Genomic DNA, 56,886 nt, shown 5'->3' with positions numbered 1-56,886 from the left:
TTTGATTTGGACGATGCGGCGTGGTTCGTCCGCGAAATCAAGGTAGGGTTCACCCGTTGCCTGGGTGTCGGCAAAATAATCGCGTGCGAATTTTGAAAAGTAAGGGCCTTTCAGTTGGGCGATGAGCAATTCGCGATTGCTGCGCAACAGCTTGGAAATCTCATTTTCCTTAAACGTATCCAACAAGCGCAAAAATCGTTCTATCATAAGCAGTTACCGATACGGTCATGTTTGCAGTTATAATATAAGTCGCGTTTCAAGTGAAGATTAATACTCTTTCTTTTTGTTAATTAAGTGAAAATTCTGGTTTTTTTGAAGGCATTAAATGAGGGGATGTAAACATGACTGGTTGGCGTACATTGGCGGATATAAGGCGGGATTACGGGGATTTAAGACTGGATGATCAACAAATTGAACGCGATCCCTTTCTGCAGTTTCAGGTATGGTTTAATGAAGTGCTTGCAAGTGAGAAGCAGGATCCAACGGCCATGGTCCTGTCCACTGTGGATGAAAACGGCATGCCCGATTCAAGGGTGGTGTTGCTTAAGGGTATTGAAGATGGTTGTTTTATTTTTTATACCAATTACGAAAGCACGAAAGCCGTGCAATTGCAAAAACACCCGGTTGCCGCGTTGAATTTTTATTGGCCGGAAATGGCCCGGCAAGTGAGGATACGAGGGACGGTGGAAAAAAGCAGCCGGGAAACGTCTGACGCTTACTTTGCCAGCCGGCCAGAGGCCAGTCAGTTAAGCGCACTGGCCTCTCCTCAGAGTCGCCCGATTGCCACCCGGCAAGAACTGGAGGTTGCCTTTAACCGCCTGATGGAGCAATTGCATCAACAACCCATCGTTCGGCCGGAAAATTGGGGAGGCTACAAAATCAAACCCGTGGCCATCGAATTTTGGCAGGGACGGGATAACAGGCTGCATGACCGCCTGCTGTATCGTCAGCAAGGCGATGACTGGACTTGTTGCCGCCTGGCGCCATAATGTGTAAAATCAGTCACTTATGAATTCAATTTGTATTATTTTTAATAATATTGTCAAGAAATAGTAAATTAGAGGCGCTTGTTATTTTTAGGATTTGCTAAGGCGTACAATAGTTTTTAAGTGGATTGAATCACGAATCCCCGGCAATGGTACGGAAGTTGCTACCATTCAAGTAACAGGAAGACTAAGAGAGGGTACGAACATGAACGATACTTCAGCCTTATTACCAGATATCAAATTGCGCTTTAATATTGAGCATCCTAACCTTGAAGAGTGCTATGCGGATGGGTATCAATGCGCGCTGGCCGAATTAGGCGAGCAGGAAAATCCATTCCGTCAGGGTACGAGCGAATACGAACAATGGCAGGAAGGCTGGTGGGCTGGCTTTTATGGCGAAGAGCCTCTCTATGATTTGGACGCAACCACCTTCGCTAAGGATGAAGAAGAGAAGCCAGCTGCGGCAGCGGCCAATGACGGTTTATTTTCCATTCACAATAAATCGTTTCTGGTAAACGTGTTGCGCATTACCGGTGCTATCGCCGCGTCAGCTTTTGTTGGTTACCAGGTGCTTGATCTGGTCGCGTAAATCACGAAGGGTGAGTTCAGACTCACCTTTCATTTGAACAATTTTAAAACCATACTGCGCATCCTGGCTATCTCGGATGCGTTGAATTCTTTGTAAATCGCACTGCCGATATTTAAACAGACAATCACATCCTCGCCTATCCCCTTTAGCAAATCAACACCAGAAAGCCGTAGAATCTGAATGGCATCGCGAATATCCTGTGCCCAGGCATCAAGATAACTCATGTCGGTAAAGACTGGCAAAAAGGTGTGCTCACCCTCATTAAGAAAGAGGACTTCCGGGTTGTCAGGTGCTGAATCAATGGCCACTGGAATGATAAAATTGGCTTTTATAAATTCGAGGTAGGCTTTGTTCGCCTGTTGACTATCCCCTTGTGAAGCGAGGGCATTTTTGACGGCAAGTTCGAGACTATTCATAACATACAACGTTTGTAGGAAAGGAACGATTATACGGATTCATTAACTATAATTATACCCCACCTTCTTGGCGCAAAGGCGACAGCGAGGTTTTCCATGGCACTCTGGTGTTGAAATAAACATTTGTAGCAGTATAATGGGTGCCTGGGTTTGTAAATTTTTTGAGCTAATTGCTGTTGGTAGGAAGTGAGGCTGTCGGGACCCTTTGCTTCTGAATACAGTTACCGAGTGTGTATTTATGAATAAAATAGCAGTATCTCAAAATGCAGAATCATCAGGACGTTTCAGTCAACTGAGCTTTGCATGGATTGTATGGGGGTTGGCAGCCGCGTTTTATTTTTCCGATTATCTCGCCAGGGTAGCGCCTGGTGTTATGCATCGCAGCCTTCAGATTGATTTTGGCATAAACGAGGTCGGCTTTGGCATTCTGACAGCCTCTTTTTACATCCCTTACATCATTATGCAGGTTCCTGTCGGCCTGACTGTCGATCGTTTGAGTATTCGCGGTATTTTAACCGTTATGTCATTGATTACCGCATTAGGCTGCGGGGTTTTTGGTTTGGCTGACGGTTTAATGATGGCCTCTGTCGGGCGCATGCTGATTGGCTTTAGCGCCGCATTTGCATTTGTCAGTGCCCTGCGTCTTGCGACATCGTGGTTCCCGCCCGCCATGTTGGGTTTGCTGTCCGGTTTAACTCAGGCACTGGGCATGTTGGGGGCTGCGGCCGGTGAAGCGCCGGTATCGTTTCTGGTGTCCAATGTTGGTTGGCGCCATAGTATGCTGATTATCGCGTTCCTGTTTATTGTTTTAGCCGGTCTTTTGTATCAATTCGTTCAGGACAAGCCAGGCACGAAACGCCGTGAGATTAAAGCCCAACCGCACATCAGCATCCTTGAAAGCCTGAAAATTATTTTATCCCACCGGCAAACCTGGCTTAATGCCTTGTATGCGGGTTTTCTTTTTGGCCCGACGGCTGTCATTGGCGAAGCCATTGGCCCAGCTTACCTGCAATACGGGCGCGGTCTTTCTGCTCATGCAGCGGCCTTTGCAACCGGTCTTATTTTTATAGGCTGGGGTATCAGCGGACCATTGTCGGGATGGATCTCCGATCGCATGGGACGCCGTAAGCCCTTTATGATTTTTTCAGCCTTGTGCGGGGTGGTGCTAACGGCCTTGTTTGTTTTCTACCCCGACATGAACAAGACAACGGCTTATGTTCTGTTTTTTCTGTTTGGGCTTACCAACACGGGCGTGGCTATCGCTTACGCGGTTTCGACTGAAATTCAGGAAAGTAAAGTAATCGGTACCTGCATTGCCTTTACCAACATGACGTCTATTTTTGTTGGCGCTTTAATGCAGCCTCTGGTGGGGCGTCTGGTAGATTTGTCAGCCGGTGCTCGGGCCTTTAATGTCGAAACCTTGCTGTTAAGTGACTTTCAAGCGGGTCTGCGTATTCTGCCGCTGTGTTCCCTGATCGCGCTCATTCTGGCATTCACTGTGAAGGAAACGTATTGCAAGCCGATAAGACAAGTTAACTGATCTGATTTTGTTGAGGTTTTTTTTGTTATTTCTTTGCTAGTTAGTGTATCTCGTGCTTTAATTAGGGCGGGTACTACTTACCGCATCTTTTATTGCAGTTTTGCAGCAAGATGTCACTAACACGGAGATAACAATGAAAAAAATCATAGGATTAGTGGTTATCCTGGCCGTTCTAGTCCTTGGCGGATATTATGGTATGGGCGTTATCACTGAACATACAGTCAGAAAAAACGTCGATATCGTTAACCAGTCGAATGGCTTGTTTGCCGATATCACGGAATACCACAGAGGCTGGTTTAAATCCCAGGCTACCTTAAACTGGCGTTTACATGTTCCTGAGCGCATCGTCAGAGGGGCTGATGGTCAACCGCAAACCATGCCTGCCCAAGATTACCAAATGCAAATGCCGTTAACCATCTATCATGGGCCGGTTATATTTGCTGATAATGGGATCAAGTTGGGATTAGGTTACGCTAAAACGGATTTAACCTTACCACAAACCTATGCTGAGCAATTTAATAACACCTTTACTGGTGACTCCACCAAACCCAAACTGGATTTAAGTCTGTTGATCAATTACCTGAACAACAGCAAAGTGAACATGTCTATCCCCGAGTTTAAACTGATTGCCAAACAAGGCAATTCGCAGTTTGACTGGAAAGGCATGAGCAGTAGCGTCAATGTGACATCTTCCATGGATGAAGTCGTAGGTGATCTCACGATTGAAGGCATGAGCTTTGTGAAAGATCAAGTGACTGCCACGATGGGGGAGATTTCCAGTGAATACAACCTGCATCGTACCGATTCCGGTTTATTCCTTGGTGAGGCCAGTGTGTCTTTCCCTTCGCTGCTTATCCAGGATAAAACGCAAAAGCTGTTTGAACTCAATGATCTGGACATTAATACCAGCAGTGACATTGAGAGCGGCCTGTTTAACTCTCATTTCAAAAGTTCACTGGACAAGATCGTAGCCCAAGGCAAAACCTATGGTCCCGGTAATCTTGAAATGGCCGTACGTAATCTTGATGCAGATGCATTGGCACGTATAAACGAACAAGCCAATAAGATGCAGCAGGGAACCGATGCTGAGAAACAGCAGGCGTTGATGGCTATCATGCCTGAAATTCCCAAGCTGTTTAGCCGTGGTGCAGAGTTTGAGATTTCAGAAATGACCTTTACCATGCCTGAGGGAACGGTTGAAGGTAATCTGATTATAACCCTGCCAAAAGGCGACAATAATAATCCTGTGGAGATGATGCAAAAAGTTCAGGGTAATGGCCGCTTGAAAGTTCCAGGTGCCGTACTGAAGCAGATTATCAGCCAAACCGTTAGACAACGATTGGCGGCTGGTTCTGCCCAGGTCACATCGACCCCTGACACGTCTGCCACTGATCCAAATGCGGCATCCACGGCAACGCCGGACATGGAGCAGCAGATTGCGTCTCAAACGGATCAGCAAATCAATGCCATGGTTCAATCAGGCTTACTGGTACAACAAAGCAATGACTACGTGGTTGAAGTCAGCCTGAATCAGGGACAGCTTGTTGTAAATGGCAAGCCATTTAACCCTGCAATGATGAAATTCTAAGTCTTATCAATAGGTTGAGGGCAGGTTTAATTGAATTAAACCTGCTCGGCAAGTCCTGATTAATCGTCAATTTTTGAGTTGTTTTACTTGTCAGGAATTGTCCAATTGGGTAAGATTCATGTTTTTAAAGGAGGAGTTAATAATAATGACAACAATCAGTAATGAAGCCGGGGATACAACTGCGTCACTGGCCGAGAGCGTAACTCAATCAGTGCAAAGGTATTTCTCCGAGCTGAAGGGAACTGATCCTGTTGATCTGTACAAGTTTGTTTTGGAAGAAATAGAGACGCCTCTGTTTCGTGCAGTAATGGAACACTGCAAGTACAATCAATCTCGTGCAGCGGTTATGTTGGGTATTAGTCGAGGTACTTTACGCACCAAATTACGTCGCTATTTTGACGATAAATACGTTGGAACACGTGATTAAGATTAAGTAGACCCAATAAAAAAGGAAGCTCAAGGCTTCCTTTTTTATTGGGGCATTTGCATTATTACTCTGCAAACATAGAACTCACCGATTCTTCAACGTTGACTCGCTTAATCGCCTGGGCCAGCATGTCGGCTAAACTGACAACCCGAATTTTCTTGCATTGCCTGGCGTCCTGGGATAAAGGAATGGTATCGGTTACCACGACTTCATCCAGTGAGGAGTGAATAATATTATCGACGGCTGGTCCCGAAAGCACAGGATGCGTAATGTATGCTCGAACGCTGTTGGCGCCATTGCGTTTCAGATGCATGGCGGCAGAACAGAGCGTGCCGGCTGTATCGACGATGTCGTCGATGATAATGCAGTTCCTGCCCGCTGGTTCCCCAATAATGTGCATAACTTCTGATTTGTTGGGGCCGCTGCGTCGTTTATCGATGATGGATAATTCTGCGTCATTTAAGCGCTTGGCCATGGCCCTGGCGCGTACCACGCCACCAACATCCGGGGAAACAACCATGAGATTGGCGAGATTCTGCTGCTTGATGTCTTCCAGTAAAATAGGTGTTGAATAAACGTTATCAACTGGCATGTAGAAAAAACCCTGGATCTGATCAGCATGCAAGTCAACGGTCAAGACCCGGCAAATTCCCACAGAAGCCATCATGTCGGCAACGACTTTGGCCGTAATGGGTACCCGGGCAGAGCGTACACGTCGGTCTTGTCTGGCATAGCCAAAATAAGGAACAACTGCGGTGATTCGGCCTGCGGAAGAGCGTCGCAGAGCGTCGGCCATGGTCAATAATTCCATCAGGTTATTATTGGTCGGTGCACAGGTGGATTGAACAATAAAGACGTCTCGGCCGCGAACATTTTCCAGAATTTCAACCATGGTTTCACCATCGCTGAAAGTGCCTACTGTGGCCTGGCCGATAGGAATTTGTAAATGGGAGGCAATTTTAAGCGCCAGTTCAGGGTTGGCATTGCCGGTAAAGATCATCATCGTTGACATGTGTAAGAAACCTTCGATTGTTTATAATCAGTTAACTTAAACACATAGCAGAAGACAGCCAGAAAGATATAATTATTATTTTAGCGATCCGGTGAACGCATCCTTCCCGGTTATCTTCTGCCGTCTGTTTACTTGAATCAACAAGAAAATGGCTGGGGTGCTAGGATTCGAACCTAGGTATGCAGGGATCAAAACCCTGTGCCTTACCACTTGGCGACACCCCAATATGCTTAGATTCTCAATCATCCATGAATCATCTGCAGTTGTCGCTGCAATGTGCTGCGTATTTTGCAGAGAAATTGAGGTAATGTCAACGATGACCTGCGAAATTATTTTCACAGGCCAATTTCTTCATTTTATTGCTCATTTTAAGAGCAATCATTAGATTCGCCACTTCTTAATGACCATCTTGATAAAGATGTCATGGCCTTGAAGTCTGATTTGGCTTGGCAGTGCCGCCTTACCGACAGCGCTATAGCCCAGGTACTGAATAGTATAACCGGCCTGACGAAGCAGGAGGAGGCGGTTGTGTGGATCGCGCTGCGCTGTTTGTACGGCACCGGGGGCAGGCAAACCGCGCACCCAGTAATATAGATTGGCAACAGGCAGGCCGATGCCCGTTTCTTTGCGAAGCAAGGCATCTGCGCTGCTGGACGATACTTTTTTCGGCCCGTCCCGCAAAGTGACTACACTGCCTTTTTTATCAATCATAACGGTTCCGCTGCCCAAAGGGCCAAACAGGCGGATTTGATAACTGCCAGGACCATGTTGTAGCCAGTTCACGGATGCAGTCCAGCTTTTTTTCTTACCTCGGGCCGCCATGGCGCCGGATAATTCCCAGGACGAAATACTGGCGGTCTGTTTTGCCTGCTCTGCCGGCGATACGTTGGTTGCCGGCGTGGACGCTTCATCGGTTGTTAATGGCATGCCGTTTGACGCCGTCTCGCCGTGAAGGCTATCCGGTGAGCCCGCCTGAATGGCTTGATGGTGCCGCGGGGCGCAGGCTGTTAAAAAGAAAAGCAAACAAAGCGACGAGCATTTCAAAGCATTCATTGCCAAATCTCCATTCCGTTAAATCCCAAATCATAGTTTTTTAAATCACAATACGCTAGACTGCGAGAAGTTGCAATTAATGACTAACCTTATGAAACCACGAGCGATATACCCCGGTACGTTTGACCCCGTCACCAATGGTCATGTGGATATCATCAAGCGGGCGGCAGCCATTTTTCCTGATATTATCGTGGGTGTAGCCAACAGCTCTGCAAAAAAGCCTTTTTTTTCCCTGGAAGAGCGCTTGGCTCTGCTTCGCGATGCATTGCACGATGTTACGGGCGTGCAGGTCGTGGGATTTAATACGTTGTTGATAGATTTTGTCCGCGAACAGCAAGGGACTATTATTTTGCGGGGTTTGCGGGCAGTCAATGATTTTGAATATGAATTTCAGTTGGCCGGGATGAACCGCAAATTATCACCGGATATTGAGACACTGTTTTTAACGCCTTCCGAGCACTTGATGTTTATATCATCCAGCCTGGTTCGTGAAATTGCGTCGTTTAATGGTGATGTGTCCCAATTTGTTCCTCCCTCCGTTGTACAGGCTCTGGAGAGTAAAAAGCAAAAATCATGACTACCCGCACACGTCTGTTGATCTTAATCTGCAGTTTTTGGGGCGTTCATCCTGGTTTTGCTGCACCCTTCCATGATTCCCCGCCTGGTTATGCAGTCGCTACGGCCCATCCCCTGGCAACGAATGCAGCACTCGAAATTCTCGCTGCCGGCGGTAATGCGTTTGACGCCGCAGTAGCCGCCAGCGCTGCCTTGGCAGTCGTTGAACCCTACCATTCCGGTTTGGGCGGCGGCGGGTTCTGGTTATTGCATCTCGAAAAGGAAAAGAAAAACTGGTTTATTGATGGGCGGGAAGTCGCGCCTTGGGCTGCCCACAAAGACATGTACCTTGGAAAGGACGGTAAACCGGTTCCAGAGCTCTCGCTCAATGGCGGACTTGCCGCAGCCATACCCGGTGAGCCGGCGGCTTTGGTTTATATTGCCAGCCATTATGGCCGCCTTCCGCTGTCAAAAACGCTGGCGCCGGCTATTCGCCTGGCAGAAGAGGGTTTTCCTGTCGATTATCAATTCCGCTATTTCTCAAGCCAGGAAGACAGGCTTAAGCAGTTGCGCCGCTTTCCTGCAACAGCCGCCGTGTATTTAAAAGAAGGGGAGCCCTATGCAATTGGCGACATCCTGCGTCAGTCTGATTTAGCAAAGACGCTGCGTCTCCTGGCTGAGAAAGGCCATTCTGGATTTTATCAGGGAGATGTGGCTCAGCGCCTGGTCAAGGGCGTGCGTGCGGCGGGGGGGATTTGGACTATGGATGATTTGGCGCGTTACCAGGTTAAAGTGCGTGAGCCCTTGCAGGGGGCATACCATAATATGCTGATCATTACAGCGCCGCCGCCATCAGCGGGTGGGATAGCTTTGTTGACGATGTTGAATATTCTTTCCGCCTATTCGCTCAATGATTTACCCTTGGCGATGCGGATTCATTATATCGTTGAATCCATGCGAATGGCTTATTGGCAGCGCGGTGATGCCATAGCCGATCCTGATTTTATCAGGGTGCCCATTGATGAGTTGATTTCCGCCGCCAATGCCAAAAAACTGCGTCAACTCATTTCACCCGCGCAGGCAACGCCCAGCAAGCGGCTTGAATCCAGAAAGATAAGGGAAGACCTCTCCAATACCACGCATCTCTCGATTATGGATGCAGAGGGCAATCGCGTAGCAGCAACCATGACCGTGAATTATATTTTTGGTTCCAGTGTGATTGCCAAAGGCACAGGCGTGCTGCTCAATGATGAAATGGATGATTTTGCCAGTCAACCGGGTGCATCGAATGTTTTCGGTATCGTGGGCAGCATGGCAAACACCATCGCACCGGGTAAACGACCTGTATCGAGTATGTGTCCTGCTTTTCTGGAAATGCCTGGGCGGGTGGCCATTATAGGAACGCCCGGCGGCAGTCGTATTCCCACCATGATGTTATTAGCCAGTCTGGTTTTTTATAACTCGGAAGGAGCTATCAGCATGGTTTCCCGTATGCGCTTCCATCATCAATACCTGCCTGATGTGTTGCAGTTTGAGCCGGAAACTTTTTCACCGCAATTGCAATCGCAGTTAAAAAACATGGGTTATGTCTTGATGCCTTTATTGCAGTACTATGGTGACATGCAGGGTATAACCTGGGATCGGCAGAATAATGTACTCACTGCTGCGTCAGATCCCAGGCATATTGGCCTTGCGGTCACTGTCACCCCAACTCAAAGCCAGGAAAGTTACGGCGTAGCGCATTAATGCGGCTCTTGAACGTTGCCAACCAGCTTTTCCATGGATTGATGAACACGCTGAATTAATTCTTCCTTTTGTTCAACCGTATAGGCACTGGCATCAATGGGTTCGCCGATATGGATTTCAGCGGTTTGGTTGATATTAAATTGCAGTGTTCTGGCCGGAAGTATGTCATAAGCGCCGCGAATACCAATCGGAATAATGGTGGCCTTGGCTTCAATCGCTGTTAAAAAAGCACCCTTTTTAAACGGAGCGAGCTTACCGTCTTTGGAGCGGGTTCCTTCAGGCGCTATCCACATAATAATACCGCTTTCCAGCAATTGGCGCATGGCTTTAAGATCTTTAATGGCCTGGCTGCGATTTTTTCGGTCTATGAAAGGAAATTCTGCGGCTGTCATGCCTTTTCCCATGATGGGTATTTTCGAAAGTTCCTTTTTAGCCAGCATGCGGATGGAATGATTGGGGAAGGCTTTGAAACTGATGGGAATATCGTAAAGACTGCTGTGGTTGGACATGATGATATAGGCTTTGCCTGGTTCAGGAACCACGCCGTACGGGTTAACTATTTTGCATTTTATGCCTACCAGATTAAGCAGGCGGTTAACCCAGCGATGAATGGTGGTGTCTACCCAGGCGCGGTTGGTTTTACCGAAAAGACGCATCAGAACAGAGCGGCTGCACGCATCCACGGTATAAAGCGCTGACAGCAGCATAATCCAGGCTGTGCGGAGTTTGCTAATTTTCATTGGAACTCGCTTCAATCATCAGGGGGGGAATAATACTGTAAGAGCCGGGACTTGCCCATACTCTTACACTTTATCCCAGCGCACATTGCAGTTTTTCTTGGCCGCTGCCGTCAGCAACTGGACCAAGGGGTAGGCACGATTAGCGAGGCTCACCTGATCGTCATCTTCTTCAGGGCTTAATGGATTGTTATTTTGTTCCCTGTCAATGGCTTCTTTCAAGTGTTTGAGAGCCTGGGGTATTTCATCAGCAACCATGGCGCCTGGAACGATGCCGCTGTGCCCCATCATCTTTAATAACCGTTGGGCGATATCCCCCAGCATGGTTATATTTTCATACGCATCGCTTTTAAATTTGACTAACATACAGCTATCCTTCTCTGGTATCAAACAGGTAGGAATTATATACCAATTATTTATTAGGAAACGAGAGGGCGCTTATTCCGTAAGCACAGGCTGGCATTGGGGGCAGAAAGCGGAACTTCGGCCGCCAATAACCTGGACCTCAATGGCACAGCGGCATTGAAAGCAGGGTTGGTTTTTGCGGCCATAGACTTGCAGGCTATGGGTAAAATACCCCGGTTTCCCGTCCCCATTATAAAAATCGCGAAGCGTGGTCCCGCCGGCTTCAATGGCACGCTGCAATACAGTCTGGATATGCAGGCTCAAGCGGTTAAATTGCTCACGACTTACCCGCCCGGCAGGGGTGAGTGGGTGAAGGCCGGCTAAAAAAAGACTCTCCGTGGCGTAAATATTGCCTACACCCACGACAATCCGGTTGTCCATAATGAACGACTTGATGGTTTGGGTTTTGCGTTTTGCCTTTTCAAACAAATAGCCGCCGTTAAAGGTATCGCTGAATGGCTCCGGCCCCAGATGACGCATAAGGGGGTGGTGCTCCAGCTCATCGGCAATGTATAACCACAAGCCGAAGCGTCGCGGGTCATTGTATCGCAGAAGGGTACCATTGCTTAACAGCAAGTCGATATGATCATGTTTTTGGGGTGGGGGAATGTTGTCTTTAAGCAGGCGCAAATGGCCGGTCATGCCTAAATGAATCAGGAGATAATCGGTGTCGAAATGGAGCAGGATATATTTGGCCCGCCGGCTGACTGCCATAATTTTTTTGCCGGTACACGTGGCTGCCAGCTGTGCAGGCACGGGTTGACGCAGGCGCGAATCCCTTATAATCAGCGCGCTGATTTCCTGCTCCATCAGAAACGGTTTTATGCCTTCCTTGGTGGTTTCAACCTCAGGTAATTCCGGCATTAGTCTTTTTCTTTATGCTCTATTATCCGTCCCTGTGGCGTATCCTGTTTAACCTTGGGTGGGAATAGCGCGTTTTTAATCAGAGAGGCCACCCAGAGGAAACCACCGATAAACAATCCCCAAACCAGGACATAGGAAAACATGATAAACAGACCGATTAACAGCGAAACGGCGACGCCCATGACTAAAAAAGGTACAATACTTTCTATTATTCGTTTAATATTATCGTTCATTATGGAGTCCTGTTATCCGATGCACCGTAAATTATTCCTGTTTTAACTAAAATTATCGTTCACAAGTCGACCTGATGCAATGCGGTTTGTGCAATTTGTGGTATGATCATAAAAGTGAGGTATAATTTATATTTCCGCACAAGCCTTGATTTAATAGCGATTAATCCCATCTCCAGGTTGAGCGGATTAGTTTAATCGGCTGTTAAATAACTGGCAAACAATTCTTTTTTTGGGGAGTAACCAAATGATTTATGGGGTTTTGAACCTTTCATTTTGGGGATATGTCATCGCCACCATCGTGTTAACGCAAATCACGATTGCTGCAGTGACCATCTACCTGCACCGCTACCAGACACACCGGGCATTAACGCTTCATCCGGTTGTCAGTCATTTCTTTCGTTTGTGGCTTTGGCTCACCACTGGGATGGTGACGGCAGAGTGGGTTGCCATTCATCGTAAACACCATGCGACGACGGACGTTGAAGGCGATCCCCACAGTCCCAAAGTACTTGGCATTAAAAAGGTATTCTGGCAAGGCGCTGAACTGTACCGGGAAGCCTCCAAAGACAGGGGCATGATTAAAAAATATTCCCATGGTACGCCTAATGACTGGGTAGAACGCAACGTCTACAGCCGCTTCAGTTCCAAGGGTATTCTCATTATGCTGTTGGCTGACCTGCTTCTTTTTGGTATTCCAGGCCTCACCATCTGGGCCATTCAGATGATGTGGATTCCACTGCATGCGGCCGGCGTTGTTAATGGGATTGGCCATTATTGGGGCTATCGCAATTTCGAATGCCCGGATGCAGCGACCAATATTTTCCCCTGGGGCTTCTGGATTGGCGGTGAAGAATTGCATAATAATCATCACACGTTTGCGTCTTCTGCCAAGTTTTCGGTGAAGTGGTGGGAGTTTGATATTGGTTGGATGTATATCCGCCTCCTGTCTTTCCTGAAATTGGCCAAGGTTAAAAAATTACCGCCCAAGCTCGCCATGGAAGAAGGCAAATTGCATGTTGATTTAGAGACGGTCAAGGCCGTTGTCAGCAATCGCTTTCAAGTCATGTCTTACTACTACAAACACGTTGTCCGTCCGATTCTGAAGATGGAAAAGCGTGTCCGTCTTGAGAATAACGATACCGACAAAAAACTTTTCCAACGCGCCGGACGCCTCCTGCGCCTTCAGGACAGCTTATTGTCGCCCCGGGCGAAAAGTAAATTACAGGCTTTGCTGGCTAGCTGCGAGCAATTGCACCTGGTTTATACTTACCGGCAATCGTTGCAAAATATCTGGCTTAAGACCGCGAGTTCCCAACGGGAACTGGTCGAGGCTTTGCAGCAATGGTGTAAACAGGCTGAAGAGTCGGGTCTTGATGTGTTAAAACAATTTGCTCAGCAAATGAAAGGCTTTGTACCCAAACCGGTTAAAGCCTGATTATCCAGGGGAGGTGTAACCTCCCTTTTTTCTACTTAAGCCCAACCAGTATGGGTTCTCTGGCTATACTTTCAATAAGACATCAAATTATGGTGATTCATGATTGACTTTCGGCTTGTTTTGCTTTGAAGTAATGAATTACCAGTCACACAATTGAAAGGAGTTGTTTATGGAAAAAATGACAGCCGTTGTAACTGGAGGTACGGGAGGAATTGGCACAGCAATATGCCAAAAATTAGCTTCTGAGTATCAGGTCATCGCATGCTACTTCAAGGATGGAAAGCATGATGAAGCCAAAGCCTGGCAAGAGCAGCAACGCAAAGCCGGTTTTAATGTGGATATCCTCTATGCGGATATAGCCAGTTTTGCTGATTGTGAAAAGCTGGTTTCCCTGGTCAATGAACGCTATGGCCACATTGATGTGCTGGTCAATAACGCCGGGATTACTGCTGATTGCAGCCTTAAAAAAATGACTCCTCAGCAATGGCAGCAAGTCATTGATGCCAATCTGACCAGCGTCTTTAATATTACCCGCAATGTACTGCCCGCCATGCTGGATAGGGGATATGGACGTATTATCACCATTTCATCGATCAATGGCCGTAAGGGCCAGTTTGGTCAGTGTAATTATGCTGCCAGCAAAGCCGCCTTGTTTGGTTTCAGCAAAAGTCTGGCCCTGGAAGTCGCCAGTAAGGGCATTACAGTCAATACCATTTCACCAGGGTACATTGAAACGCCCATGCTGGCTGGTGTGAAAGACGAAGTGTTGAAAAGTATTATTGCCAACATTCCAGTCGGACGTTTGGGTCGACCTGAAGAAATTGCCGATGCTGTGGCTTTTCTGGCTGCGCGCGAATCCGGTTTTATTACGGGTGCCAACCTGGATATTAATGGTGGTCAATATATGTAATGTTCTGCTTCCTCATTTAAGTATAAAGAGAAAAAAATGGAAAAAGACAAGGTGATATTGGTAACAGGAGGCACTGGGGATATCGGCACTGCCATTGCCAAAGAGTTGAGCAAACGTTATGGTCAAATCATTGCGTTGGATGTCGTCTCCAAAGCCCAGGCAACCGAATGGCTGAGTCATCTTAAGAAAGAAGGCTATGATCAGATAGCCTTCCGGCATATGGATGTCACTCAGTTTGACGAATGCCGGTTAACTGTTGCTGATATTCTTGTCGAATATGGCCGCATCGACGTGTTGATTAATAACGCGGGGATTACCCGCGATGCCGTCTTTCATAAAATGACGCAAGAACAATGGGACGAGGTTTTGCGTGTCAATCTCGATGGCATGTTTAACGTGACTCGCCCTGTGGTTGAAATTATGCGCGATCAGGAAGGGGGCCGTATTGTCAATGTGTCTTCCGTGAATGCGCAGAAAGGCCAATTTTCCCAAGCCAATTATGCCGCCTCCAAGGCTGGTATTTATGGTTTTACCAAAAGTTTAGCGCAGGAATTGATGAGTAAAAACATTACGGTGAACAGCATTTCGCCCGGTTACGTCAATACCCGCCTCATGAAAGGCATCCGGCCTGATATACTGGATTCCATCATTAATTTAATCCCGGCAAAACGACTGGCTGAACCGGAGGAAGTGGCCTGGGCTATTGAGTTCTTAATCGATGATCGAAGCCGCTACATTACCGGAGCCAATTTAAGTATTAATGGTGGCCTGCATATGTATTGACAGGCCGCTGGTTTAGAGAATTAAATGACCAGACTTGTAAAAAAATATAAAAATAGACGATTATACGACACTGAAAAAAGCCAATATATCACGGTTGAGGAATTGCAGCGTTACGTTATTGATGGCATCGCTTTTCGCGTGGAAGATTCCGTCAGCAATAAAGACATTACCAGTGCGACCTTACTGCAGATCTTTGTGGAGATGGAAAGCGGCGCCAGTCAGTTTTTGTCGGTTGATATGTTAAAGCAGCTCATTATTCTGGCAAATCATCCCATGAGTCAATCGTTTAAAAAGATGCTGGAGCAATTGTTTGTGACCATGGAAAAATCCCTGCAGAACAATCCCTATTTAAGTGATTATAAAACAACCAGCGATCTGTGGTCTCAACAAATGCAACAACTCCTCAAGCAGTGGCAGGGTTTTTTTAAATAATTATGCTGCACTGCAAAAAATATTGCAAAATCCCTTGACAGGCATGGTAACAAAGGACTAATCTATTATTGTGCACTGCAACATATTGGGGAGAAATGAAATGGTAAATCAAGCCTATTTTGAAAAATGGAGCGAAATCGCCAAGAAGGTTCAAGAGCCTGTTCAAGCGATCGCTGAGTTAAATGTCAAGACTTTACAAAACCTGTCTTACATTAAACCTGATGAACTGGCTAATCTGAAAAAGCCGGAAGAATTATTCGACAAGCAAATTAATGTTGCGTTGGAAAACGGTCATAAAGCGCTGGATTACATGCAAAAGTCGTTTCAAATCATGGAAAAAGCCATGCTGAATTTTGCTAAAGATGTTAAAAAAGCAGAACAAGTGGCCAAGTAATTCTTCACCCTTCTAAAACAGCCGCTCAAGCGGCTGTTTTTCTATATCGTTATCACGGATTATTCCGCCTTCACTAGTCAGGCCACTGGATAAATGAATGGGATTTTCAGGCTTTCTTATTGAAACGCCCAATGGACTATCCATTTCATGGGAATTATGTCAGTTTATAGGTTTACTTTGATGAAGGCCTGCCATTGGAACACAGTCATTCGCCCTTAGACATCAAACGTCGGCTAAGTACCAATCAGCAAAATTATCTAAGGGACTGGATTTATGGCGGTATCGATGGGGCTGTCACCACGTTTGCAATTGTCTCTGGCGTGGTAGGCGGTAAACTGTCATCGCTGGTTATCCTGATACTGGGTTTTGCTAATTTACTGGCGGATGGATTTTCCATGGCAGCAAGCAATTACCTTGGAACGAAAGCTGAACAGGAGCGTTATCAACAATACAAAGCCATAGAAGAAAAACACCTCCGCCTTGAACCCGAAGGTGAAAAAGCCGAAATACGTGAAATTTTTGCTGGCAAAGGCTTGCAGGGTGAGATGCTTGAACAGCTGGTTGAGATTATTACATCCAATCGGGGTTTATGGTTAAAAACCATGCTTCAGGAAGAATATGGTTTACCCAAAGCCGTGCCGTCGCCTTTGAAATCAGCCGCCTGGACATTCTTTTCTTTTCTGATTTTTGGAGCAATCCCGCTGTTACCTTATGTTTTAAACAGGCCCTCTGCCTTTTTCTACTCCTGCCTGCTCACAGGATGCACGTTTTTCATCATTGGTGCGATTAAGAGTCACTGGTCTCCCAAGTCCTGGTATTATTCAGGATTTGAAACACTCACCTTAGGCGCCGTCACGGCGGCCTTAGCCTATTTCATCGGTTGGGCTTTGCACTATTATCTGGCCTGAATCAGCCCTGGCTGATAATCAACACCCCAATAAAGATGAGGGTTCCGCCAATTAAAACGGATGAATTGGCATGGTTTTCACGAAACAGCAGCCAGGTAAAGAAAATGGTAAACAAGGGATAGATTAATTCAATGATGCCGGCAGCGGTGGCATTTTTAGCGCGCACCGAGAGCGCAATCAGATAACTGGCCATGCTGACGACGACAATCTGGATTAAGGTGAGAATCAATAAATTGGGTTCATTACTCAGGGTTTGCCAGTCTTTTTTAAAGGGACCTAAACCGGCAAGCAATGAAAACACCATGGCACCCAGGAGCATTTCCAGTGCAAGTAGTGTAAAAATAGACAAGCTGTGCAAAAGCTTTTCCGCCAGGGAATAATTTAAACCCCAGAGCAGGGCTGCTAATAAAGCAAATACTATCCACATTGTTAGTCCGCTTTATGTTGGGTTTCTCCCCATCGTCTCACAAGATCGAGATCAAAATCAAAGAGATCGAGAATGCGTCCGACACTGTGATTGACCAAATCATCAATGGTGGCCGGCTGAGTATAGAAAGCGGGAACCGGCGGTGCGATAATGGCGCCCATTTCCGTAACGCTGACCATGTTGCGCAGATGCCCTAAATGCAGCGGTGTTTCTCTGGCCATTAAGACCAGTTTGCGACGCTCTTTCAAAATAACATCGGCTGCCCGGGTTAATAAATTGCTGGTACAACCGCTGGCAATGTCAGCCAGCGTGCGCATGGAACAGGGGGCGATGATCATACCTAAGGTTTTATAAGAGCCGCTGGAGAGGCAGGCGGCAATGTCATGGATGTTGTACGAATGACTGGCCAGTTGCTCCAGATCCGAGGCTGTGTAGGCGGTTTCGTAATGACGGGTTTGTTGGGCTGCTTTGGTCACAATCAGATGCGTTTCAACCGACAGTTGCCGCAATATTTCAAGCAGGCGAATGCCGTAAATAATGCCTGAAGCGCCGCTGATACCAATAATAATACGTTCTTTCCTGCTCATGATCGTTGTTTTTGCCTAAGGGGTAACCCATAAAAATACCACAAAAAGTGTTATTTTTCTCCATGTTCGCTGACCCGACGGCAGGACGCGAGGATTTCCTCCAGTCTATTTACCCCCAGTTCGTGCATTTTTTTAATGTTGTGCTCAGGAATTTGCGAGGTGTCGCCATAATAGGCAATTGCTTGTTCAAGCTCATCTTCACGCAACAGGTGCAGCATGGGGTAAGGCGAGCGATTGGTATAATTGGCCGCATCGTTAAAATCAACAGCGTCAAAACAATAGTCTGGATGGAAACTGGCCAGTTGATAAATGCCTTCATAGCCGCTGTCGTTTAAGAGTTGCTCGGCTAAGCCAAGGAAATCGAGGTAATCAAAAAAAGCATGGAATTGGTGAGGGAAAATCAGGAGGGTGGTGGCGATGGCGGCGTCATTATCCAGTAAAGTCACCTCGTCCATCAGTTTGTACAAGGCTTGCTCGGTATCCTGACTGACTGCCACGGCCAGGCGCAGCGTCTGCCGCGTTACTTCCCGTTTGGCGAAAGGGCAAACGCCATATTCAATAATAAACTGTTTAACCCACTGCCGGGTTTGGTCAATGACCTGTTGTTCAGAGAGGCTCATGATGATTGAAAATTGTAAATTATAACAGCTTTTGACACTTGCTATAATTAAAAAGCAATCTCGCTATGGAAAAAATGATGAATAAACACGTAATGCCCTTGCTTGCTTTGCTTTGGCTGTCTGAAAGCCAGGCGTTGCAGCCATTGAGTTTCAAGTCACCCTATAATGATGAGATGCTGCCATCGCCTTTTCCGGTGTATGTCACTGAGAATCAGGGGGTGGTGAATCATCCATACCCCGGTGCAAAAAAAGTTTTACTACCCACAGACAACAGCTACAGCGACAAGCCGGGCTGTTACGTGGCTTGTTATTCGCATCGCCCAGGAGTATGCGCGGTCTCACCGGATATCAGTGTGATGGGGCAGGTGCGTGTGCCGGGGGAATACATTGGCCGCAATTGTCAGCCTAAAGCCTATGAATGGCAGGATATCAGTCAGGCAGACGCCTTTAGCCAATTGTGTGCGCAAAAAATCAAAGGCTGCGCCGCCGGCGACTGCTGGGCCGGCGGTGATACGGGCGGCTGGTTTGGTATCCAATAGCCCATTGTTAATCGGTCGTGGCTTGAGGATGAGTAGCAACGTCGGTTTTGTATGTTTTAAAAACGTAAGTGCCAGGCGCCTTGACGAGTCCGGGGTAGGGCAATTCACGGAAGACCGGCGCCTGAACCAGCCGTCCTGACTCTTTTTTAAGCCATGCCATCCATTCCGGCCACCAGGAGCCGGCAAGATGAGTGGCTTCCTTGAACCATTCATCTGCTGTCTGGTCGGTACGGTTATTGCGGTAATACCCGTATTTTTCCACATTGGGGGGATTGACAATGCCGGCAATGTGGCCGGAACCACCCAACAGGAAACGTTTCTTACCTTTCATCAGCTCAAAGCCTTTGTAAGTGGTTTTCCAGGGCGCAATATGATCTTTCAGGGTGGAGACAAAAAAAGTGGGAATCGTCACCTGTGTGACGTCAATGGGGACGTGATTGAGCAGCACTTTACCCGGTTTGACCAGGTAATTATGCAGATACATCCAGCGTAAATAGGTCGAATGCATTTTCGCCGGCATATTGGTAGCATCGGCATTCCAGTACAGGATGTCAAAGGGGACGGGATTTTTTCCCTGCAAGTAATTTTTAATGAAAAAACTCCAGACCAAGTCATTGGCACGCAGGGAGTTAAACGTACTGGCCATAAATCGCCCATCCAGGTAGCCTTTCAGTTTCATCTGTTCTTCAAGACGCGCGATTTGGTGTTCGTCAATGAAGACGGAAATATCACCGGGATCACTAAAATCAATCATCGAGGCCAGGAAGGTTGCGCTGTTCACAGGCATCATTTTACTGGCATTGTAATAAGCCAGAAGGCAGGCCAATAACGTGCCGCCGATACAAAAGCCCAGAGTATTGACTTTCTTGACTGCCAATTGCTTGCGGATAATGTCGATGGCTGTCATCGGGCCTTCATCAAGGTAATTATAAAGGCCCTTATTGGCATAACTGGCATCCGGGTTGACCCAGGAAATCATAAACACGGTTATACCCTGTTCCACTATCCATTTCACAAAGGAATTATGCGGACTTAAATCAAGGATGTAATATTTATTGATCCAGGGTGGAATAATCAGCAGTGGAATGGCGTTGACTTTCTCTGTTTGAGGCGTGTATTGGATGAGCTCCATCATGTCGTTGCGGAAAATGACCTTACCCGGTGTAGTCGCTAAATTTTCTCCAATTTTAAAGGCGTCGGTGTCTGTCATTTTTATAATGAGCCGGGTGGAGCCGGATTCCAGATCGGTGAGCAGATTATGCAAACCTTTCAATAAATTTTTGCCATGGCTTTGGATGGTCTCTGCCATCAGCTGTGGATTGGTGTGCAGGTAATTCGCAGGCGACAAGGCATCGAGATACTGGCGGGTAAAAAACTGGACGCGTTTTGCCAGTTGCTTATCGCCATAATCGATTTGTTCCAGCAGGCAATTCATGTGTTCACTGGCCAAGAGGTAATGCTGGCTTAATAGATTAAAAAAGGGATTATTAACCCACTCTTCACTGCTGAATCGTTTGTCTTCAATCGGCATGGCTTTGCCTTCAAGCCAGTGGGTGAATTGGTCCTGGGCCAGACTCATGGCGTCTTTCCAATAGGCTACCTGCATTTGCCAGACCTGCTCGGGATTTTTAAGCAAAGTCAGCATCAAGGAAATAAAATCATTGGTGACATCTGAATACTGCTTGATTAAATCCAGCACGTGAGTCGGCTGTGTTTGAAACTCCGTCATCAATTTAAGGCTTTTTTCAGCCACGACCTGCATGATATGGCTAAGTTCCGCGTCGTGAGTCATCCTTGCTCCTGCTATCCGTTTGCTGTTCTATTCTCACGCTTTTTAGGCTAGATTAGCAAGTAGGGAATTTACCGAGAGAGTAAGAATTGAAAACAAATGCCAAAACCCGAAAAATAAGCTGGTACACCCTGTTAATCACGACCGTGGTGGTGTTGGCGGTTCTGTATTATTTTTGGGAGTATTACCTGTTCAATCATTACCTCGGCGGTTTCACACACGAAGGCTATCTGGTGCAGCGTTCGCATACTGGTCTGCATTTTTTCCTATCCGTATGGCCATTATGGGCTTTCCCTCTGGCGGTGGGCGTGGGGTTAACCTTGCTTTGGCACGAAGCCACCCTGAATCAGGCCAGGCAGCGCATTGAACAGCTTGAGCAGGAACGGGCCTCATGGCACGAGGCTGACGCGGTCAAGCCCCTTGTTGAAAAGCACCCGAAAGCAACCAGAACGCCAGACATGATTCCGGCCGTGAATAAAGAATACGATAAATTAAGAACAGAGTACGACGCCTTGCAGCAGGATTATCAGGCCAGTCTTGATTTTATTGAGAAATTATTATTGAGATTGAATTCTTCAGAAACACAATGATGTTAATTTTTCTATAAGGTTCTTTCGGTTATAATTGGAACAACGAATCCAGAAAGAAAACCTTATGTCATACAATTCAGTCGAAATACTCATTTATGCACAAAAAGTGTGCAAAGAGTTCAATGTTGAAATTCCTGCGTTAGAGACCCCTGTAACCTGGGAAGAGGCAAAACAAGGGATAATGAAAGCAGCCAAAGCGTTTGAAGAGGCTCCTATCGGCATTGCGACCAACGAGACGCGTCAGCGTCTGTTTGCCTACCTGTTGATTGCGATTGCAAACGCGGTGCATTTTGTGGATAAAAACCCAGGTTATCGCACGCGGTTGGATGTCTACATTGGCAGTGCGCTTAAGTACGCAAAAGAATTTGAAGTGCTTAATCAGATAAAGCCACCTCAATTTTATACACGCGAGACAAGGCAAACACCGGCAGTGAGTACAGCGCCTCAAGAGAAGGAAGAGGTATTGTCTAATGGTCAAAAAGAAGCCATTTTCAGCCGAATGGGCGAGATTTTTTATCAGGACGCAAATGCCCTGAAGCCATTATCTGAAGAACAGGAACGGGAATTAAGTGAAGTGGAGGCATTTGTGGAGGCATTTAAAGAGCGTCCTGCGTTTGTCAAGCTTTGCAAGTATCAGGAATTCCTAACGAAGGATAACCGCACGCATTGGTTTAAGGATAAAGATAAAGCAGCCAACCTGGGGATTCTTATTCAATGCCTTGAGGGGGCTAAATCCAATGATGAGATAACCCATATTCTAAGCGATTTTTATGCTGGAAAAGGCCGGGAAGAGAGTTTGTATGAAAAGTTAAATCGCGGCCAGGGTCTCACCAGCCGCTTCATGGGTTTGTTTAATTCCAATACGCACACCACGACGCTGGAATTAATTGACAAGCTGGCTGCCCCTTTTGGGATTGGTAATCTGATTCCTTCAGCGCCCGCGCCTAAATAATCGCGCTTCCGCATGTCGCATTCCGACATGCGGATTCTTCTCAAATTCATCTGTTTCAAGTTATAATCCCCCATTTCGTTTAAGCTAAGTCCTGATGCACCTCAAACAGTTAAAACTGGCGGGTTTTAAATCTTTTGTCGATCCCACGACCGTGCCTTTTCCAAGTCAGCTGGTGGCTGTGGTCGGCCCTAATGGCTGCGGTAAATCCAATATTATCGATGCCGTGCGCTGGGTAATGGGCGAGAGTTCGGCAAAAAATCTGCGCGGTGAATCCATGACCGATATTATTTTTAACGGGTCATCGAATCGCAAGGCGCTCGGCCAGGCCTCGGTTGAACTGCTTTTTGATAACAGCTTAGGCCGTTTAACCGGGCAATACGCAAGCTATCAGGAGCTTTCGGTCAAACGGGTTGTTACCCGCGATGGCGAATCCCTTTATTACCTCAACGGCACGCGCTGCCGGCGGCGCGATATCACCGATATTTTTTTAGGCACCGGGGCTGGCGCCCGCGGTTATTCCATCATTGGGCAGGGCACCATTTCCCGTCTCATCGAGGCACGGCCCGACGAGTTGCGGGCTTACCTTGAAGAAGCCGCCGGCGTGTCCAAATACAAGGAACGCCGCCGCGAAACCCTGACGCGTATTCAGCATACGCATGACAACCTTGCCCGGGTAGCGGATATTCGCGAAGAACTGGATAAGCAATTGCAGCGTTTGGAGCGTCAGGCAAAAGCGGCAGAACGCTACCAGCAACTTAAACAGGACGAGCGCCGGCTGAAAGCGGAAATCCTGGTTCTTAAGTGGCAGGGGCTTTGCGAAGAGCAGGGGCGTATAGAGCAAACCATCCAGCAACAGCGCATGAACTACGAAGCAGGCCAGGCCCGCTCGACCGATGTTTATCAACAAAGCGTGGCCCTGCGTGAAATGCTGCATGAAGAGGACGCTGAGTTGCAGAATGTGCAGAACAGTTATTATCAGGTGGGGACGGAAATTGCCCGCCTGGAAGAAAATCTGCAGCAGCAGCAGCGTGACAGGCAGCGCCTGATGACTGCCCGCGCCCAGTTGCAGGACGATTGGCAGTCCTTGTCCGCACAGCAGGCGCAGGATAGAGAAGCCCTGCAGCAAAGTCAGGATACGCATGAACAATGCGTGACCAATGTGCTGTTGCTTCAAGATGAACTGGCCGCCAAAGAGGTCATTTTAAAGCACTATCAGCAGCAGCAAATCGATTGGCAGCAGCAGGCTGACCACGTCCAGGGGCTCCTCAATAAAGCGCGCCACGATCAACAAATGACCGCCTTGACGCTGCAACACCTGGGGCAGCGCCGTCAGGAAACGCAAACCCGTCTTGATAATCTGATGAGGAACGATGCCGAGCTGGATACAGCCAGGCTGCTTGAGACGCTGGAACACCTGAAAGCAGAGGCTCAAAGCCTGCGTTTACAGGTTGACGAACAGCAGCAGGCGCATCAGTCTCATGCCCTGCAGGCGCAGGTCATTGCTCAGGATTTAAAAGCCATTGAACAGGCCATCCGCACTGAACAGGATGAAGGGTATGCCCTGCACACGAAGCAGGCAGCCCTGTCGGCCATGATCCAAGCTGCCCTGGGGCGTCATGAAGAGAGTCCGCTGGACGAAAATTGGAAAACAGAACCGCGTTTAGCCGAAGTGTTGCAGGTCGATAAAGACTGGCAGGCTGCCTGTGAGATGATTCTTGAGGATCGGCTGCAAGCCGTCGTTGTAGAAGACATGACGTCCCTTTATAACCGGCTTGAAACCGAGACATTGCCGGGTGATTGCTGGTTTGTCAGCCCGCACGCCCGTCCTGTTTCAACACAGGATCGGCCGTGCCTGTCCGATAAAATGCAGGGGTTCAGCGCCTGCGGACCCCTTGATTTTACTACCATTTTAGCGGCTGCCGATCTAAATGAGGCCATGACCTGGCTTCCCACGCTCGGTGCACACGAATCCATTTTGACTCCGCAGGGATACTGGCTGGGGCCGGGTTGGTTAAAAGCCCCCACACTTGCCCACAACGACAGCCAGAGTATTTTTGCCAGGCAACAGGCCTTGACTGAACTCTCGGAGCAACTGGAGCAATCCCGTCTGCGTTTAAACGGACTACTGAAACAACGCGATGAAAAACATGAGCAACTGGTGGTTGTTCAGGAGTTGACGACCACGGGTCAGCACGCGTTGGCAGAGATAAAGGATAGTCTGCGTCGAGTAGACGCCGAGATGCAACAGCAGGAACGTGCTCTACTGCAAGCCAATCAACAACTCAGGCAACGGGCGGATGAACAAGAGGCCTTGTTGCTTAAATTGCAGTCCTTAGCCGAGGAGCACCATGAACTGACTGTCAAGTCGGAAGACGAAGCACAAGTCATTGAGGAGCTGGCTCACCGTTATCAGCAATTACAGGATGGCAAGACGACCTGGCTTTCAGAATTGCCTGCAAGCCAGGCTGCCGTAGACACTGTGCGAGCCTTACTTCATCAAGCGGAATTACAGGCTGAGCGCGAAAAATTGAAGGTCGGCCAACTGCAGGAGGCCTTGAAACGCAATGAAGAGCGCCTGCAAATCCTGCATGAGCGTCTGGAGGATGTCCAAGGCCAGCTCTTGCATGTGCACGATCCCGATACAACCCTTAAATCCTCGCTTGAGGAAAAAATACTCAAACATCATGAACTGGAAGAACGGCTGGCGCAGCACCGTGAATCCCTCAATCACCTGAACCAGCAGATTGAGGGATTATCCGAGCAATTGAAAGCGTTCGACAAGCAAAGCCGCGAATTGCAAAACATCATCCAGGAGGCGCAAATCGAGGAACAAACGCTCAAAGTCCGTGCGGCCGGGCTGATTGAATCCTTAACAGAACTTGGCGTGGCGCTTCAAGACGTATTGACCGGACTTGAGCCTGAGGCCGTCTTGCCAGTGCACGAGGAGGCGCTAATCGACATTGTCAATAAAATCCAGCGTCTGGGCGCCATTAATCTCGCAGCCATTGAGGAATATGAAACGGAATCCCAGCGTAAACAGCATCTGGATTCGCAATATGAGGATTTAGAAGACGCACTGGCGACCCTGCAAACAGCCATTGAAAAAATGGACAGAGAGACCCGGCAACGGTTTCAAACAACCTTTGATGAAGTCAATCAGCGGTTTCAAGTACTGTTTCCACGTCTTTTTGGCGGTGGACGTGCCCTGCTTGAGCTAACTTGTGATAATCTGTTGGAAGCTGGTATTGTGGTAATGGCGCAGCCCCCCGGTAAACGGAACAGTACGATTCATTTGCTGTCTGGAGGGGAGAAGGCGATGACGGCCGTGGCATTGGTTTTTGCCATTTTTCAATTAAATCCGTCCCCCTTCTGTATGCTGGATGAAGTCGATGCGCCTTTGGATGATGTCAATGTCGGACGATTTTGTACTTTAGTGAAAGAAATGTCACAATTCGTTCAATTCCTGTTTATTACCCATAACAAGGTAACCATGGAACTGGCGGATCATTTAATTGGAGTAACCATGCGTGAACCCGGTGTGTCGCGCATTGTTGCAGTGGATGTTGAACAAGCCTTGTCCATGAGCGAGACTTGATAAATACCAAGAGCGACGTCAAGGGCTCTTTAATTACGAGGAGTAAACCATGCAGGCAAACTGGAGTCTGATACTCAATGTGCTATTACTCATTGGTGTAGTGGTTGCCATTGGCCGCCTGATGAAAGCCAGAAGGCAGAGCCTAAACCACGCGGCCTATCAACCCTCGCTGGGTCAGGCAGCCGAACCAAAGCATTACGATGATATAATCGCTATCCGTAAAGTCAACCTTCAACCGCAAGGGGGGGAGGAACTGCCTGAGTTTACTATAAAAACCCAGTCAACCGAGGGGCCATCCATTGTGTCTGATGAACAGGGCACCCTGGACGAGGTAGAGACGCGTGTGGAGATCCGGCCAATTGAAACCCTTAGTGATGCCCGGCCTGCTCTGGACTCTCGCCCCATGGAAGCAAGACCCGTCACTAAAAATGATCCGGGTCAATCCATCATGATGTTTTTATTGGCGAAAGAAAACCGCCAGTTGGCAGGCTATGAACTGCTGCAAACGGTATTGGCGGCCGGTCTTCGTTTCGGCGAGGGGCATCTATTTCACCGCCACCAGCAGGCCAATGGTCAGGGGCCTGTGTTATGCAGTCTGGCCGCGGCTACCGCAAGCGGCGCGTTTGATTTGCAAAATATTGGTGCATTCAGCGTACGTGGTCTGTGTCTGTTCATGCACACTTCCGGTAATTCCAACATCGACGCCGAACGCTTTGCTATCATGCATGAAACCGCCAAACAATTGAGCGATGGCCTGGATACTTATCTGTTGGATGACATGCGGCGTCCGCTGAACGAAGAAAGCATCGCCCGTTATCGTCGTGTACTGAATATTCCCTGTGAACGCGAGCTGTCGGCCCTGGCTTGATTGCTGCCCTCAACACATGCAATTGACGCTCAAGGTCAAACCGGCCAGCCGCGTCGATGCCTTGTTTCTAAATGACAATCACCTCATCCTTGCACTCAAAGGCAGCCCACAGGAGGGTAAAGCCAACAGGCAGCTTGTGGTTTATCTTGCCAAATTGCTGGGTTTGACGCAGAAGCAGGTGGTGATTGGCAGCGGCCATCAGGTTCGTGAGAAAAGAGTCTGCCTGCTGGTTGAGGAGGCGGAGCAGAATCAGGTGCTGCAACGCCTGGATGAAGTCCTGGAAATAATCTAATTTTGCAAATTATGCACAATTTGGCCATGAATTAGGGGCTGCTCTGGTGAGTTTGCCTAATAACCATTACACTAGTCATTTTAACCCTTGCAATCATTATGAACTTAAAAACAATTGCCGAGCTTTTGGGTTGCGCCCCGGCGCCAGACATTGAAATCAATGGCATTGCCATCGACAGCCGCGTATTAAAACCAGGCGAATTATTCATTGCCTTGCGGGGCGACCGTTTCGATGGCCATGATTTTATTACCGAGGCGGCGAGCAAAGGGGCGGTAGCCATTGTCTGCGAACAGGCTTGCCCAGGCATTTCCACTCTGCAATGCGTTGTCCCCTCAAGCCTTGATGCCCTGGCGAAACTGGCTGCCAGCCATCGCCGCAGGATCGATTGCCAGGTTATTGCCTTGACTGGCAGCAATGGAAAAACCACCGTCAAGGAAATGATTGCAGCGATTCTGCCCCAACCTTCACTGGCTACTCGCGGCAATCGCAATAATCATATTGGTGCGCCTTTGACTGCTCTTGAGCTCAAACCGGAGCACCGTTATGCCGTGTTTGAGCTGGGTGCTAACCATCCGAAAGAAATTGCCCATACCGTGGCGGTCGTGCAACCGCAAGTGGCGCTCATTAATAATATCGCCCCCGCCCATATTGAAGGGTTTGGCTCCATTGATGGCGTTGCCCGGGCCAAAGGTGAGATCTATGAGGGATTACCGCCTGGCGGCACCGCGGTAGTGAATGACGATGACGACTATGCCCATTTTTGGGATGGTCTCCTAAGCAGTAAAAAGGTGCTGCGTTTTTCCCTTCACAAACCGGTTGACGCGCATGCGCGGGATATCGTGTTCGATGAGCGCGGTTGTGCCCGATTTACGCTGGTGTTGCCGGCTGGCGACAGTCCGATTCATTTACAGGTTCCTGGCGAACACACCATTCGCAATGCCTTAGCCGCCGCGTTGTGCTGTTTCGCAGCCGGTATTGATTTGGCGACGATTGCGCGCGGCTTAAATCAGTTTAAAGGGGTCGCCGGGCGCATGACTTATTTGCACGGCCATAACGATGCCCTCATCATTGATGATACCTACAATGCCAACCTGCGTTCTGTCCTGACTGCGGTGGACGTATTATCCAAACGGCAGGGCCGCCGCATTCTGGTGTTGGGCGACATGGGCGAACTTGGTGCATGGACACAGCAGCATCATGAAGAAATCGGGCGGGCTGCCCAAAGCAAGGGCATTGATTTGCTCATGACCTGCGGCAAGCACAGCGAATTCAGCAGCAAAGCCTTTGGAAAGCCGGCATGCCATTATCAGACCCAGGATGACTTGGCCCGGGATTTGCTGCCGCATCTGAATAAAGACACAACCGTGCTGGTGAAAGGGTCACGGTCGGCAGCGATGGAGAAAATTGTGCATAGACTGGTGGGTTGATGAATCCAGTTATGCTATGCTTGGCAACTTTTTGCACGGTCTGACGCCGGCTGCAATCGAATCAATCTGACAAAGAGGAACAGACACCATGCTTTACTGGTTAACGCAGTTATTTCAAGGACAATATCATGCGTTCAGGGTTTTCCAATACATCACTTTCCGCTCCATTTTAGCGGCGTTGACCGCTTTGCTGGTGGGGTTGTTTTGCGGCCCCATGATGATTAAGTGGCTGAGAAACCTGCAAATCGGGCAGATGGTTCGCAATGATGGCCCGCAAACGCATTTGTCCAAAGCGGGGACGCCGACCATGGGCGGCCTGTTGATTTTAGTGGCGATTACATCCAGTTGCCTGTTATGGGGTGACTTGCGGCAACCGGCGCTTTGGCTGGTGTTACTGGTTACTTTAGGTTTCGGCGCCATTGGTTGGGTGGATGACTACCGCAAAGTGGTGCGTAAGAACAGCCGCGGCTTGCCCGCCCGTTGGAAATATTTCTGGCAATCCGTGGTGGCCATTCTCGCGGTGACCTTCCTCTATTTTAATGCCAGCATTCCTGTGCAGACACAATTATCGATTCCATTTTTTAAAAACTGGCTGATTACTTTAGGCCCCTTATTCCCTGTCCTCGCTTATTTTGTGGTTGTAGGCAGCAGTAACGCCGTTAATCTGACCGATGGTCTGGATGGTTTGGCTATCATGCCCATCGTCATGGTTGCTGGTGCATTGGGTATTTTTGCTTATGCCAGCAGCAACGCCCTGTATGCTCATTACCTGGCTATTCCCTATATCCCCAATACCGGGGAATTGACTATATTCTGTTCGGCTATCGTTGGCGCAGGCCTTGGCTTTCTGTGGTATAACACCTACCCTGCGCAGGTCTTTATGGGCGATGTCGGCTCGCTTGCGTTGGGAGCCGCCCTGGGTATTGTCGCCATCGTGGTTCGTCAGGAGCTGGTGTTATTAATCATGGGTGGTCTTTTTGTGATTGAAACCGTGTCTGTCATACTCCAGGTGGGTTATTTTAAGTACACGGGGGGCAAGCGCCTGTTTCGTATGGCGCCTTTGCATCATCATTTTGAATTGAAAGGCTGGTCAGAGCCTAAAGTGATTGTGCGGTTTTGGATTATGACGGTTATTTTTGTCCTTTGTGGTTTGGCAACCTTAAAATTACGGTAGGCGAAAATCATGAATCAACCATGTTATCTCGTTGCAGGCCTGGGTAAAACAGGACAGTCCATCGCCCGTTATCTCAAGAGGCGAAACGAGCCGTTTATCGCCTTTGATACGCGGACCCAAATCGAGGGGTTAGCCGATTTTCACAGCGAATTTCCTGGCGTCGATGTGTTTCTGGGGCAAATGCCCGCGACTGTTTACCCTCACCTTAAAGCCGTGATTACCAGCCCCGGCGTATCGCTGGAGGAACCATTTCTGAAACAGGCGACGGCCTGCGGTATTCCGGTTTATGGTGACATTGAATGCCTGGTGCGGGAGATCACAGCGCCAGTGATTGCGATAACCGGTACCAACGGCAAATCCACGGTCACCATGCTGGTGGGCGAAATGGCTAAAGCCGCCGGCCTCCGTGTGGCGGTGGCCGGCAATATCGGCAATCCGGTCCTCGACTTGCTGGATGACGGCATTCACTATGACGTGTGGGTCCTCGAGTTATCGAGTTTTCAACTGGATTTAACCCATTCCTTAGCCGCAAAAGCCGCCACCATTTTAAATATTACGCCTGACCACCTTGACAGGCACCACACCATGACAGCTTATACCGAATCCAAGCAGCGTATTTACAGGCAGGCTGATTTACTGATTTATAACCGCGAGGATAAAGCAACGGCCCCTCTGGCTTATGATGCCGGGCGAATCAGCTTTGGGCTGGATAAACCAGAGCCAGGGCAATGGGGCATTATAAATGACGGTAAGGAGTCATTTTTAGCCTGTGGTGATGAACTCATTCTTGCTGTGGACAAGTTGCACATTAAAGGCACCCACAATTGGCAGAATGCCCTGGCGGCTTGTGCGCTGGCCAAGGCCTTAGGCATTGGCCGTGAAGCCATGGTCACGGTTTTAACCACCTTTGCGGGCTTGCCTCACCGCTGCCAGTGGGTAAGAACCCTGCAGGGTGTGGATTGGATTAATGATTCCAAGGGAACCAATATCGGCGCGACGCAATCAGCGATTTCAGGCATAGGCGGCGCCATACAGGGTAAAATCGTGTTAATTGCCGGCGGGTTGGGAAAAGGGGCGGATTTCACTGACCTTCGCCAACCGGTGAGCCGGTATGTACGTTCCATGGTGTTAATTGGCACGGATGCCGACAAGATTGACAAGGCCGTGGGTGATTTGGTGCCGGTCTTGCATGCCGCGTCCCTGGATGACGCAATTATTCAGGCGAAAAATCAGGCCCAGGCGGGGGATGTGGTGCTGTTGTCCCCAGCCTGCGCCAGCATGGACATGTTTCGTGATTTTAATCATCGTGGCGAACTGTTTGCCAACCTGGTAGGACAATTGTGAGCACCATGCAACCCCGTCATTACACACAACGCGGAAAACCCACCCACAAACCCCTGGCATTGTATGACAAGTGGATGATGGGGGCGGTGCTGGGTTTGTTGATCATTGGTTTAATGATGGTGGCTTCCAGTTCGGTCATGATTTCCACCAAGTATTACCATCAACCGTTTCATTTTCTCATTCGGCAATGCTGCTACCTGGCGGCAGGCTTCCTGGTGGCTTTGGTGGTGATGCGCATTGACAGTCAGATCTGGGAAAAACTGAGCATGCCATTGTTGCTGGCTTGTCTTGTAATGCTGATGCTGGTGTTAATTCCCGGTATTGGGCGCTCCGTCAACGGCAGCCGCCGCTGGCTGGCTTTAGGCCCCATTGGCATTCAGGTGTCTGAACTGGCAAAGATGACCATGATTTTTTATGTGTCCGGCTATCTCGTTCGCCAACAAAAACAGATAAGCGCCAGTATTTTTGGTTTTATCAAACCAATGATCATTCTGGGGATGGTCTCGGTGTTGTTATTATTAGAGCCTGATTTTGGCGCCACCGTGGTCATTGCCGGCACCATCATGGCCATGCTCTTTTTAGCCGGGGTGAAACTGCGTTATTACATCGGCTTGGTTATCCTTGTCGGCTGCTGCCTCGCCATGCTCGCGGTATCCTCGCCTTACCGGGTGGCGCGATTAACGGCGTTTCTTGACCCGTGGGCGGATCAATTTAACAGCGGTTATCAGTTAACTCAATCCCTGATTGCCTTTGGCCGTGGAGGCTGGTTAGGAACCGGCTTGGGGGATAGTGTTCAAAAATTATTTTATTTGCCCGAGGCGCACACCGATTTTCTATTTGCTGTGCTGGCAGAAGAATTAGGGTTGCTCGGTGTCCTGTTCGTATTAATTTTGTATAGTATACTGGTGCTTAGAGGCCTGATGATTGGCTATACCGCTTTTAGTCAGGAGAGGCTTTTTGCCGCATTTACCGCCTATGGCCTGACTTTCTGGTTAGGCTTGCAGGCGACAATAAACATGGGGGTCAATTCAGGTTTGCTGCCCACAAAGGGATTAACCTTGCCGCTCTTAAGTTATGGCGGTGCGAGTATGGTGGTTAATTGTGTGGTTATCGCATTGTTATTGCGGATTGATCATGAAAATCGTTGGCAATCTTTGGGATTGAGAAAGCCGACTTCATAACAAGGGGAACGTGGTGGACAGCTCAGGACAATTTCTTTCGCCAAGGATGGGGCGTGTAGAACACATTCATTTCGTTGGAATTGGCGGCGCCGGTATGTGCGGAATTGCCGAAGTGCTTCACAATGAGGGTTATCGGATTACCGGCTCGGATATCAGCGAAAACAAAGTGGTGGCCCGTTTGCAATCGTTGGGTATTGCGGTAGCTATTGGCCATCGTGTCGAAAACATCCAGGGAGCGGATGTTGTTGTCCGGTCCACCGCTGTCAGTGCGGACAACCCGGAAATTATTGCGGCAAAAGAACAGCTAATCCCTGTGATTCCCCGCGCTGCGATGCTGGCTGAATTAATGCGTTTTCGTCACGGCATCGCCATCGCCGGGACGCACGGCAAGACGACCACCACAAGTTTGGTTAGCAGTCTTTTGGCTGAAGGCGGCCTGGATCCCAGCTATGTGATTGGCGGAAAATTGAATAGCTCCGGCAGTAATGCCCAATTAGGCCACTCGGCTTATTTTGTGGCGGAAGCCGATGAGAGCGATGCCTCATTTCTGTTCTTAAAGCCCATGATGGCCGTGGTGACCAACATTGATGCCGACCACATGAGCACGTATGACGATAATTTTGACAAACTGCGTAACACCTTTGTGGAGTTCCTGCATCATTTGCCTTTTTACGGGCTGGCGGTTTTGTGTATTGAGGATGAAGAGGTTCGCCGTATTCTGCCGCTGATTCAGCGCCCGACAATGACCTATGGTTTTCGTGACGAGGCCCATTACCGCGCAATCAACTGGACTCAAACTGGCTTAAGCAGCGAGTTTACTGTGTTAAGGCCAAGAGGTTTGAAGCCCCTGGACATTAAATTCCAGTGGCCAGGACGGCATAACGTGCTCAATGCGCTGGCGGCTATTGCCATTGCTTCGGAGCTCAATGTCACTGATGATGCCATTGTTTGCGGTCTTGCCAAATTCCAGGGTGTGGGGCGACGCTTCCAGATTTTAGGCGAACGCCAGTTTGAACACGCCAGCGCCACAGTAGTCGATGATTATGGTCATCACCCGCAAGAAATCCGCACGACACTCGATGCCTTCCGCCGCGTATGGCCGGACAAACGCCTGGTGCATATTTTCCAACCGCATCGGTATAGTCGGACTAACGATTTGTTTGAACAGTTTGTGGATGTCTTAAGCATCGCGGAAGAATTGCTGCTGCTGGATATTTATTCCGCAGGCGAAGACCCAATTCCTGGTATCAGCAGTGAAGCCTTGTTAAAAAAAATCCGCACCATCCGTCCCAATGCCCGTCTGGTGAATGAAAAGAATCTGGTGAAAACCCTGGATGAATTAATTACCAATGGGGATGTTATTCTGATGCAGGGGGCTGGCAGTATAGGGCAGATGGCGCAAAATTTAATGCAAACGGTGCGAGAACCAGCGTGAAAACAATCAATGGGTTAAATGGTCAGGGTATTGCTTTTCAGGGACAATTGCTCAGCAATGAGCCTTTGGCTGATTACACCACCTGGCGGGTGGGAGGCCTTGCCCGCCAACTCTACAAGCCCGCCGGCATTGACGACCTGGCTTTGTTTTTAAAGCACTTGCCAAGCAGTGAGCCCTTGCTGTGGCTAGGGTTGGGGAGTAACTCCCTTATTCGCGACAGCGGCTTTGCCGGGACTGTTATTCTGACGCAGGGCTGCCTTAAAGACGTCAGTCTCGTCGGGGATCAGCTGGTGCGTGTTGAAGCTGGCGTCTCCTGCGCCACCATGGCTCGCTTCTGCGCCAGAAATCATTTAAGCGGCGGTGAATTCTGGGCTGGTATTCCAGGAACCATGGGCGGGGCTTTGCGGATGAACGCGGGCTGCTTCGGTGGCGAGACCTGGCAATCGGTGGTTGAGGTGGAAACCATGACCCGTCACGGTGAGAGGCGCGTCCGTAAACCATCGGAATTCGCAATTGCCTACCGCCATGTGGCCGGGCTTCAGGATGAATGGTTTATCGCAGCCACCTGCCGCCTTTCAACCGGGGAAAAGGATAAGTCCCTGCAGATGATCAAAGATCTGTTGGCCCGCCGCGCTGAAACGCAGCCGACCAATGAATACAATTGTGGCTCGGTATTTCGTAATCCTGCCGGTCATTTTGCCGCCCGCCTTATTGAAGAATGCGGACTTAAGGGTAAACAGCTCGGTGGAGCCGTGGTATCCACCAAGCATGCCAACTTTATTATTAATCACGAAGGAAATGCCTCGGCGCAGGACATTGAGTCATTGATAGAACTGGTGCAGCAAACCGTCCATCAGAAGACTGCTGTTGAGCTTATCCGTGAAGTGCACATTATTGGAGACTAAGCATGTCTGAACGTATTAACCTGGCCTTGCTCTACGGTGGTAAATCGGGGGAGCATGAGGTTTCTCTGGTTTCGGCCGCCTCTGTTTTAGCCCAACTCGATGCTCGAAAGTATCGTATTATTCCTATCGGTATGGATAAGGAAGGCCGTTGCTACCTGAATAATTATGAGGAACTGCTGGCCTATAAGACCAGCTTACCGGTAAAAACTGCATCCTCCGAGGCTTTACCCAGTCTTTTAATTGATGGGCGTTTGGCTGTGGATGCGAACGTGGTCTTTCCCGTTGTGCATGGCCCTCTTCATGAAGACGGTTGTTTACAGGGATTGCTTGAATTGGCTGGTGTCGCGTATGTGGGATCCGATGTGCTGTCTTCAGCCATTGGTATGGATAAAGACATGGCGCGTCGTCTTGCCTGTGATACGCGTATCCGTTCCGCTCGTTATCGTCTTTTATCCTGGCACAGCAATGCGGCTGAACGTCAACGATTCTGCCAGAATGTGGTTTCGGATTTTGGCTGGCCTTTGTTTGTCAAACCCTGCTCGTTAGGTTCCAGTGTTGGTATTCACAAAGCGAAGACAATGACCGAACTCGTCAATGCGGTCGAAGATGCATTACGTTACGATGAGACCATTTTGGTCGAAGAGTTTATTCAGGGACGTGAGATTGAATTGTCCGTCCTGGAAAACACAAATCCGTCCGCGGCGCCACGAGTCAGTATAGCCGGTGAAATCTGTGTCCATCATGCGGATGGTTTTTATTCCTACGCGGCCAAATACCTTGAAAGCGCAGAAACGGATCTTCATGTTCCTGCTCAGTTGGATAATGCGTTGCTGAACGAATTACAAGCCATTGCCGGTGAGATATTTACCCGCTTAAAATGTAAGGGCATGGCGCGTGTCGATTTCTTTGTCAATGACAAGACCGGTGATATTTATTTTAATGAAATTAATACCTTGCCTGGTTTTACGCCCATCAGCATGTATCCCAAGTTATGGCAGGCCAGCGGCTTGAGTTACCCTGAATTGCTTGAGGAATTGATTGCCTTAGCCAGGGTGCATCATCGTTGCAGGGAGCAACTGGTAACCAATTACCAATAATTGAGGTCGATGGATGGACGGAGGCGGTAACGGGCAGTTAGGTTATGCCGGCGTACTGACGCTGTTGGTTGCCTGCGCTCTTTTTTTGGGGGCGCGGCTAGTCTATGTCTTTATCGCTGATCCCGGACGTTTTCCGGTCAATACCATTAAAATCGCGGCAACCTATCAGCATATTTCCCATCAGCAACTGGAGGAAATATTATCCCGTTACCTGGATGCAAGCTTTTTTTCATTGTCAGTCAATCAACTGCATAAAGAATTAAGCGCGCTCGAGTGGGCCGCGCAAGTGGAAATCGAACGGATTTGGCCGGATACCTTAAAAGTGACATTGGTGGAAAAAGAACCGGTGGCAACCTGGAATGACGCCATGTTAAGCCGGGATGGTGAGACATTTAACGGGGGACAGGTGGATGATTCTACCCTGCCTCATTTACGGGGTCCTGCGAATCAACAGCGGGAAGTCTTACAAGTTTACAAAAAAATGAGTAAGATATTATCAATCTATGGCTTGCACGCCGCCTCGCTGGAATGGCGCGACAACCATGCGTGGGACCTCACTCTGGCAAATGGTGTACAGTTACGCCTGGGAAAACGAGATCTAGAAATGCGAATTATACGATTCTGTAAAGCATATCCTGCTGTTTTTGCAGATAAACCGGAGCAGTTGGCAAGTGTTGATTTACGGTATCCGCGCGGCATGGCGGTGCAATGGAAAAAATAAGCGGGAAGATAATGGCAAAAAAATCAGAAAAAAACATCATCACCGGTTTGGATATTGGCACCTCAAAAGTTGTTGCCCTGGTGGGCGAAATTACGGCTGACGGAACCATTGAAGTCATTGGTATAGGGCGCCACCCTTCCCGTGGCCTGAAACGCGGCGTGGTGGTTGATATTGAAGCCACGGTTAATTCCATTCAGCGCGCCGTTCAGGAAGCGGAATTAATGGCAGGTTGCGACGTGCGTACTGTATATGCCGGAATTGCCGGCAGTCATATCCGCAGTTTAAATTCTCACGGCATTGTCGCCATACGCGATCAGGAAGTGTCGCAGGCGGATGTCGAGCGCGTCATTGATGCGGCAAAGGCCGTTGCCATTCCGGCGGATCAGAAAATTCTCCATATCCTGCCCCAGGAATTTATTATTGATAATCAAGGCAGCATCCGAGAGCCTGCCGGCATGGCCGGGGTACGGCTTGAGGCGCGGGTTCATATTGTCACTGGGGCTGTCAGTGCCGCGCAAAACATTGCCAAATGCGTTCGTCGCTGCGGGCTTGAGGTCAGCGACATTATTCTTGAACAATTGGCTTCCAGTCATGCGGTATTAACCGATGACGAGAAAGAGTTAGGTGTGTGTTTAATCGATATTGGCGGTGGCACGACAGACATTGTTGTTTTTGCCGAAGGGGCAATTCAATACACGGCCGTGATTCCCATTGCAGGGGATCAGGTAACCAATGATATTGCCATGGCTTTGCGTACACCCACGAAAGCGGCGGAAGCCATCAAGGTCAAACATGCCTGCGCCATGCCTGAACTGGCCAGCGCCAATGAAATGATTGAAGTCACCAGCATGAACGATAACCGCCCTGGCCGGAAAATTTCAGCCAAGGCTTTGTCGGATGTGGTGTCTGCCCGCTACGAGGAATTATTCACTTTAGTCAGAAATGAACTGCGCCGCAGCGGTTTTGAGCAGCGTTTGGCAGCTGGTATGGTTATGACCGGCGGTGGTTCAAGCGTGATGGGTGCAATTGAGTTGGCTGAAATGTGTTTTGAAATGCCAGTCCGCCATGGGTGGGCACATCATGTCTCCGGATTGGCAGAAGCAACGGTAAACCCTTCTTTAGCGACAGGAGTTGGTTTATTATTGCACGGATACCAACAGCAGTATGAAGGCGGGTATGCAGTTCCGGCATTAAATGTCAGCGGTAAAGGGCTCTGGTCTCGAATGAGAGAATGGTTTCAAGGTAATTTTTAATAATTACCCGCAGAATGATAAGAATTAAAAGAGGGGAGAGGCAGTAATGTTTGAACTAATGGAAAGCCAAGATAACAGTGCCGTCATTAAGGTTGTAGGTGTTGGCGGTGGCGGCGGTAATGCGCTTGAGCATATGGTCGCTGAAAATATTGATGGGGTGGAATTTATCTGCGCGAATACCGATGCCCAGGCATTAAAAAATTCCAATGCCAAAATTCATATTCAACTGGGTGATAATCTGACCAAGGGCTTAGGCGCTGGCGCCAATCCCCGCATTGGCCGTGAAGCCGCTGAAGAAGATCGCGATCGCATCCGCGAAGTACTTGAAGGGGCGGACATGGTCTTTATTACAGCCGGCATGGGCGGTGGTACGGGAACAGGTGCCGCACCTGTGTTTGCTGAAGTGGCTAAAGAATTAAATATCTTAACGGTTGCCGTGGTCACCAAGCCATTTTCCTTTGAAGGCAAGCAGCGGGCCTTAGCCGCTGAGGAAGGCATCCGCCGCCTGGCTGAACATGTGGACTCCCTCATTACGATTCCGAACAACAAGCTGCTCAGCGTGCTGGGTAAAAACATCAGCCTGCTGAATGCGTTTAAAGCCGCTAACAACGTTTTATTGGGGGCGGTAAAAGGTATTTCTGATTTGATTACCCGCCCGGGTCTGATTAACGTCGATTTCGCTGATGTGCGCACCGTGATGTCTGAAATGGGCATGGCCATGATGGGAACCGGGAGCGCCACGGGTGAGCAGCGTGCCCGTCAGGCTGCGGAAGCCGCGATTGCTTCGCCCTTGCTTGAGGATGTCAATTTCTCAGGCGCTAAAGGGATTCTGGTCAATATTACCGCTGGTCTTGATATGTCCATCGGTGAGTTTGAAGAAGTCGGTGATGTCGTCAAAGAATTTATTTCTGATGATGCGACAGTCGTGGTAGGAACAGTGATTGATCCGGACATGACGGATGAAATGAGGGTCACGGTGATTGTCACAGGTCTTGGGGATTCACGTCCACGCGGCCAGCAACAATCCGCTTCAAATCAACAGCCGGTCAAATCCCGTTTTGCGGATTCTACCCGCAGTGACGGTTCCCTGGATTATCACCAACTGGATCGTCCGGCTGTTATTCGCAAGCAGGCTTCTGCGCCTGTGGCAACCACGTCAGCCAAGTCCACATCGGACTCTGTACCGGATGTTGATTACCTTGATATACCAGCGTTTCTTCGTAGACAAGAAGAACATGTTGATTAAATAATGAACGGCCTTGGGGCCGTTCTTTGTTGAAAAGCATGAAAAAATTAGACTAATCAATCAATTGCTGTTATGATTTGGTCGTTTATTGCGCGTCAACAAAAAGGGTATTGAGAAAAGGTGATCATTGCATGATAAAACAAAGAACTCCTAAGAAAGTAATTCAAGCAACAGGTGTAGGCTTGCATTCAGGCGAAAAAGTTCTTCTTACTCTGCGCCCGGCACCCATAAATACCGGTATTGTTTTCAGACGCACCGATTTAAATCCCCCCGTTGAAATTCCCGCTTCCTATGACAATGTGGGTGATACCATGCTTTGCACGTCGCTGCATCGTAACGGCGTGAAAGTTGCAACCGTCGAGCATTTGCTTTCGGCTTTGGCCGGATTAGGGATTGATAATGCCTATGTCGATGTCAATGCTCCGGAAATTCCCATTATGGACGGCAGCGCCGCTCCGTTTGTCTTTTTAATTCAATCCGCAGGAATTCGTGAGCAGAGTGCGGCCAAGCGTTTTATACGCATCCTGAAACCCATACGCGTTGAAGACAAGGACAAGTACGTGCAGTTTCTGCCGTATAACGGCTATAAAATCGCTTTTACCATTGATTTTGATCATCCGGCATTTAATGGTCGCCCGCAAAAGGCCAGTTTCGATTTTTCCGATACCTCGTATGTGAAAGAAGTATGCCGCGCCAGAACATTTGGCTTTTTGTCCGATTATGAAAAACTGCGTGAAAATGATTTGGCCAAAGGTGGCAGCATGGACAATGCCATCGTGGTTGACGATTACCGCGTACTCAATGATGACGGCTTGCGCTTCGAGGGCGAATTTGTCGCCCACAAGGTTCTTGATGCGATTGGCGATTTATATCTGTTAGGTTGCGGCCTGATTGGCGCGTTTGAAGGCTACAAATCCGGGCATGAATTAAACAATCGTCTCCTGAGGGAATTAATGGTCCGTCAAGATGCCTGGGAATACACCTATTTTGATGCTGAAAACTACCAACCATCCTCTGTTGTACCCGATTTCTTCCCTGTCGAAGCCTGATTAAACGGGTTGCGCTGGCAGCAGCCGTAAATGGCCTGTCATGAATGGGCAGATGATGTTTATTTCTCCTGTGCCAATTTGTAAAGCGCTTCCTGAAGGGGCGGATAAAGACAGGTTTCTCCAGCCTGCTGAATGGCTTCACGCGCTTTGTCGGACATTGGGCGGCTTTTACGGTTGACTCTTAAACGCGATGCTTTTTCAGGCTCAATGATTTTAATTTGAATGGACATGAGTCGATAAAGTCCAGCCTCTTTACGCAGCTTATCACGCAAGGCCGGCAACTCATAACGCAGCGTGGTGGCAAAGGCTGGATCGGTTATTGCCAATACCAGGCAACCGCGATTGAAACTGCCGACGGTGCAATGGGCATGCAACGAAGGATTTAAAAACAATTTCAATTTGTCATTTAACTCACTCAATTTGATGCTCTGTTCGCAAAGGGCGGCCAGTTGCTTATTCAGGCATTGATTAATGGGGCGCATAACAGACAGGTCACAAGGATAGGATGAACCAACTTGGGAGCATAGCAAATTTATTGTATCTCCTCTATGATATGGCAATAAGAATAATGAGGATACCAATGAAGGAAAAAGCCGATACCCCTGTTGTCTACGAAGCAGGACTCCATTTAGTCCTCTTTTTCTGGCCAGTGATGCTGGCATTGGCGGGTATGTTAATTGGTATCGAGTTCGAACAACTCAAAGTATTATCCCTCTTCGTGGTTCTCTTTGCCTTGGCCTGGATAGGTATTACCTGGGTGACTTATCATTTCTCCTCGCTGACGATTAAAAAAAAGCAGGTTATCCTGCGTACGGGTGTCCTGGTGCGCCAGACTGTCGATATTCCCCTGACCAAGATCGAAACCATTGACATCCGCCAGTCGATTTTAGGCAGTCTGCTCCGCTATGGGTCCTTAGTCATTACCGGCACAGGTGGAACACGTTATTTAATCAATTACCTGGACAAACCGTTAACTTGTCGGCGTTACATTGAACAATTAATGAATGAGCAGTAAATCCTTTGTTTTTTACCTGAACAACGCAGCCTCCAGGGTATCGAACCGCCATTCAATACTTAAGTCACCATGACAGCAACTAATCACTGGGCCATGCCCTTTCTTCATGAGGCCATTGTGAGGGTAACGCCATTAAGCCAGGGGCTTCAGCATCACAATGACTTGTTGTGCCTGCAGGATGGCAGTCTGTGGGTGGCTAAATTATTTGCTCCAACAACCTGGCTTGGCATCACACAGCGAGACCACCTCGAGTTTACCGAGCAATTCGCCACAGTAGCGGCAAATCGTCTGGCCTTAAGCCTGCCTGCGTTTTGCCCGAACCCCCCTCATTTTTTCATCCCGGTGGGGCAACAGCTCGGGTTAATTAAGCCTTATTGTCCCGGAGAAATCCATGAGCGGCTGTCTTACGGTCGGGCTGAGGTTTTAGGGACGGCTCTGGCGACTATTCACCAATTGGGATTTAAGCACCCGCGGGCAAAACCATTCCCAGCCATCACGGGTATAGATACGTCGGGTTTGCCCTGGATCACACCTCTTATTGAGCAATGCAATCAGCACCGTCATTACCGTTCCCATGAATGGGTGATCGGCCATCGCGACCTGCACAGCCACAACATCATCTGGCAAGACAATAACCGCCCGTGTTTTCTCGATTGGGAAAGCGCTGGATTAATCCACCCGGCTATAGAATTGCTGGGCCTTGCACTCAATTGTGCTGGTGTGGTAGAAAATCAGTTCGACGATGCCCTATTTTCTGCCACGCTGCATGGCTATTTTAAAACAGTACCCTACCGGTTTAAAACCGATGACACCCTGTGGCAATTGATTTTCCATAGCTGGCTGCTCTGGTATGCCTACTGCCTGAAACAGGGGAAACAACAGGACGCGGCAGCGATGCTTACAACACTTGCCCATTTGCGGGAATTAGTGCCCACCCTGAAAGCAATCTACAGCAAGACAAGCGAGAGTTAACATGAAACGAATTGATTTTCGAAGCGATACGGTCACGCAACCCACGGCGGGCATGATGAAGGCGATGATGGCTGCTGAGTTGGGCGATGATGTGTTTGGCGAAGATCCAACCGTCAAGAAGCTTGAAGCCATCCTGGCCGAGCGCGCGGGCATGGAATCGGCCATTTTTGCCCCTTCAGGCACCCAGACCAATTTAATGGCTATTCTGGCGCATTGTGAACGCGGCGATGAATACATAGTCGGCCAGACTGCCCATACCTACCTGTGGGAGGGGGGCGGTGCTGCGGTATTGGGCAGCGTGCAGCCGCAACCGCTGGATTTTGAGAGCGATGGAACATTGTCGTTGGCCAAGGTGGCCATGGTCGTCAAACCCGTGGAAGATCACCATCCCCGCAGTCGGCTTTTATGCCTTGAAAATACGCTGTCGGGTAAAGTGTTACCGCTTCACTACCTGAAAACCATTCATTCTTTTTGCCGTGAACAGGGTTTAAGCGCCCATTTAGATGGTGCACGGGTGTTTAACGCCGTTGTGCATACAGGGGTTGAATTGCACGAAATCAGCCAGCGGTTTGATTCCGTTTCCATTTGCCTGTCGAAAGGTTTAGGCGCACCGGTTGGTTCGGTTTTATGCGGTTCCCGTGAGTTGATTCGTAAAGCAAAGCGTTGGCGGAAAGTGCTTGGGGGCGGCATGCGCCAGGCGGGATTGCTGGCTGCTGCCGGCCTTTATGCGCTGGAACATCACGTTACCCGGCTAGAGGAGGATCATGATCACGCCCTGCTTTTGGCTCAGCAATTAGCGGATATAGACGCCATCCGGGTGGAGAGTGTCGCAACCAATATTCTTTTTGTGAAAGCTGATGATCACTACCCGCAACTGCAGGCTTATCTCGACAAGCAGGGCATCATTTGGCCAAAAAAAGCCAATAAAAGCGGTCAGTTACGTTTAGTAACCCATTTGGACATCCACCGTGAAGACATCAAACGAACCATTCAGGAGGTAAAAAAGTTCTATACTCAACTTAGAAGCTAAGTGTTCAAGGCGAGGCCATATGAAACGGTTCATGATGCTGGCCAGTTTGTTAATGGCGTTAAGCCCAATGGCTGCCCAGGCGATGCGTTGCCAGCAAGCCTTAGTCTATGAGGGTGATACCAAATTTGCAGTACTGAAAAAGTGCGGTGAACCCCTGGCTAAAGAGATTCGCGAAGATCGGCAGTTATTGCTTGATGCCTGGGGCAACCCGGTGGGTGAAAGCATCAGGCAAATTGAAGTATGGACTTATCAAAATTCGCCTAACGAATTTGTCTATGAACTCACATTTGAAAATGGGCGGGTAAAAAGCATTGATGCCAGCCGCCAATAGGCTGTTATCTTAAGCTTGGCATGGGGGGCCTGCCAGTTCGTAATCCTCCACCCACTGCCTTAAGTGTTCATCCCCGCTTTCCAGCATCAAATCAACTGCCGTTTTACCCTTGTTATTTTTAATAGTGACATCTGCATTTAATTGAATAAACCGCTCAATTAACGCCCTGTTTTTGGTGATGTTCCCCGCCTGAATCAAGGCCATTAAGGGGGTATTGCCCTCAGGGGAAAGCGGATCAAGCCTGATGTGCTGTTCAAGCAGGAGGGGGATGGGTTCAACACAGCCAGTCTCGATTAAATGATGCAGAAAGGCTTGACCCTCAATGTCCAGATTGTCAATCATGTCCGGGTTGCATTGACGAAGCAGCAGCTGATAGAGCCTTTCATCATAGGTATGGGCCAGTTTAACTAATAATTGTTTTAAAATTTGGTGATGCGAGGCATTGGATAAATCAAACTGATAATGGCTTATGAGTAACCTGTAACAGGCTTTCAGTTCTTTATCAAGCGAGAGTGAATGGCTTAAAAGATCAAAAGCTGTTTTGCCAGCTGCGGTTATCTGTCTTACATCGGCTCCGGCATGGATTAGTTTGCAGAGAGCCTCAGCATGATTGCATTCCACGGCATGATGGAGGGCTGTCATCCCCATCGCGTCACGGCGATGGATGTCATCCTTTAAGTAAGCGATAACCTGATCCACACGGGTTGATTGCCTCTGAAAAGCCACTTTTAACGGAGTCGTATACCCGCAGGTCATGAAGAGATCCGCCCCTTCATCGAGTAATGCCTGAATAATGGCAAAATTCCCGCGTTGCAAAGCCTCCATCAAAGGCAGAGTATAAGCCGTGATTTGATTAGGGTTCATTTTCACCTGAGTTAACAGGTGTTTAACAAATGCCAGATCGTTTTTGGGGATGGCATGGAGTAATAAACCATGCAAATGCCTGGCTTCTGGATGGGCCAACACGATGTCAAGGATGTCTTTTTTCCCATGTCTATAGGCTTGATTAATGAAGCCGCTTAACTCATCAAGACGTAGCTCCGGCAAGGTAAGAAAGAGAAGCAACGCCTCATTAAAATGGCTGTCCATGGCCATTTTAATGGCTGAACGGCCAGAACAGTCCCTGGCGTGGATATCACAAAAACCATCCGCCAGTAAGCGTTTAACAGCCGGTAAGCTTCGGGTGATGACGGCCACATGCAGGGGGGTAAAATAATTGGCCGAGTGCCGCTGGAATTGACAGGCTTCCTCTTTGCTTTTGGGCACTTCCTTTTCGTTAAGAACAAAAAAATCGGGAAGATGAGGCGAATCGAAGTCCTTTTGAAAACAAAAAATGATCAATCGGCAGGGCATTTTGCCTTCGAATTCTTCTGTCCAATCCAGAAGCCTTCGGGTTAATGCCTGGGCATTGAGGTTATTCTCGGTTTGAAAAATAAAGTTGCAATCGTAATACACCAATGATTTCGCTTTTCTATATGCGGATGTGGCATGGCTTACACCAATGAACTCTACGTGTGTTTTAGCCGGCATACGGGCAATATAGGACATTATTTCGAGAAACTGGGCTTCATTGCGTTCATAGTGAATCGGTCTTCCTTGCTCATCGGTGGCGTGGTGAGGCTCCACGTAAAGAGGGACGTATTGATTGTCTTTTTCCGGAGGCGCCTTGATGATGTCAAATTGTTCTGCCCGGTCATCCTGGCGCAGGCGATCCACCTCCTCGAGCCGTGAGTGTTGAAACCAGATCACATCATTGGTCCATTGCTCGAACAGTTCACCCAGATTTTTATAGAACGCTGCTTGCGGCATTGACGAGTCAAACGGTTTCGCCAATGCCTCTTCGCTGCCGTCCCAATGGCTCATCAATGCCAGCGTATCAGAGTAATAGGGTTCTTTGTCTGCATAGAGGCTATGTAAAAAAGAAAACCCGTTACAATGGCCATTGGGGTTAAAATAGCGGGTATCGCGGTAGTTTAATTTCAAGCGGTAGACCATCTTGTCAAGCACAGGATTCTGGTTGACAGGCACCGGTTTTACGCCATAGGCTGCCCGTTTTTTCATCGGATCTGAAGGCCATTCGGGGGCTAATAATTGGATAAATGAATCCTTCCTGGTTTGCAGGGCTAAATCAAGCGGTGTAAAGCCATAGATATTACGCGTGTGCTGCAGGGCGGCAAATCCTGGCAGAAACAGCAAGTCTTTAAGAAATGAACACCCCACATTTACGGCAACATGCATCAGGGTATTGCCGGATAGATTGGTATGGAGGTACGTGGCACCGTGTTGTAACAATTGGTTGGTGACGGGTTGGTCGTTATTGGCCAGGGCATAGCTTAATGCGGTATTTTTCGAGCTATCCTGGCGGTTAAGGTCTACCTTTTTTGATAATAAATAATCGATGATGCGCCTGTGGCGATTTTTTACTGCCTCAATTAGCGCTGTTTTCCCATAAGGCTCATCCATGGCAGATGCGTTCTCAATAAGGTATCTCACGGTGTCCAGTTGATTACTGCCGGCAGCAACCGGCAACAAGGCATTCACCGTTTTTTGCGGCAATGAATGGTGGGTTACCACGGATTGAAGGAATGGGATATCACCTATTTCTGCCGCACGAATTAATGCCTGATGCGATGTCCCTTGCTTTTTTGCTGGTTTAAACCATTGACCATGATAACGGGGAAATTGATAGTTGCTGCTGGGCAGGGGAAAAGCCCCTTTTAACGCGTGTTGAAGCTCTTCTTTAAACCAGGCGATTTGTTTCGGATCGTCCTGACAATGGGTTAAATGGACTTCCGTGCAATCGGCTTCTGCCATAAACAGTGCTCTGGCTGCTTCCAATTGATGATTATTCAATGCCAGGTGAATGGCTTGCTGGGCCAGGTTATTTTTTAAATCAGGGTTGATGTTATCTTTAAGGCATTCCCTGATTTTATTCATATCCCCAAGCGCTGCTGCATAATGCAATAAGGAATTGCCGTGTACGTCTGTAAAATTAAAATCGGTTTGGTAGAGGGAGTAAGGGGGGTAGGGGTGCGCTGCTTCGAAGGCCTTTCGTTTAAGAATCAAGGCTTTTAATTGATTAAAGCGTTGCAATTGAACAGCATGGGTTTGATCGTGGTCTATTGGCATGTCTTATTCTGGAACATGGGGTATTCAAAATGATGGATTATAGCGCATTTTGTTTATAACAGGTAAAAAAGCCGTCGATATAAGTGATTGATGCCCCTCGAAATTTTACCATCATCTGTTAAACTGATTAAACGAATGCTGAATAAAGGATTATTATGCGTACGTTAGTTCTCTTGTTGTGTCTGGCATCTAGCCTAAGCTTTGCTGAAAAGGAAATTGCCATTACCATCGATGATTTGCCGCTGGTTGCTTCACGAATGGATACGCCGGGTAATCAACAGCGCGCCACGGAACGCTTCAATAAAATTATTCAAGCCCTGGTGGATAATAAAGTGCCCGCCACCGGCTTTGTGATTGCCGGTGCCATAGAAAAAGGTCAATGGGCTTTCCTTGAACGATTCCGTGAAGCCGGTTTTGAGTTGGGCAACCACACCTATTCGCATCGTAGCCTCAATCAGATTGGCGCAGACAGATACATTGCCGATATTGAAAAAGCCGATAAAATTCTTAACCCGTTAATGACTGAACCTAAATATTTCCGCTACCCCTATCTGGCAGAAGGAGCCAATCAAACCCGGGAAAAGGTTCATCAATACCTCGCTGAACATCACTATGTGATAGCGCCGGTGACCATCGACAGCGATGATTTCCGCTTCAATGAAATGGTGTATCGTGTCCCCTATCGTTCAAGGGAAGCGTATATTCAAAAACTTAAGCCCCGGTATTTGGCCTACATCTGGAACCGCACGCTGCGTGCCGAAAAGAAAGCGAAAAGCAAGGATGCAAGACAAATTCTGCTGCTGCATGCCAATGTCCTGAATAGCTATGTGCTGGGTGATATCATTGCCATGTACCGAAAAAACGGCTATCAATTCATCACCCTAACCAAGGCCCTGGAAAACCCGGCCCCGGAGCTTGATTTCTCCTTTGAGAATGCGATTAGAAAAAACAAAGGCAGCCGCTTTCCGTATTAAGCGGCTACTCGTTGGCATTGGCACTGTACCCACAGCCTTCGCGGGGACAAAGGATTTGTTTCCCTGAACGCTTGGTTTCCTTGACTGTCAACAAGGGCCAGGCGCATTGGGGACAGGGTGTGGCCACCGGCTCATTCCACAAGGCATAGTCGCATTTGGGGTAATTGCCGCAGGAGTAGAAAATTTTGCCCTTGCGTGATTTGCGCTTCAAGATGGTCGCTTCATGGCATTTGGGGCATTCAACGCCGGTATCTGCCGGTTTTTCAAGTGGTTCAATGAATTTACAATCCGGGTAGTTGCTGCAACCGATAAAGCGTCCGTAACGTCCGGTTTTAATATGCAACGCGCCCTGGCATTCAGGGCAGGTTCGGCCCTCAACGACGTCCGGTTCCGCTTTTTCCCCTTCGGCATGACCCAAATCCTGGGTGTAATCGCATTCAGGGTAACCGGTACAGCCAATAAAACGGCCGCGTTTGCCTAAGCGAATGGCTAAGGGTTTACTGCATTTTGGGCATTGCTCGTCCAGGGTTTCGGTGGTGACGTCTTTACGCTGCACCTGTTCATCGGTTTGATGAATCTGCTGGATAAACGGTTTCCAGAACTCTTCCAGCACAGGCACCCATTCGCGCTCGCCACGGGAAACGGCATCCAGGGTATCTTCAAGCTGGGCAGTGAATTTGTAATCCACGTAGCGGGTAAAATGGCCCGTGAGAAAACGGTTAACGATACGGCCAACGTCAGTCGGTACAAAGCGTTTTTTATCGACAATGACATACTCGCGTTGCTGCAGCGTATGAATGATGGTGGCATAAGTCGATGGACGGCCAATGTCGTATTCTTCCAGCGCCTTAACCAGGGATGCTTCCGAATAGCGGGGCGGCGGTTCGGTAAAATGCTGGTTAGCCACGATACCCTGAAGCATGACTTTTTCACCCACTTTCAGGTTAGGCAGCAACACGCCATGCTGCTCGTCTTCCGTCAAATCATCCTGCCCTTCTTCGTAGACGGTAAGAAAACCGGGGAAGGTGATGGTGGAACCATTGGCGCGGAACAGGTTGCCCTGGCCGCAGGTGAAATCAATGGCGACGGTGTCAAGAACAGCGTCGGCCATCTGGCAGGCCACCGTACGTTTCCATATCAGGCTGTACAGTTTGAATTGATCGGAGCTCAGCGATTCCTGCACCATTTCCGGGGTGCGTTTAATGGATGTCGGACGAATCGCTTCATGCGCTTCCTGAGCGTTTTTGGATTTGGTTTTGTAAACACGCGGGCTGCCCGGGTAATTGTCCTGACCATAACGGTTAATGATGAACTCGCGGATGTCCTCCAGTGCTTCATTGGACAGGTTCACCGAGTCCGTACGCATATAGGAAATGAGACCAACGGTTCCTGAACCGATATCTATCCCTTCGTACAATTGCTGCGCGACCATCATGGTTTTACGGGCGGTAAAACCAAGTTTGCGAGCGGCTTCCTGTTGCAGAGTGGATGTAATAAAGGGGGCGGCGGGTTTGCGCTTGCGCTGTTTCTTTTCAATGTTATCTACAACGAGAACACCCTGGGCCTGTTGTAATAAATAATCGCGTAGACGGTGAGCCTCTTCCCCTTGCGTGATGCTGAACTGGTGGAGTTTTTCACCCTGATAATGGGTTAGCCTGGCTTCAAAAGCCGACTTGTCGTGTTGGCAATTGGCCAGGATGCGCCAGTATTCCTGGGCGACAAAGCGTTCAATTTCTTCCTCGCGCTCCACAATCAGGCGTAAAGCCGGGCTTTGTACGCGGCCGGCGGAAAGGCCGCGTCTAATCTTTTTCCACAATAGCGGCGAAAGATTAAAACCGACCAAATAATCCAGGGCGCGGCGTGCCTGCTGGGCATTGACCAGATCCATGGAAATGGAACGGGGATTATTAATCGCTTCCTGAATGGCTGATTTGGTGATCTCATTAAAAAAAATACGGTGAACTTCTTTGTTTTTCAACAAATTACGTTCTTTCATTAATTCATAAACATGCCAGGAAATGGCTTCTCCTTCGCGATCAGGGTCGGTGGCTAACAGGAGTGAATCGGAGTGTTTAAGCGCTTTGGCAATGGATTCGATATGGCGCGCGTTCTTTTCAATGGGGGTATAGGTCATGGTAAAATGATTATCGGGATTGACCGATCCCTTGCGCGGCGGCAAATCCCTGACATGGCCATAAGAGGCCAAGACATCGTAATCCTTGCCCAGGTATTTTTGAATAGTTTTAGCCTTCGCGGGAGATTCCACGATAACCAAATGTTTGTTCATAGAAAGTTGGCCTTTACTTTTTTTGTGTTATCAATGTAAGGGTAGCTCATCTTCTTTTTGATAGAGCACAAGATCAAGAAAAGCAAGTTGTGCGGAATCAAGATGCTCTGCCAAAGTATTGCGAATAGTCCATTTCGTCTCCTGCAGCGTGACAAAGCGGGATTCGGAAAAAAGCAGCTGATTAATGATTTGTTCCATGGTTTCAGTCGCGATAACGCCCCAAAGCATCATGCGCACGATAAACTGGTAGCTGGCTTTGGTCAATTTCATTTGCTCATCGACAGTAAATACCCGCGTGGCATTCATGTCGGCCGGCCTGACCACAAGCGTACGGTTTTCGGGGGTGGTCAAGGCAAGACCATTTTCCCCGTCTGGCTGGGCTGTCTCTGTATTTTGCTGAGATTTGCTTTCCTTTAACTGAGATAAACTTTTCTCAAAGAAATTCATCAACATCTCAAACAAGCTATCTTTCATATGCACACCTCATGTAACCGCCGGGTACTGATTTGACAATGCCCTCTAATTCCAATATGGCCAGGTCAGAGACGACTTCCTCAACGTTTAAACCGCTGCGGTTGACAATCTGATCGACCGTCGTCGTTTCAAAGCCAATGCACTTTACTAGGTTTTTATTGTTTGTTGCAAGGGATGACCTGGATTGATTCATTTTTTTATCCGGAATGGTCAATTTTAACTCTTCCAGGATGTCCTCTGTCGAGGTAACCAACTTCGCCCCTTGCTGCAATAGAAAATGGCAACCTCTGGATTGCGGGTTGTGGATTGAGCCAGGTATAGCCATCACCTCCCGATTTTGCTCCAGTGCCAGGCGCGCAGTGATCAACGAACCGCTGCGAATTGCCGCTTCTACAACCAAGGTGGCCAAGGATAAGCCACTTATTATACGATTTCTGCGTGGAAAATGTCCAGCACTGGATGGAGTATTTAATGGGAACTCGCTCATCAACAAGCCATTTTTGCTTATTTTATCAGCCAGTTGCTGATGATGGCGTGGATAGATGCGATCAATGCCGGTGCCCATGACGGCAATGGTTTTTCCCTGCGCCGCAACGCAACCGGCATGCGCTCGGGCGTCAATACCCAAAGCTAGGCCGCTGACGACCGTGATATTCTGGCTGGCCAACTCAAAGGCAAAGTGTTCTGCGGTCTCGCCGCCGCTGCCAGAGGGTTTGCGCGTGCCGACCATGGCGATGCATGGCTGCTGCAATGCCGCCAAATCACCCAGCGCGTATAAAACGATGGGCGGATCATGGATTTCGCGCAGGAGGGCAGGGTAGGCATCGTCTTCCCAGGTCAACAGATGGTGGTTTGGGGAAGCCTGTTGCCAGGCGGTATCGGCGTCAATGATTTTGCTGTCAAACCGCTCTACCGCCAACGCGATTCGTTCAGGTAAACCCGCATCAAGCAGGGCTTGAGAGGGCGTATTGAACAGATTCGCCAATACTGGCCATTGCTGCAGTAATTTCATTACAGTGCGGGGGCCAATGGCAGGTATACGGTTTAGGGCGAGAAGGTAAGGCTTATTGGTCATGGATTGGTAACTTTATCCAGCAGATGAACAGCTCGGGTTGAACGCACGACTAAGGCAAAACTGGTTTTGCTAAAGACTCGGAAAATCATCATTTCCCCTACCCGTTCACGTGGCAGGAGGATTTCCTCCTGACGATTGAGCGGATCACGGATTAAGCGTTGCTCGGAATAAATGGCCAGAACATCGCCTGCCTCAAGGCCTGCATCATCGCCTCGGTCGATAACGGCAACGAGTCCCACTGCCCCTTGAGTTGAACCGCTCGGCAAGCCGCCGGGTAAATCAATAATAGAGCCGCGTATGGGATAGCTGGGTGTTTTGGGCAGAAAATTCAGTTTGAACTCCGGGAAATCATTCAGCATGACCCGATCCCTTATTTTGACCCCTTCGGTAATTTCCGTCAAAAGAATGGTGGCTGGCTCACCGCCTCGAACCAGTTCGCCATAACCGACCAAGGTCGCCTTATAACCCAATTGTCGATGGGTGACCGGCTCAAGATAGGGGCATTCTGGCCGGTAGATAGCATAGGAAATCGTCGCGCCTCTCGGCATTTTGCGCGAAGGATGCAGTTTTTTAACATAGACTTCATCGCCCTGACCGCCCAGCATGTGTTCCCCGGTAAAGGCAACAATATACGGTGCCTGGGCCAGCAGATTCTTGTCCATCACCAGGGATGCGTTCAGGAAGGGTTTGATATCCATCAGCGGGATGGGGGCAATCGCTGCATCGCTCGGCATCGGCCGCATGTGCGGCGATAATTTGATGGTGCCATTGGATAAAACCTTGAGGTAGGGGTGGCGATGGTAAAAGTTCAGTTCAAGGACCGCGCCGGGATAAAGCCGGTTGGGGTTTTTAATTGTGGGATTGGCATGCCACAGGGCTTTCCATTCCCAGGGGCGGTTTAAGTACTTGGTGGCAATCGACCACAGGGTATCGCCCGGTTGAACAACATAGCGCCTGGGATAATCGGAGCGAAGGGAGGTCACGTGCGGGGCTGAAGAAAATGCGTGCAAGTCAAAGGAGAGGAAAAAGCATAAAATAATCAGCAAGTATCGCATTGATCAGTCCTTGGTCCAATTGTTGGCATCTTGCAGCTGCACATGGTATTAGCGATAATACCACGCAATTCACCTTTTAAAACAGATGTCTTATGGCTATTCGCAAGATTATTTACCTGCCTGATGCAGTATTGCGCCAGGTGGCTAAACCGGTTGAACAATTTGACGATGCGTTACAAACGCTTATTGATGACATGTTTGAGACCATGTACAGCGTCAATGGCGTAGGCTTGGCGGCTCCGCAGATCGGTGTGAGCCTGCGTTTATCGGTTATCGATGTCATTGGCGACAAAAAACAGCAGCTTGTACTGATTAATCCCGAAATCATCGCTTCCGAGGGGCAAAAGGAATACCAGGAAGGTTGTTTGTCAGTGCCTGGCGTTTACGACACGGTAGTCCGTGCCGATAAGGTCACCATCCGGGCGCTGGATAGAACCGGCAAGTCGTATGAAATGACGGCCGACGGCCTGCTGGGTGAGTGTTTCCAGCATGAGATTGACCATTTAAATGGCAGGCTTTATGTTGATTTACTGTCGCCGCTCAAACGCACCATGGCCCGGCGCAAGCTTGAGAAATTCAAACGTCAGATGGCACGTAAATAATGACGCCGCTTAATATTGTGTTTGCAGGAACACCCGAATTTGGTCTTCCCTGCCTCGATGCACTGTCCCGATCAAGCCATCATCTGATTGCCGTATACACCCAACCGGACAGGCCCGCCGGTCGTGGACGTCAGTTGCAGCCTTCGGCAGTCAAGAAATGGGCGTTAAACCATCAACTACCGGTTTACCAGCCGCTCAATTTTAAAAACCCCGAGGCGGTGGACGAATTGGCTGCCTTAAAGCCGGATTTAATGGTGGTCATTGCTTATGGCCTTATTCTGCCGCGCAGTGTGCTCGCTACGCCACGCTTAGGCTGTATCAATGTCCATGCGTCCCTGCTTCCGCGCTGGCGGGGCGCTTCACCTATCCAGCACGCCATATTGCATGGCGACAAACAATCCGGCGTCACCATCATGCAGATGGACGTGGGTTTGGATACCGGTGATGGGTTGATTGAGGTGTCCTGTGAACTCAGCGACAGGGAAACAGCGGTCAGTTTGCACGATAAATTGGCTGAGATGTCGCCTGAAGCCTTGCTTGAAGCCATTGATGCCCTGGCAACAGGCAGAGCCCAACCGGTTCCCCAGAATAATGATCTGGCCACCTACGCTGGAAAAATCAACAAAGACCACGCCCGTATTGACTGGCATCAAAGTGCCATAACCATTGACCGGCAAATTCGCGCCTTTAATCCCTGGCCTGTGGCCTATACGCAGGCGGGTGAGGACATGCTGCGGATTCACCAGGCTCAAATCGAACCGGGGACCAGCTCAGCCGTACCGGGCACTATTTTAAGCATTGATAAAAAGGGCATGGTGGTTGCGACTAAAGAAGGAAAGCTCTGTATTGAAATTCTGCAATTTCCCGGCGGAAAAGCGATGCCGGTTGCCGATTGGATGAATGCCCCCCGCGCAGGGCTTTTGATTAATCGGGTCCTTCAATGAGTAAAAATGATCGCTTGCAGGCCCTGGAAATCCTGATTGCTGTGGTTAAGGATAAAATCCCCTTATCCCATAACCTGACCCATGCCTCGCCCCTGGCGAGGGAAATTGCGTTTGGCGTATGCCGGCATTACTACCGGTTACAACACTTGGCTGACAGCCTGCTTACAAAACGTCCCAAAGAACAGGATATCTGGATTGCGGTGTTGATGGGGCTTTATCAATTACTGTATTTAAACAAACCCGAGTACGCAACAGTCAAGGAAACAGTGGCTTTGCTGGACGCAGTCAAGAAATCCTGGGCGAAAGGGTTGGTTAATGCGGTATTGAGACGCTTTTGCCGCGAAAAAGACGCGTTGCTCGCGAAACTAAAAAACAAGCCGGAATATATTTACGGCCATCCGGATTGGTTCATTAAACGTATGCGCCAGGATTGGCCGCATCATTGGCAGCAATTACTAGCGGCGAACGATCAGCATCCACCCATGAGTTTGCGCGTCAATCAAGCCCGCTGCTCACGCGAAGACTACCTTAAGCGTCTACAAGATAAAGGCATGCCCGCGAAAGCCCTCCCTTACGCTTTGCAAGGCATCGCCCTGGAAAAACCTTGCGATGTGCAGGAATTACCCGGTTTTAATGAAGGGGACCTCTCCGTTCAGGATGAATCAGCGCAATTGGCGGTAAGCCTTCTTGATTTGCGGCCGGGTTTGCGGGTACTGGATGCCTGTTGTGCTCCTGGCGGTAAGACCTGCCATCTTCTTGAAAGCGAAAACCAATTGAAGGAATGCGTTGCTCTTGACGTCGATGAAAAACGACTGGAGAGGGTCAACGCCAATCTGGCCCGCCTCCACCTGCAGGCCACTGTGGTCAAAGGAGACGCTTTGCAGCCTTCGCAATGGTGGGATGGGACGCCTTTTGATCGCATTTTACTGGATGCCCCATGCTCCGCCCTGGGCGTCATTAGGCGGCATCCGGATATCAAGCTTTTGCGAAGTGAAGAGGATATTCGTCGGGCGGCAGCGCTGCAAAACGAATTACTGCAAACCTTATGGCCCCTGCTGGTACCGCAAGGGTTGTTGGTTTATGCCACCTGTTCCATTCTGCCTGTTGAAAATGAACAACAGATTGCCGCCTTTGCGGCCCGCCATCCTGATTGCGACGTCTTAAAGGGGGAGCAGCCGTGGGGCCTCTTCACGGGTCATGGCTGGCAAATAATCCCCGGTGAAGGAAACCGGGATGGTTTCTTTTATAGTGTATTACGTAAAAGGTAAAGGACATGCTGATTAACTGGCCGCTGATTATTATTCTGACGGGTCTGTCTTTACCGGGGATTGTCGTTGCCATTCCCCGTTTGATTCATTTCCTGCTGCCGCAAAACAGCGAGGAATTAAGAAAAAAAATCAGCCGCTTTGCAATGTTGCAAACGCTCATAATGGTTCTTTTGATGACTTTTGCCGGCACGGTTTTATCACTGAAAACAGGCTTAAAAGAACCCATCCTGCAAGGTCTCCTGCTCAATCAGTCCGTGACAGGGTTCGTACAGGACATGTTATTACCCGTCTTTTTAACGGTGCTGGGCGGGCTTTTGGTTTTCTTTTTTCTTTATTATGGCGTTGTAGCGAGTATTCTGGATGACAAAACCCTGGCCACTTTGTACGCCATGCGCGCCGCTTTGCGGCTTGACGGGTGTATTTTGTATGGTGGCGTTGTGGATGAAATCATCGGTCGGTTTGGGCTTATGAATGTCATCGCTTATTTCGGGGCCCTCTTTATTGGCAGGCTCTCGGCGGGGGTTATCTGGTTTGCCATTATCAGCAGTGGGTTGTTACTCGGGCTTGGGCATTTACCGGCCTACATCGCCGCTGGGTGTGCAAACAGCCGCCGCTTTGTTTACACCATGCTCCTAATCAATCTGTGGCAGACGGTTCTGTTTGGCTGGCTATTTTGGCAATACGGTCTTGTGGCGGCCATAGTCGGGCACATTCTTTTTCATATTGGCTGGTATCTTTACGATCCAGCACCGCGATAGACTGGTTTTGCCTGTCAGCCCAAGTATTTGATTGCCAGCAGGTTGCGGGTATGAAACAATTTTTTGCAATGGTTTTTTCTGCCCGGATTGTGTGAATGCAAACCCCAGCCCACTATCAATTACTGCCTCTAGACGCCTTGCAACCGGGGCGCTATCAACCGCGTATCCATTTCGAGGAAAAAAACCTTCAGGAGCTTGCAGACTCAATTACCGCCCAGGGTTTGATTGAACCGCTGGTGGTGCGGGCCATCGCGGCAGGGCGTTATGAAATCATTGCCGGTGAACGCCGCTGGCGTGCTGCCCGACTGGCTGGTTTAAACGATATTCCCTGCCTAATCGGCCAATACACGGATCAGCAAGCCGCGGCTTTGACGCTGGTTGAAAATATTCAGCGGCAGGAACTTAATCTGATTGAGGAAGCAACGGGTTATCGCCGTCTGTGTGATGAATTTCATTTTCAACAGGATGAAATTGCGGTTCTGGTGGGCAAATCCCGAAGCCATATCGCCAATATTCTGCGTCTATTGACGCTGACTGAACCGGTTCAGGATAAAATTCGCAGCGGCCTGTTATCCCTGGGACATGCACGTAATCTGGTGGGGATGCCCCCTTTTGAGCAGCTGGGTTGGGCTCAGCAAATCATTGACGAGCAATGGTCCGTGCGTCAACTGGAAGAAAAAGTACGTCAGGCTAAAGCCGCCCAGCCGCCTTTAAAAGACCGGCGTTGCGACCGGGATATCGAGCGTTTGCAAAGCCAGTTGGCAGACCAGGTGGGGGCGCCTGTGCAAATTGTAAACGATGACGGTCGTGGCGGATGGCTGCAAATAAAATTTTTTGACAATGATACCCTGGCAGGGCTTCTTGAGCG

At 48.9% G+C, this 56,886-nt stretch carries 58 protein-coding genes and 1 tRNA gene (2 of these 59 only partly in view); 40 read left to right on the top strand and 19 right to left on the bottom strand.

What is annotated here, in order from left to right; genetic code table 11:
* Window positions 1-207, bottom strand: partial view of a hypothetical protein gene (locus tag Lery_RS12805; protein ID WP_058527624.1) — the beginning only. The gene continues 4,434 nt to the left of window position 1, outside the view; only the first 207 of its 4,641 coding nucleotides appear in the window; it begins with the start codon at window positions 205-207; the stop codon falls past the left edge of the window.
* 134 nt (window positions 208-341) lie between these two features.
* On the opposite strand from Lery_RS12805, the gene pdxH reads away from it, so the two are divergent.
* Window positions 342-989, top strand: coding sequence for a pyridoxamine 5'-phosphate oxidase (gene pdxH / locus Lery_RS12800; RefSeq protein WP_058527623.1), 648 nt, complete (start codon window positions 342-344; stop codon window positions 987-989).
* Window positions 990-1,191: 202 nt separating this feature from the next.
* On the top strand, window positions 1,192-1,575 hold the full coding sequence (locus Lery_RS12795) for a hypothetical protein (protein ID WP_058527622.1): 384 nt from the start codon (window positions 1,192-1,194) through the stop codon (window positions 1,573-1,575).
* 29 nt (window positions 1,576-1,604) lie between these two features.
* Here Lery_RS12795 and Lery_RS12790 read toward each other — a convergent pair whose 3' ends face one another.
* Window positions 1,605-1,991: an SseB family protein gene (locus Lery_RS12790; RefSeq protein ID WP_058527976.1), complete on the bottom strand. Its 387-nt coding sequence runs from the start codon at window positions 1,989-1,991 to the stop codon at window positions 1,605-1,607.
* A gap of 238 nt (window positions 1,992-2,229) precedes the next feature.
* Between Lery_RS12790 and Lery_RS12785 the strand changes: the two genes are divergently transcribed.
* The 3 genes from Lery_RS12785 to fis all read left to right on the top strand — a co-directional run bounded on the left by Lery_RS12785 (window position 2,230) and on the right by fis (window position 5,546).
* Window positions 2,230-3,531, top strand: a complete 1,302-nt coding sequence (locus Lery_RS12785; RefSeq protein WP_058527621.1) for an MFS transporter — start codon at window positions 2,230-2,232, stop codon at window positions 3,529-3,531.
* Between the two features lie 133 nt (window positions 3,532-3,664).
* A complete protein-coding gene (locus Lery_RS12780) occupies window positions 3,665-5,119 on the top strand; it encodes a YdgA family protein (RefSeq protein WP_058527620.1) in 1,455 nt (484 codons plus the stop codon).
* A 118-nt stretch (window positions 5,120-5,237) separates the two neighbouring features.
* Entirely contained in the window at window positions 5,238-5,546 is a 309-nt protein-coding gene (fis, locus tag Lery_RS12775; RefSeq protein WP_065230301.1) for a DNA-binding transcriptional regulator Fis, read from the top strand.
* 64 nt (window positions 5,547-5,610) lie between these two features.
* Here the strand turns inward: fis and Lery_RS12770 are convergent, their stop codons facing one another.
* From Lery_RS12770 to lolB, 3 genes are all read right to left on the bottom strand, one after another.
* Window positions 5,611-6,558, bottom strand: a complete 948-nt coding sequence (locus tag Lery_RS12770) for a ribose-phosphate pyrophosphokinase (protein WP_058527619.1) — start codon at window positions 6,556-6,558, stop codon at window positions 5,611-5,613.
* Between the two features lie 149 nt (window positions 6,559-6,707).
* A tRNA-Gln gene (locus tag Lery_RS12765) sits at window positions 6,708-6,782 on the bottom strand.
* 157 nt (window positions 6,783-6,939) lie between these two features.
* A complete protein-coding gene (gene lolB / locus Lery_RS14890; RefSeq protein ID WP_065230300.1) occupies window positions 6,940-7,611 on the bottom strand; it encodes a lipoprotein insertase outer membrane protein LolB in 672 nt (223 codons plus the stop codon).
* Between the two features lie 70 nt (window positions 7,612-7,681).
* Here lolB and coaD point away from each other — a divergent pair, with 70 nt between their 5' ends.
* The gene (gene coaD, locus Lery_RS12755; RefSeq protein WP_082657209.1) at window positions 7,682-8,188 is read left to right on the top strand and encodes a pantetheine-phosphate adenylyltransferase; all 507 of its coding nucleotides are present in this window, start codon (window positions 7,682-7,684) and stop codon (window positions 8,186-8,188) included.
* Complete coding sequence (gene ggt, locus Lery_RS12750) at window positions 8,185-9,912, top strand: gamma-glutamyltransferase (protein ID WP_058527617.1); 1,728 nt, start codon at window positions 8,185-8,187, stop codon at window positions 9,910-9,912. Before coaD ends, ggt begins: the two co-directional genes overlap by 4 nt.
* Here ggt and Lery_RS12745 read toward each other — a convergent pair.
* The 4 genes from Lery_RS12745 to Lery_RS12730 all read right to left on the bottom strand — a co-directional run bounded on the left by Lery_RS12745 (window position 9,909) and on the right by Lery_RS12730 (window position 12,151).
* Window positions 9,909-10,652, bottom strand: coding sequence for a lysophospholipid acyltransferase family protein (locus Lery_RS12745; RefSeq protein ID WP_058527616.1), 744 nt, complete (start codon window positions 10,650-10,652; stop codon window positions 9,909-9,911). The genes ggt and Lery_RS12745 overlap by 4 nt on opposite strands.
* 63 nt (window positions 10,653-10,715) lie before the next feature.
* Window positions 10,716-11,015 carry a DUF1840 domain-containing protein gene (locus Lery_RS12740; RefSeq protein ID WP_058527615.1) on the bottom strand — a complete coding sequence of 100 codons (300 nt, stop codon included), beginning with the start codon at window positions 11,013-11,015 and terminating at the stop codon, window positions 10,716-10,718.
* 72 nt (window positions 11,016-11,087) lie between these two features.
* Window positions 11,088-11,918: a bifunctional DNA-formamidopyrimidine glycosylase/DNA-(apurinic or apyrimidinic site) lyase gene (mutM, locus tag Lery_RS12735; protein WP_058527614.1), complete on the bottom strand. Its 831-nt coding sequence runs from the start codon at window positions 11,916-11,918 to the stop codon at window positions 11,088-11,090.
* Window positions 11,918-12,151, bottom strand: coding sequence for a hypothetical protein (locus Lery_RS12730; protein WP_058527613.1), 234 nt, complete (start codon window positions 12,149-12,151; stop codon window positions 11,918-11,920). The genes mutM and Lery_RS12730 overlap by 1 nt, the downstream gene beginning before the upstream one ends.
* Window positions 12,152-12,395: 244 nt before the next feature.
* Here Lery_RS12730 and Lery_RS12725 point away from each other — a divergent pair, with 244 nt between their 5' ends.
* From Lery_RS12725 to Lery_RS12700, 6 genes are all read left to right on the top strand, one after another.
* A complete protein-coding gene (locus tag Lery_RS12725) occupies window positions 12,396-13,586 on the top strand; it encodes a DesA family fatty acid desaturase (RefSeq protein ID WP_058527612.1) in 1,191 nt (396 codons plus the stop codon).
* Between the two features lie 169 nt (window positions 13,587-13,755).
* A complete protein-coding gene (phbB, locus tag Lery_RS12720) occupies window positions 13,756-14,496 on the top strand; it encodes an acetoacetyl-CoA reductase (protein WP_058527611.1) in 741 nt (246 codons plus the stop codon).
* Between the two features lie 36 nt (window positions 14,497-14,532).
* Window positions 14,533-15,279 carry an acetoacetyl-CoA reductase gene (gene phbB / locus Lery_RS12715; protein WP_058527610.1) on the top strand — a complete coding sequence of 249 codons (747 nt, stop codon included), beginning with the start codon at window positions 14,533-14,535 and terminating at the stop codon, window positions 15,277-15,279.
* 24 nt (window positions 15,280-15,303) lie between these two features.
* Window positions 15,304-15,711: a polyhydroxyalkanoate synthesis regulator DNA-binding domain-containing protein gene (locus tag Lery_RS12710; RefSeq protein ID WP_058527609.1), complete on the top strand. Its 408-nt coding sequence runs from the start codon at window positions 15,304-15,306 to the stop codon at window positions 15,709-15,711.
* Window positions 15,712-15,811: 100 nt separating this feature from the next.
* Entirely contained in the window at window positions 15,812-16,105 is a 294-nt protein-coding gene (locus tag Lery_RS12705; protein WP_058527608.1) for a phasin family protein, read from the top strand.
* Window positions 16,106-16,299: 194 nt separating this feature from the next.
* A complete protein-coding gene (locus Lery_RS12700) occupies window positions 16,300-17,013 on the top strand; it encodes a VIT1/CCC1 transporter family protein (protein WP_237759227.1) in 714 nt (237 codons plus the stop codon).
* A gap of 1 nt (window position 17,014) precedes the next feature.
* Here the strand turns inward: Lery_RS12700 and Lery_RS12695 are convergent, their stop codons facing one another.
* The 3 genes from Lery_RS12695 to Lery_RS12685 are packed head-to-tail and all read right to left on the bottom strand — an operon-like array spanning window position 17,015 to window position 18,647.
* Window positions 17,015-17,440, bottom strand: a complete 426-nt coding sequence (locus Lery_RS12695) for a DMT family transporter (RefSeq protein ID WP_058527606.1) — start codon at window positions 17,438-17,440, stop codon at window positions 17,015-17,017.
* Window positions 17,441-17,442: 2 nt separating this feature from the next.
* Complete coding sequence (locus tag Lery_RS12690) at window positions 17,443-18,027, bottom strand: UbiX family flavin prenyltransferase (RefSeq protein WP_058527605.1); 585 nt, start codon at window positions 18,025-18,027, stop codon at window positions 17,443-17,445.
* 50 nt (window positions 18,028-18,077) lie between these two features.
* Window positions 18,078-18,647, bottom strand: a complete 570-nt coding sequence (locus Lery_RS12685) for a DUF1415 domain-containing protein (RefSeq protein ID WP_058527604.1) — start codon at window positions 18,645-18,647, stop codon at window positions 18,078-18,080.
* A 77-nt stretch (window positions 18,648-18,724) separates the two neighbouring features.
* On the opposite strand from Lery_RS12685, the gene Lery_RS12680 reads away from it, so the two are divergent.
* Window positions 18,725-19,186, top strand: a complete 462-nt coding sequence (locus Lery_RS12680; RefSeq protein WP_058527973.1) for a hypothetical protein — start codon at window positions 18,725-18,727, stop codon at window positions 19,184-19,186.
* A gap of 7 nt (window positions 19,187-19,193) precedes the next feature.
* Here Lery_RS12680 and Lery_RS12675 read toward each other — a convergent pair whose 3' ends face one another.
* Entirely contained in the window at window positions 19,194-20,978 is a 1,785-nt protein-coding gene (locus Lery_RS12675) for a PHA/PHB synthase family protein (protein ID WP_058527603.1), read from the bottom strand.
* Window positions 20,979-21,064: 86 nt separating this feature from the next.
* Between Lery_RS12675 and Lery_RS12670 the strand changes: the two genes are divergently transcribed.
* The 16 genes from Lery_RS12670 (at window position 21,065) to lpxC (ending at window position 40,104) form a co-directional block, all read left to right on the top strand.
* Window positions 21,065-21,565, top strand: coding sequence for a hypothetical protein (locus Lery_RS12670; RefSeq protein ID WP_058527602.1), 501 nt, complete (start codon window positions 21,065-21,067; stop codon window positions 21,563-21,565).
* A 64-nt stretch (window positions 21,566-21,629) separates the two neighbouring features.
* On the top strand, window positions 21,630-22,517 hold the full coding sequence (locus tag Lery_RS12665) for a hypothetical protein (protein ID WP_058527601.1): 888 nt from the start codon (window positions 21,630-21,632) through the stop codon (window positions 22,515-22,517).
* A gap of 94 nt (window positions 22,518-22,611) precedes the next feature.
* Window positions 22,612-26,112 carry a chromosome segregation protein SMC gene (smc, locus tag Lery_RS12660; protein ID WP_058527600.1) on the top strand — a complete coding sequence of 1,167 codons (3,501 nt, stop codon included), beginning with the start codon at window positions 22,612-22,614 and terminating at the stop codon, window positions 26,110-26,112.
* A 49-nt stretch (window positions 26,113-26,161) separates the two neighbouring features.
* Window positions 26,162-26,980, top strand: coding sequence for a cell division protein ZipA C-terminal FtsZ-binding domain-containing protein (locus Lery_RS12655; RefSeq protein ID WP_058527599.1), 819 nt, complete (start codon window positions 26,162-26,164; stop codon window positions 26,978-26,980).
* Window positions 26,952-27,272: a DUF167 domain-containing protein gene (locus tag Lery_RS12650; protein WP_131750967.1), complete on the top strand. Its 321-nt coding sequence runs from the start codon at window positions 26,952-26,954 to the stop codon at window positions 27,270-27,272. The genes Lery_RS12655 and Lery_RS12650 overlap by 29 nt, the downstream gene beginning before the upstream one ends.
* A 98-nt stretch (window positions 27,273-27,370) precedes the next feature.
* Window positions 27,371-28,699: a UDP-N-acetylmuramoyl-tripeptide--D-alanyl-D-alanine ligase gene (locus Lery_RS12645; RefSeq protein WP_058527597.1), complete on the top strand. Its 1,329-nt coding sequence runs from the start codon at window positions 27,371-27,373 to the stop codon at window positions 28,697-28,699.
* Window positions 28,700-28,787: 88 nt separating this feature from the next.
* The gene (gene mraY / locus Lery_RS12640; protein WP_058527596.1) at window positions 28,788-29,873 is read left to right on the top strand and encodes a phospho-N-acetylmuramoyl-pentapeptide-transferase; all 1,086 of its coding nucleotides are present in this window, start codon (window positions 28,788-28,790) and stop codon (window positions 29,871-29,873) included.
* A 9-nt stretch (window positions 29,874-29,882) separates the two neighbouring features.
* A complete protein-coding gene (gene murD, locus Lery_RS12635) occupies window positions 29,883-31,217 on the top strand; it encodes a UDP-N-acetylmuramoyl-L-alanine--D-glutamate ligase (protein ID WP_058527595.1) in 1,335 nt (444 codons plus the stop codon).
* Window positions 31,218-31,222: 5 nt separating this feature from the next.
* Window positions 31,223-32,398, top strand: coding sequence for a putative lipid II flippase FtsW (gene ftsW, locus Lery_RS12630; protein WP_058527972.1), 1,176 nt, complete (start codon window positions 31,223-31,225; stop codon window positions 32,396-32,398).
* Between the two features lie 13 nt (window positions 32,399-32,411).
* On the top strand, window positions 32,412-33,833 hold the full coding sequence (murC, locus tag Lery_RS12625) for a UDP-N-acetylmuramate--L-alanine ligase (protein WP_058527594.1): 1,422 nt from the start codon (window positions 32,412-32,414) through the stop codon (window positions 33,831-33,833).
* Complete coding sequence (gene murB, locus Lery_RS12620; protein ID WP_058527593.1) at window positions 33,830-34,738, top strand: UDP-N-acetylmuramate dehydrogenase; 909 nt, start codon at window positions 33,830-33,832, stop codon at window positions 34,736-34,738. The genes murC and murB overlap by 4 nt, the downstream gene beginning before the upstream one ends.
* A gap of 2 nt (window positions 34,739-34,740) precedes the next feature.
* The gene (locus Lery_RS12615) at window positions 34,741-35,835 is read left to right on the top strand and encodes a D-alanine--D-alanine ligase family protein (protein ID WP_058527592.1); all 1,095 of its coding nucleotides are present in this window, start codon (window positions 34,741-34,743) and stop codon (window positions 35,833-35,835) included.
* Between the two features lie 13 nt (window positions 35,836-35,848).
* A complete protein-coding gene (locus tag Lery_RS12610) occupies window positions 35,849-36,556 on the top strand; it encodes a cell division protein FtsQ/DivIB (RefSeq protein ID WP_058527591.1) in 708 nt (235 codons plus the stop codon).
* A gap of 11 nt (window positions 36,557-36,567) precedes the next feature.
* Window positions 36,568-37,809: a cell division protein FtsA gene (gene ftsA / locus Lery_RS12605; protein WP_058527971.1), complete on the top strand. Its 1,242-nt coding sequence runs from the start codon at window positions 36,568-36,570 to the stop codon at window positions 37,807-37,809.
* Between the two features lie 46 nt (window positions 37,810-37,855).
* Window positions 37,856-39,055, top strand: a complete 1,200-nt coding sequence (gene ftsZ / locus Lery_RS12600) for a cell division protein FtsZ (protein ID WP_058527590.1) — start codon at window positions 37,856-37,858, stop codon at window positions 39,053-39,055.
* Between the two features lie 131 nt (window positions 39,056-39,186).
* A complete protein-coding gene (gene lpxC, locus Lery_RS12595; RefSeq protein ID WP_058527589.1) occupies window positions 39,187-40,104 on the top strand; it encodes a UDP-3-O-acyl-N-acetylglucosamine deacetylase in 918 nt (305 codons plus the stop codon).
* A gap of 59 nt (window positions 40,105-40,163) precedes the next feature.
* Here the strand turns inward: lpxC and Lery_RS12590 are convergent, their stop codons facing one another.
* Window positions 40,164-40,586: a DciA family protein gene (locus tag Lery_RS12590; protein ID WP_058527588.1), complete on the bottom strand. Its 423-nt coding sequence runs from the start codon at window positions 40,584-40,586 to the stop codon at window positions 40,164-40,166.
* A gap of 98 nt (window positions 40,587-40,684) precedes the next feature.
* Here Lery_RS12590 and Lery_RS12585 point away from each other — a divergent pair, with 98 nt between their 5' ends.
* From Lery_RS12585 to Lery_RS12570, 4 genes are all read left to right on the top strand, one after another.
* Window positions 40,685-41,119 carry a PH domain-containing protein gene (locus tag Lery_RS12585; protein WP_058527587.1) on the top strand — a complete coding sequence of 145 codons (435 nt, stop codon included), beginning with the start codon at window positions 40,685-40,687 and terminating at the stop codon, window positions 41,117-41,119.
* 69 nt (window positions 41,120-41,188) lie between these two features.
* Entirely contained in the window at window positions 41,189-42,091 is a 903-nt protein-coding gene (locus Lery_RS12580) for a phosphotransferase (RefSeq protein WP_058527586.1), read from the top strand.
* A gap of 1 nt (window position 42,092) precedes the next feature.
* Complete coding sequence (ltaE, locus tag Lery_RS12575) at window positions 42,093-43,121, top strand: low-specificity L-threonine aldolase (protein ID WP_058527585.1); 1,029 nt, start codon at window positions 42,093-42,095, stop codon at window positions 43,119-43,121.
* 19 nt (window positions 43,122-43,140) lie between these two features.
* Window positions 43,141-43,452, top strand: coding sequence for a DUF2845 domain-containing protein (locus Lery_RS12570; RefSeq protein WP_058527584.1), 312 nt, complete (start codon window positions 43,141-43,143; stop codon window positions 43,450-43,452).
* Between the two features lie 9 nt (window positions 43,453-43,461).
* On the opposite strand, the gene Lery_RS12565 is transcribed toward Lery_RS12570, so the two are convergent.
* On the bottom strand, window positions 43,462-46,581 hold the full coding sequence (locus tag Lery_RS12565; RefSeq protein WP_058527583.1) for an ankyrin repeat domain-containing protein: 3,120 nt from the start codon (window positions 46,579-46,581) through the stop codon (window positions 43,462-43,464).
* 155 nt (window positions 46,582-46,736) lie between these two features.
* Between Lery_RS12565 and Lery_RS12560 the strand changes: the two genes are divergently transcribed.
* A complete protein-coding gene (locus Lery_RS12560) occupies window positions 46,737-47,555 on the top strand; it encodes a polysaccharide deacetylase family protein (RefSeq protein ID WP_131750964.1) in 819 nt (272 codons plus the stop codon).
* A gap of 4 nt (window positions 47,556-47,559) precedes the next feature.
* Here the strand turns inward: Lery_RS12560 and topA are convergent, their stop codons facing one another.
* The 4 genes from topA to Lery_RS12540 are packed head-to-tail and all read right to left on the bottom strand — an operon-like array spanning window position 47,560 to window position 52,446.
* A complete protein-coding gene (gene topA / locus Lery_RS12555; RefSeq protein WP_058527581.1) occupies window positions 47,560-49,842 on the bottom strand; it encodes a type I DNA topoisomerase in 2,283 nt (760 codons plus the stop codon).
* Between the two features lie 30 nt (window positions 49,843-49,872).
* The gene (locus Lery_RS12550) at window positions 49,873-50,316 is read right to left on the bottom strand and encodes a DUF494 family protein (protein ID WP_058527580.1); all 444 of its coding nucleotides are present in this window, start codon (window positions 50,314-50,316) and stop codon (window positions 49,873-49,875) included.
* A complete protein-coding gene (gene dprA / locus Lery_RS12545) occupies window positions 50,306-51,391 on the bottom strand; it encodes a DNA-processing protein DprA (RefSeq protein WP_058527579.1) in 1,086 nt (361 codons plus the stop codon). Before dprA ends, Lery_RS12550 begins: the two co-directional genes overlap by 11 nt.
* Window positions 51,388-52,446 carry a LysM peptidoglycan-binding domain-containing protein gene (locus tag Lery_RS12540; protein WP_058527578.1) on the bottom strand — a complete coding sequence of 353 codons (1,059 nt, stop codon included), beginning with the start codon at window positions 52,444-52,446 and terminating at the stop codon, window positions 51,388-51,390. The genes dprA and Lery_RS12540 overlap by 4 nt, the downstream gene beginning before the upstream one ends.
* A 92-nt stretch (window positions 52,447-52,538) precedes the next feature.
* On the opposite strand from Lery_RS12540, the gene def reads away from it, so the two are divergent.
* The 5 genes from def to Lery_RS12515 form a co-directional block, all read left to right on the top strand.
* Window positions 52,539-53,048, top strand: coding sequence for a peptide deformylase (def, locus tag Lery_RS12535; RefSeq protein ID WP_058527577.1), 510 nt, complete (start codon window positions 52,539-52,541; stop codon window positions 53,046-53,048).
* On the top strand, window positions 53,048-53,992 hold the full coding sequence (fmt, locus tag Lery_RS12530; RefSeq protein ID WP_058527576.1) for a methionyl-tRNA formyltransferase: 945 nt from the start codon (window positions 53,048-53,050) through the stop codon (window positions 53,990-53,992). The genes def and fmt overlap by 1 nt, the downstream gene beginning before the upstream one ends.
* On the top strand, window positions 53,989-55,260 hold the full coding sequence (gene rsmB, locus Lery_RS12525) for a 16S rRNA (cytosine(967)-C(5))-methyltransferase RsmB (protein ID WP_058527575.1): 1,272 nt from the start codon (window positions 53,989-53,991) through the stop codon (window positions 55,258-55,260). Before fmt ends, rsmB begins: the two co-directional genes overlap by 4 nt.
* A gap of 5 nt (window positions 55,261-55,265) precedes the next feature.
* Complete coding sequence (locus Lery_RS12520; RefSeq protein WP_058527574.1) at window positions 55,266-56,018, top strand: CPBP family intramembrane metalloprotease; 753 nt, start codon at window positions 55,266-55,268, stop codon at window positions 56,016-56,018.
* 95 nt (window positions 56,019-56,113) lie between these two features.
* A protein-coding gene (locus Lery_RS12515) for a ParB/RepB/Spo0J family partition protein (protein ID WP_058527573.1) crosses the window boundary here: on the top strand, window positions 56,114-56,886 show its 5' portion. Its footprint extends 22 nt past the window's final position; 773 of the gene's 795 nt are visible here — the first part of the coding sequence; the start codon lies at window positions 56,114-56,116; its stop codon lies off the right edge, out of view.

Origin of the sequence: Legionella erythra (assembly GCF_001467615.1) — a bacterium.
Lineage (GTDB): Bacteria > Pseudomonadota > Gammaproteobacteria > Legionellales > Legionellaceae > Legionella_C > Legionella_C erythra.
This window is presented reverse-complemented; position numbering and strand designations above follow the sequence as displayed.

Excerpts from the sequence above, each read along its gene's own strand:
- pdxH (WP_058527623.1), top strand. The coding sequence starts at position 342 with ATGACTGGTTGGCGTACATTGGCGGATATAAGGCGGGATTACGGGGAT.
- Lery_RS12795 (WP_058527622.1), top strand. The coding sequence starts at position 1,192 with ATGAACGATACTTCAGCCTTATTACCAGATATCAAATTGCGCTTTAAT.
- Lery_RS12790 (WP_058527976.1), bottom strand. The coding sequence starts at position 1,991 with ATGAATAGTCTCGAACTTGCCGTCAAAAATGCCCTCGCTTCACAAGGG.
- Lery_RS12785 (WP_058527621.1), top strand. The coding sequence starts at position 2,230 with ATGAATAAAATAGCAGTATCTCAAAATGCAGAATCATCAGGACGTTTC.
- Lery_RS12780 (WP_058527620.1), top strand. The coding sequence starts at position 3,665 with ATGAAAAAAATCATAGGATTAGTGGTTATCCTGGCCGTTCTAGTCCTT.
- fis (WP_065230301.1), top strand. The coding sequence starts at position 5,238 with ATGTTTTTAAAGGAGGAGTTAATAATAATGACAACAATCAGTAATGAA.
- Lery_RS12770 (WP_058527619.1), bottom strand. The coding sequence starts at position 6,558 with ATGTCAACGATGATGATCTTTACCGGCAATGCCAACCCTGAACTGGCG.
- lolB (WP_065230300.1), bottom strand. The coding sequence starts at position 7,611 with ATGAATGCTTTGAAATGCTCGTCGCTTTGTTTGCTTTTCTTTTTAACA.
- ggt (WP_058527617.1), top strand. The coding sequence starts at position 8,185 with ATGACTACCCGCACACGTCTGTTGATCTTAATCTGCAGTTTTTGGGGC.
- Lery_RS12745 (WP_058527616.1), bottom strand. The coding sequence starts at position 10,652 with ATGAAAATTAGCAAACTCCGCACAGCCTGGATTATGCTGCTGTCAGCG.
- Lery_RS12740 (WP_058527615.1), bottom strand. The coding sequence starts at position 11,015 with ATGTTAGTCAAATTTAAAAGCGATGCGTATGAAAATATAACCATGCTG.
- mutM (WP_058527614.1), bottom strand. The coding sequence starts at position 11,918 with ATGCCGGAATTACCTGAGGTTGAAACCACCAAGGAAGGCATAAAACCG.
- Lery_RS12730 (WP_058527613.1), bottom strand. The coding sequence starts at position 12,151 with ATGAACGATAATATTAAACGAATAATAGAAAGTATTGTACCTTTTTTA.
- Lery_RS12725 (WP_058527612.1), top strand. The coding sequence starts at position 12,396 with ATGATTTATGGGGTTTTGAACCTTTCATTTTGGGGATATGTCATCGCC.
- phbB (WP_058527611.1), top strand. The coding sequence starts at position 13,756 with ATGGAAAAAATGACAGCCGTTGTAACTGGAGGTACGGGAGGAATTGGC.
- phbB (WP_058527610.1), top strand. The coding sequence starts at position 14,533 with ATGGAAAAAGACAAGGTGATATTGGTAACAGGAGGCACTGGGGATATC.
- Lery_RS12710 (WP_058527609.1), top strand. The coding sequence starts at position 15,304 with ATGACCAGACTTGTAAAAAAATATAAAAATAGACGATTATACGACACT.
- Lery_RS12705 (WP_058527608.1), top strand. The coding sequence starts at position 15,812 with ATGGTAAATCAAGCCTATTTTGAAAAATGGAGCGAAATCGCCAAGAAG.
- Lery_RS12695 (WP_058527606.1), bottom strand. The coding sequence starts at position 17,440 with ATGTGGATAGTATTTGCTTTATTAGCAGCCCTGCTCTGGGGTTTAAAT.
- Lery_RS12690 (WP_058527605.1), bottom strand. The coding sequence starts at position 18,027 with ATGAGCAGGAAAGAACGTATTATTATTGGTATCAGCGGCGCTTCAGGC.
- Lery_RS12685 (WP_058527604.1), bottom strand. The coding sequence starts at position 18,647 with ATGAGCCTCTCTGAACAACAGGTCATTGACCAAACCCGGCAGTGGGTT.
- Lery_RS12680 (WP_058527973.1), top strand. The coding sequence starts at position 18,725 with ATGAATAAACACGTAATGCCCTTGCTTGCTTTGCTTTGGCTGTCTGAA.
- Lery_RS12675 (WP_058527603.1), bottom strand. The coding sequence starts at position 20,978 with ATGACTCACGACGCGGAACTTAGCCATATCATGCAGGTCGTGGCTGAA.
- Lery_RS12665 (WP_058527601.1), top strand. The coding sequence starts at position 21,630 with ATGTCATACAATTCAGTCGAAATACTCATTTATGCACAAAAAGTGTGC.
- smc (WP_058527600.1), top strand. The coding sequence starts at position 22,612 with ATGCACCTCAAACAGTTAAAACTGGCGGGTTTTAAATCTTTTGTCGAT.
- Lery_RS12655 (WP_058527599.1), top strand. The coding sequence starts at position 26,162 with ATGCAGGCAAACTGGAGTCTGATACTCAATGTGCTATTACTCATTGGT.
- Lery_RS12645 (WP_058527597.1), top strand. The coding sequence starts at position 27,371 with ATGAACTTAAAAACAATTGCCGAGCTTTTGGGTTGCGCCCCGGCGCCA.
- mraY (WP_058527596.1), top strand. The coding sequence starts at position 28,788 with ATGCTTTACTGGTTAACGCAGTTATTTCAAGGACAATATCATGCGTTC.
- murD (WP_058527595.1), top strand. The coding sequence starts at position 29,883 with ATGAATCAACCATGTTATCTCGTTGCAGGCCTGGGTAAAACAGGACAG.
- ftsW (WP_058527972.1), top strand. The coding sequence starts at position 31,223 with ATGCAACCCCGTCATTACACACAACGCGGAAAACCCACCCACAAACCC.
- Lery_RS12615 (WP_058527592.1), top strand. The coding sequence starts at position 34,741 with ATGTCTGAACGTATTAACCTGGCCTTGCTCTACGGTGGTAAATCGGGG.
- Lery_RS12610 (WP_058527591.1), top strand. The coding sequence starts at position 35,849 with ATGGACGGAGGCGGTAACGGGCAGTTAGGTTATGCCGGCGTACTGACG.
- ftsA (WP_058527971.1), top strand. The coding sequence starts at position 36,568 with ATGGCAAAAAAATCAGAAAAAAACATCATCACCGGTTTGGATATTGGC.
- ftsZ (WP_058527590.1), top strand. The coding sequence starts at position 37,856 with ATGTTTGAACTAATGGAAAGCCAAGATAACAGTGCCGTCATTAAGGTT.
- lpxC (WP_058527589.1), top strand. The coding sequence starts at position 39,187 with ATGATAAAACAAAGAACTCCTAAGAAAGTAATTCAAGCAACAGGTGTA.
- Lery_RS12590 (WP_058527588.1), bottom strand. The coding sequence starts at position 40,586 with ATGCGCCCCATTAATCAATGCCTGAATAAGCAACTGGCCGCCCTTTGC.
- Lery_RS12585 (WP_058527587.1), top strand. The coding sequence starts at position 40,685 with ATGAAGGAAAAAGCCGATACCCCTGTTGTCTACGAAGCAGGACTCCAT.
- Lery_RS12580 (WP_058527586.1), top strand. The coding sequence starts at position 41,189 with ATGACAGCAACTAATCACTGGGCCATGCCCTTTCTTCATGAGGCCATT.
- ltaE (WP_058527585.1), top strand. The coding sequence starts at position 42,093 with ATGAAACGAATTGATTTTCGAAGCGATACGGTCACGCAACCCACGGCG.
- Lery_RS12570 (WP_058527584.1), top strand. The coding sequence starts at position 43,141 with ATGAAACGGTTCATGATGCTGGCCAGTTTGTTAATGGCGTTAAGCCCA.
- Lery_RS12565 (WP_058527583.1), bottom strand. The coding sequence starts at position 46,581 with ATGCCAATAGACCACGATCAAACCCATGCTGTTCAATTGCAACGCTTT.
- Lery_RS12560 (WP_131750964.1), top strand. The coding sequence starts at position 46,737 with ATGCGTACGTTAGTTCTCTTGTTGTGTCTGGCATCTAGCCTAAGCTTT.
- topA (WP_058527581.1), bottom strand. The coding sequence starts at position 49,842 with ATGAACAAACATTTGGTTATCGTGGAATCTCCCGCGAAGGCTAAAACT.
- Lery_RS12550 (WP_058527580.1), bottom strand. The coding sequence starts at position 50,316 with ATGAAAGATAGCTTGTTTGAGATGTTGATGAATTTCTTTGAGAAAAGT.
- dprA (WP_058527579.1), bottom strand. The coding sequence starts at position 51,391 with ATGACCAATAAGCCTTACCTTCTCGCCCTAAACCGTATACCTGCCATT.
- Lery_RS12540 (WP_058527578.1), bottom strand. The coding sequence starts at position 52,446 with ATGCGATACTTGCTGATTATTTTATGCTTTTTCCTCTCCTTTGACTTG.
- def (WP_058527577.1), top strand. The coding sequence starts at position 52,539 with ATGGCTATTCGCAAGATTATTTACCTGCCTGATGCAGTATTGCGCCAG.
- fmt (WP_058527576.1), top strand. The coding sequence starts at position 53,048 with ATGACGCCGCTTAATATTGTGTTTGCAGGAACACCCGAATTTGGTCTT.
- rsmB (WP_058527575.1), top strand. The coding sequence starts at position 53,989 with ATGAGTAAAAATGATCGCTTGCAGGCCCTGGAAATCCTGATTGCTGTG.
- Lery_RS12520 (WP_058527574.1), top strand. The coding sequence starts at position 55,266 with ATGCTGATTAACTGGCCGCTGATTATTATTCTGACGGGTCTGTCTTTA.